Genomic DNA, 57,671 nt, shown 5'->3' on the forward strand with positions numbered 1-57,671 from the left:
TCTAGCTTCGTCGGCAGCGTCAGATGTGTATAAGAGACAGATCCAGCACCGTACCCAGTAACATATCCAGCACCATATCCAGTTCCATACCCAGGTTATCAGCAAATACCATATCAGTATTAAACAAAAAAGAGGTTATCCTCTTTTTTGTTTAATACTATATTTATTTATAAAATACTTCCAAAATAAAGGTAAAAATATGTTAATATTTTATTATTGTAATTCAAAAACATATATACCAATTTAAACTTTTATATTATTATTCGTGAATAGTTATATAGTATGTTCTAATGTCTATTTTGCTATTAAAAAGCATAGAGGTTAGACGCGAGTGGAATGAGTAGGAACAAGGGTTGCATAGAGCAAGTTAAAGGAATGCGGTATAATAAGGCAAGCTAATTAGGGAGATGAGAAGCTACTAATTATAATTGGAACGGTATTATATTGCTTTTTTTTACAAATAATATTATGTTATTTTAATCGGCATAATTCAAAATGTGATGTATGTAAAGGGTTATTATTAGAAAATGAAATATCTCTATTTCTATGAAAAGAAACAAGTTGTGTTTTAGTTAGATAGGAAGCAAGGAGAGATGCGCATGCTAGAACAAAGAGGTCATGCATTATATGACTCTTCATTGCGAGATTTAAAGTTAGCATTAGATGAGTCTTCAATTGTTGCAATTACAGACCGAAAAGGTCTTATTACATATGTAAATGATAAGTTTTGTGAAATCTCCAAATATAAAAGAGAAGAGTTAATAGGAAAAGATCATCGTATTTTAAATTCAGGATATCATCCGAAAACTTTTTTTCAAAACTTATGGAAGCGTATTTTGAATGGGAAAGTATGGAGAGGTGAAATCCAAAATCAAGCAAAAGATGGTACATATTATTGGGTTAAAACCACAATTGTTCCATTTTTAAACGAGAAAGGAGAGCCGTATCAATTTATCGCGATCCGAAATGACATTAGTAGTAGAAAAGAAGCAGAACAGAGATTACGATTGAGTGAAAGCCGTTATAGGGAACTTGCATATCATGATGCTTTAACGAGTTTACCGAACCGATTACAGCTAATAACGACTGTTAATGAACTGATTGCAGGGAAAAAGGAATTTGGCATAATATACTTTGACTTAGATCGTTTTAAATTAGTAAATGATACGTTAGGTCATATGATAGGAGATTTACTTTTAAGCGAAGTTGCTTCACGGTTGCATTATGTGTTAGGAGAGAAAGATGTTCTGGCTAGGCTAGGTGGCGACGAATTTGTGCTGTTAACAAATGAACATACACAAGATGAGATGCGGCAGTTAGCGACATCGGTATTGTCATGTTTTCAGGCACCATTTATGCTTGAAGGTCATGAAGTATACATTTCAGCTAGTCTAGGACTTTGTTCATATCCACAAGATGGACAAGACGTGGAAACACTATTGAAAAATTCGGATTTAGCTATGTATAGTGCGAAAGAACAGGGAAGAAATGCGGCGTGTTTCTTTACAGATGAGTTACGTGCAAAAATAAATCGTAGAATGAAAATCGAGTTTGCTTTGCAAAAGGCAATTCGTGATGAAGAATTAGATGTAGTATTACAACCTATCATTGATTTGAAAACGAAGAAATATACTGGCATTGAGGCTTTAGTGCGCTGTATGACAGAAGAAGGGCCTATTTCACCAAGCGAATTTATTCCAGTAGCTGAAGAATCTGGACTTATTATAAAATTAGGAGATTGGGTATTAGAAAAATCGTGTCGCCTGTTTAAAACATTACCGGATTACCAAGAAGGATTAAGGTTATCTGTGAATTTATCCATACAACAATTAATGCAGAAGCGTTTTATTTTGTCTGTACGTAGCATCTTAAGGAGAACTGGTTTTCCTCCGAATCGTTTAATTTTAGAAATAACGGAAAGTATTGCTGTTCGCCATTTTGATTATATTATCGCTACATTACAAGAATTAAGAAGTATGGGCGTATTAATTGCTTTAGACGATTTTGGAACTGGCTATTCCTCATTGTATTATTTAAAACAATTGCCACTTGATATCGTAAAAATTGATCGTAATTTTATTCGTGAATTTCATTATGATCATGCACAGCCAGAAAGAACGATTGTAAAATCTGTTATTGAAATTGCCCATAGTTTAAATTTAGCAGTAGTTGCTGAAGGGGTAGAAACGGTAGAACAAGAAAGTTTATTACAATCCATGGGCTGTGACTATGTACAAGGATTTTATTATGCAAAACCTTTATCCGTAGGAGAGTTAAAAGAAAAGTTAATTACGGATTTTTAATAGAAAAGAGAAGCTAAAAGCTTCTCTTTTTTTAATTCGTTTTTTGTGAGTTTTTCATTAATACGGGATAAAGAATAAGACCTAATATAAACAATCCAATTCCTAAGAAGAACGTTTTTAAATCAGCAGTTCCCGTTTTGATAACCCAAATAGAGTATACAAATGCTAATGTAGTAATAACCCCGTCTTTTATTCGAGATCCTGGCATTATATCATACGTTTCTCCTGTAATAACCAATTTAAATTGGTACAGAGTAGAAACAAGGTATGGAATTAAATAAGCTAATGTTGCTACAACGATAGCGAAATTATATGCTTCTGAAACAGTGCCAGAAATCGTTGAGAATAAGAAGATTTGTGTCATCACATTTGTAATAAATAATGATTTTGAAGGACTACCCTTTTTATTTGTTTTACTGAAAAACTTAGGGAAAAGTCCATTTTTGGCAGCCTGGTAAGGTACTTCTGAACTAACAACAATCCAGCCCACAGTAGATCCAAATAAAGATACAAGTGCTAGTAACGCCATTATATATGCGCCTTTATTGCCAATTGCTAAATTTAATGCGTCTACTAATGGTTTTTGAGACTCTTTTAAAGCTTCTTGCGAGAGAGCTCCCATTGTAAGTAAAGTAATTGACATGTAAATAATAAGAGCAATAATTAGGCCGAAAATTGTAGCTTTTTTTACATCACGCTGTGATTTTGCGCGGTTAGAAAGCATAACTGCTGATTCGATGCCGATAAACGCCCAAAGTGTTGCAATAGCAGCTGAATTGATTTGTCCACCTAACGAGATGGATTGTCCAGCTTCATTCATAAATGTTTGACCGTCTCCGAAATTAGAGGCGTTGAAAATGAATAATGTAATCACAATAAACATTGTAAATCCGATAATTTTTGCAATGGTAGCAAGAAGATTCATATTTCCAGCTCGATCAATATTTTGAGAAAGAATATATTGAATTCCCCATAACATAAGGCTACATACTAGAAAAGTTAACCCTTTTCCTAGTTCTAGTGAAAATCCATTTATTGAAAAGAGAATTTGCTTACTTTGTAAAACTGGAAAAAATGTTGATAAATATCCAGCAAAGGAAATAATAACAGATGCTGTTGCTGCCCAGTTCGCAGCCCAATATCCCCACGCCATACTATACCCTGCAACTTTACCTGCTTTTTTTGAAGGAAACATCGCTTGAGCGTAACTTTGTGGTCCTGCTTTTAATTCTGGTTTTCGAATTGCTAAATTTCCAAATACGAGTGCAATCATAAATACGCCAAGTCCTGTAATACTCCATGCGAGTGTAGAACCCATTGGACCTGATACTTGTGCTAAATTTGCTGGGAGCATAAATACGCCACCGCCAACCATATTCCCGATAACAAAAGCTGTTAAAACCCATAATCCCCATTTTTTCGTTTCCATTTTTGTTAACTCCTTTGTAGTAAGATTTGCTTAAACATCATTTTTTACTAGCTTTTTGGCAATAAAAAAAGAGCCATGTAGATAAAAAATACCTACATGGCTCTTCGCCAAAGCGTAGGCACAACGGGAATAACCCTTGTACCTACGCGTAAATTTTCCGCTAGGTTTCAAGGGTTACGTATGATGATGATGTTTTTGTGCAAATGTAACTACAATTGTTGTATAAGTAAGCATAGTTCTTTGCTCCCTTTCTCCTCTGATTTTGAAGTTAGTATACTACATGTTTTTTTGAATGAAAAGAAAAATATAAAAACTTTTATAAAAATACGTTTTAGAGATTAAATATTTACCTATATTTTTCTTGTACTGGAAAATAAGTGAGAGATTGGCAGAAGAGTGTAGCATGGTATAATACATATAGAATTAGAAGGTGACAAGGGGCTATTGTAGATGATGAGTAAGTATGAGCAAATTTATATAGAAATCAGTAAGTCTATTGATAATAAGCACTTAAAAGAGGGATGCAAAATCCCATCAGAAACAGAATTAATGAAGCAGTATGAGGCAAGCCGAGGTACTGTAAGAAAAGCAGTAGATTTATTACAAGAGCGTGGATATGTGCAAAAAATTCATGGAAAAGGTGTTTTTGTATTAAAGCGAAAAAATATTGAGTTTAACTTCGGTGGCATTGTAAGTTTTCAAGAAGAAAATGAGCGTCTAGGACGTCATTGTATTACAGAAGTCGTGGAAATGGAGAAAGAAGAAGCGACAAAAGAGGTTGCAAAATTATTAAACGTGAAAGAAAAAACAGAAATAGATCATATTAAACGTGTACGAAATATTGATGGAGAAAAAGTAATTTTAGATATAAATCATTTTGTATCTGAGTTTATTCCAGGATTAACGAGAGAAATTGCAATGGCATCAATTTATAAATACATTGAGAAAGAATTAGGGCTACATATTAGTTATTCGCAGAGGGTAATTGAAGTGCAGCCGTGTACAGATGATGACCGAAAGTATTTAGATTTAAATGGCACAGATTATGTTGTCGTTGTGAAAAACTTTACTCATTTATATGATGGGAGTCAGTTCGAATATACGGAATCACGTCACCGCTTAGATATTTTTCACTTTTCGGATGTGGCGCGAAGAAAGTAAAGAGGTGAAACGAAATAACGTTTCATCTTTTTTTTTATAAAAAAACATCAACTCGTATATACGAGTGTTGACTAACTTATATATACGAGTTAATATGTAAGTGTAAACGGTATCAAAAAAAGAAAAGAGGGACGGGAATATGGGGAAAGACTATCGTAAAACAGCAGAGGAAGTGTTGCAGTATATTGGTGGGAAAGACAATGTTGAACAAGCTGCGCACTGTGTAACGAGGCTCCGTATCGCTTTAAAAGATGAAAGTAAAATAGATAATGATAAATTACAGTCTGTTTCATTAGTAAAGGGAGCGTTTCATAATGCTGGGATATTTCAAATTGTAATTGGTCCAGGGGATGTAGATCGTGTTTACGCTGAATTGATAACGCTTGCAGGTATGAAGGAAGCGACAGTGGCTGACGTGAAAGATTCTGGAAATCAAAAGTTAAATCCAGCTCAAAAGTTTGTAAAAGTATTTTCAGATGTATTTATGCCGATATTACCAGCAATCGTAACAGCTGGTTTACTAATGGGGATTAACAATTTATTAGGGGCAAAGGACTTATTTTTTGATGGTAAAAATTTATTAGATGTTTATCCGAATTTAGGTGGGCTTTGGGATTTAATTAATATGATGGCCAATACAGCATTCGTATTCTTACCAGCACTTGTCGGTTGGTCAGCAACGAAGCGTTTTGGTGGTAGTCCAATACTAGGTATTGTTATGGGCTTAATGCTTGTGCATCCGGCCTTATTAAACGCCTGGGATTATGGAAAAGCAGCGACTGGTTTAGAGGGTCAAAAGATTGAGTACTTCAATATTTTAGGATTGTTCCAAATTGAAAAGGTAGGATATCAAGGTCAAATTTTACCGGTGTTAGTAGCAGCATTTGTATTGAGTAAAGTAGAGATTTTCTTAAAGAAACATGTACCAAATGCAATTCAATTATTAGTTGTACCAATTACAACAATCGTTGTAACAGGTGTATTAGCATTAGGAATTATCGGTCCAGTTACACGTCATATCGGAGATTTATTAACAGCTGGATTAATAGGCGTATATGAAACAGTACCAGTAGTTGGAGCAGTATTATTTGGAGCATTGTATGCACCACTTGTAATTACAGGTATGCATCATATGTTTATTGCTATTGATCTACAATTAATTGCACAACACGGCGGTACATTTATTTGGCCGATGATCGCTCTTTCTAACATTGCGCAAGGTAGTGCGGCACTTGCAATGTTCTGGATTTCTAAAAATCAAAATGATAAAAGTATGGCATCGACATCAGCAATTTCCGCGTACTTCGGTATTACAGAGCCAGCGATGTTTGGTGTGAATTTACGAAATAAGTTTCCGTTTTATGCAGCAATTATAGGATCTGCTGTGGCAGCGATATTCATTACATTAAATGGTGTATTAGCACCTGCTATCGGAATTGGCGGATTGCCAGCATTTATTTCGATCATTCCGAAATCGATTCCAATGTTTATTGTAGGAATGATTATCGCAGTTGTAATCCCATTTACGTTAACATGGTTATTTGCGAAAAGAGTTAAACAGAAGTAGGAGGAAGTTAAACATGAAGGATTGGCATAAAAGTGTAGTCTATCAAATTTATCCGAAGAGCTTTAATAGTTATTACAATAAAGAAACCGGTGATATAAAAGGGGTTACAGAGAAACTAGATTATTTAAAAAAACTCGGAGTGGATTATATTTGGTTAACACCGATATACCAATCGCCACAAAATGATAATGGGTACGATGTAAGTGATTATTATAGCATTGATCCATCTTACGGAACGATGGAAGAGTTTGAAGAGCTTCTAGAAAAAGCGAAAGAACGTGACATTGAAATTATGCTTGATATCGTTGTAAACCATAGTTCGACGGAGCATAAGTGGTTTAAGGAAGCAAAAGAAGATAAAAATAGTCCATATCGCAATTATTACATTTGGCGTGATGAAAAAAATAATTGGCAGTCTAAGTTTGGTGGATCCGCTTGGAAGTACGATGAAAAGACTAAGCAATATTTTTTACATTTATTTGATGAGACACAGGCAGATTTAAATTGGGAAAATGAAAAGCTTCGTGAAGAAGTGTACGATATGATGCGCTTTTGGCTTGATAAAGGGGTAACTGGATTCCGCCTTGATGTTATTAACTTAATTTCAAAAGACCAACGTTTCTTAAGCGATGACGGAAGTACCGCGACAAGTGATGGACGTAAATATTATACGGATGGTCCGCGTGTTCATGAATATTTACAAGAGATGAATAGAAATGTATTTGAAGGGAAAGAGGTAATTACAGTTGGAGAAATGTCATCGACGACAATTGATAATTGTATTAAATACTCAAACCCTGAGCGCAATGAACTGAGTATGACGTTTAGTTTCCATCATTTGAAAGTAGATTATCCGAATGGTGATAAGTGGACGAAAGCTGATTTTGATTTTATTAAATTAAAAGAAATTATGTCTAACTGGCAAATTGAAATGCAAAAGGGCGGGGGATGGAATGCATTATTCTGGTGTAACCATGACCAGCCTCGCATCGTGTCACGCTTCGGTGATGATGGGAAGTACCGAAATGAATCTGCGAAAATGTTAGCGACAGCTATGCACATGCTGCAAGGAACGCCTTACATTTATCAAGGAGAAGAAATAGGTATGACGAATCCTAAATTCGAATCCATCGAGCAGTATCGGGATGTGGAATCGTTAAATATATATGATATAAAGCAGGAAGAAGGCTTATTAAAAGAAGAGATTATAGGGATTTTAAAACAAAAATCTCGTGACAATTCTCGTACTCCGATGCAGTGGAATGAAGAGGTGAATAGTGGTTTTACAACAAGTACCCCTTGGATTTCAGTAGCTGAAACCTTTAAAGAAATAAACGTAGAGAAAGCATTACAAGATGAGGAGTCTGTATTTTATCATTATAAAAAGTTAATTGAACTTAGAAAAACTTACGATGTTATTACAGAAGGAGAATATGCTATTTTAGATGAAAATCACCCTAAGATTTGGGCATATACACGTACTGTAAATAATGAAGTATTACTTATTATTAATAACTTCTATGGAGAAGAAATAACGTATTCTGTACCAGCCCATGTTCAATTAGATGGAATGAAACAAGAAGCACTACTGTCGAATTATAAAGATTCCAGCAAGGATATTACAAAACTTAACTTAAGACCATATGAATCAATTATATATCGATATACGAAATAAAAGGTTGTATGCCCACGCGGCATACAACCTTTTTATTTTAAGACACCACTATACAAAATATTTACGTCTACTTCTGGTTTGAATTTTACTTTTGCATAATCTTTATTCCAATTTTTTTTCTTCCATAAGTCAGGATGATATGCGATAAGATGTCTTCCAATACCGAAAGCATCACAATTTGCTTTTTGTAGTTTGTTTGTTATTTTTTTCGCTTCTTTCGTAAGTTGTTTCGATAAGTCTTTATTTAGTTTTTTTCGTTCTCCCATTTTATAAATATTATCTCTTGGGGCTTCAAGTGCTATTACTTTTAGTTGGAGCTTAATGTGAGCATAAACATTTCCTTTTTTATCTGTTGTTATTTTTAAGTCTCGTTTTAACTTTCGATTGCTAATTTCCATTGTTAAATAATCAGATGTTTTCTCTGATTCATCGCTAGTAAGTTTTTGGGTTATACGAGCGCTTGTTCCCATTTTTCCGGTTAATAATACGAATAAAACAGATTGTTTCAAAGGTAAATGCCCAGTTAATTTATCATTGTTAAATAAAGCTAACCCGTTTGTAATTACTTCTTTTCCTTTTATTTTTATAGAAGGGAGGGTAAAGTCTTTACCGGGATCTAACATTTTTGTAGCAGCTGTTTCTAAAGTTTCTTTTGGAAATACACTCATATCTTCTAAGCTTTTCACTTTTTTCTTTAGAAAATCTCCAATTAGTAAATTTCCTACTTTCTTTTTTTCTAGTATCTCGGATGTTTCACCCTCTACTGCAATAAGTTTTACTAAAGCAGTTGGGTTTGTGGGGTCCCGAAAGCTGACATCTAAATAGGGTAGTATACCCTTTTTTAGAATTTTGGTTCCTAGTAATTGAACACCATATTTGAAGTAGCGAATATTACCAGTCACATTTTTTTTTAGGGCATCGCTTGTATCCCGTATGTTATACCCGTTTGCTGAATGTATTTCATTCTCGAATGAAGATTGCTCTCCGCTTGAACTTTTTACGAGTTCAAGCGTTTGCTGTAGTTTATTCTCTTCCGTAATATCATATCCAATACTATAAGCTAATCTCGCTTCTCTTAATGGTTCTTGATCCCAACAGCCAGAAAGGAATGAACTAGTACATAATATAAAAAATAATTTAACCCTTTTTTTGAACATACTGTTCTCCTTTCTTCTTTCTTATTACTGAATAAAGTAGAAATAAAAGAGGGAGGACTACGATGAAAATATAGGTGAACTTATCAGTGAAAGTTGAAATTACTTTTAATTCTTCAGGTGTATCTATAAATAAGGCTACACTAAACGCAATAATTCCAACGATTGGAACAGCTTGTTTATGATTAGCAAGATTGAATATATGTCCAATTCCGATAGAAGCAGCGCAATAATAACTAGCAATAGAAGCTACAACTGTTATCATCCAAATTGGTATGAATAGTAAATCAGTTCGGTCTATAATCCCGATATGTAAAGAGCGCAATAAGTAAGCAACTGGTTCTGGAATAAGCTCAACTTGCTTTGGACTAAATACGATAAAGCAAATCCAAACAGTAAAAGTATAAAAGAGAGTCACAAATCCATTAGCGATAGAAATTGCCTTTAGTTTTGCCACAGCAGTCCCATTTACTTTTGGGAAAGCGATAAGAATAATTTCAAAACCATACATAGCTGTAATTGTTTCTTTGGATGCTTGAATAATATTCCACCATCCAGCTTCTGTAATGGGAAAAATATAAGAAAAGTCAGCCCGTGAGAGTCCAAGTCCAATTAACAGTGCCATTGGGAAAATAAGAATAGAAGCCATGACATAAAACCGTACGATGACTTTAAATGTGTTATAGGCTACATAGCAACAAGCTATTGTAAATAGTATGAGAATGGCAGACCAAGGAGTTGCTTGTAATATCCAAACTTTAATGACATTACAAGCATTTAACATAACCGTCATACCGATAAGGGTAAAATAAAAAACATAAGCAAAACCTAATAGTTTTCCAAATTTATTACCAAATAGCATACAAACACTTTCATACATATCAGCATCAGGAAATCGTTTTAAGAAAAGCCACATAAGTAAAATGATAAGTTGAATGGCAAGCCCAGCGATGAGAACAGAAATCCAGCCACCACCTTTCGCTATCGGGTGAAGACGATTTGGTAGAGAAAGGATACCAACCCCGATTTGGCATTGAATAACGAAAAAAGTAAATTGAACAAGTGAAATTTTACTTTGCGTGTTTGTCACCGTTCTCATCCTCTCTCGTTACATGTTGTCGTTGCATTTTTTTCGGCTTTGGATCATGAGGTCGTTCCCAAAAGGACCAAATTGGGAATCTTACAAAAGAATCTTTCATATCTTTTATCCGCATTGGGGCAATGGGAGAAAGATATGGTGTATGAAATGAATGTAACTGACATAAATGAACGAAAGTTATAATTAGACCGAATGATATTCCGACATATCCGAATATAGCAGCAAGAATCATTAATGGAAAACGAAGGATGCGAACTGCTGAACTCATATCGTTTGATGGAACGAGAAAAGATGAGATTGCAGTTAAAGCTACAACGATGATCATCGTATAAGAAACAAGTCCGGCTTTTACAATCGCATCACCAATGACTAAACCACCTACAATACCGATTGTTTGTCCAACGCGGCTCGGCAGACGAATACCAGCTTCCCGTAATAACTCGAAAATTAACTCCATTAAGAGAGCCTCAAAAATGGGGGGAAGTGGTACTTTTTCTAATGAAGCTTTAATTGTATAAACGAGTTCGAGTGGCAACACATCAGGATGAAAAGCAACTGTTGCGATATATATAGCTGGTAAGAGAAAGGCAATTAAAAAACTCACTAAGCGAATCATTCGGACGAAAGAACCGACAATCCAGCGATTATTATAATCATCAGGTGATTGATAGAAAGCGAATAACGTAACAGGTACGATGAGCGCTGTTGGGTCTCCGTCAGATAAAATAGCAACTCGTCCTTCCATTAAATTAGCGGCGGTTCTATCTGGGCGTTCTGTATTTAATTGCTGCGGAAAGGGTGAGAAAGATGTATCTTCTATAAATTCCTGTATGTAGCCTGGTGGCATGAGTGCGTCTGTCTTAATCATTTCCAATCTTCTTTTTACTTCTGCAACGAGATCGTCATTAGCTATATTTTGAATATAAGCAATTGCTACTTTCGTGTGCATTTCTTCACCAAGTGTGAAATATTTAACGACGACATTTGGGCTTTTTATGAGTTTACGAATAGAAGCTAAATTGGTTGCTAAATCTTCTACAAAACCGGTATGTGGTCCACGTACAATGCCTTCATTATCCGGCTCTGTTATATCTCTTTTTAAAGATAGAGCTGTTTCGAAAATACAAAAACTATCGACATGTTCATGAAAATATAATGATTTTCCTTGTAATAAAAGCTGCACCCCATAATTTAAATTCGTTTCTTTTTTCATATTTAATGTGGAAAAAGCTTTATCTAAAGATAAATCCGACCGCGTTAATAATGGCTCAAGAGCTAATTGATGAATTAAATTTGGATCTGCTAAAGATTCGATATATATAATCGTTCCTTTTCCGTTTTGAAAAGGGATATCTAATTTTTTTATATCATCTGAATGACAGAGTTTATTTTCAATGTAATTAATATTTTCTGGAAGCGATGGAAACATATGCTTTTGATTTTCACTCTTTTGTTGTTCTTTTTGCTCTGTCATAATTTCCACCTCTTTTAGAATAAAGTCGCTTCTGTTAATTTTTGCTTTTTTTGAGAAATTTATGCTTAGATTATTTGAAAATAAGTAGCTTGAAAGTTATGTTACGTCATCTTTTAAACTAAAGAAAATGAGAAGTAGGGGATGGAAAGAAAGTATATATTAGATTAGCGGTGTTGATATAAATCTTTTGTACTATAGAGGATAAGCCTAGCGGTATAAATAATTACATCATTCGATGAATAGGAAATTTATGAAAGGCAATTTATACTATTAGTATTGTGTCTTGCCTTTTTAGGTGCAGTACACAGCCGGTGATTGGCTAGTGGAGGTTCTTCCATTTTGCCAGTGCCGGTTTTTTATTGGATAATAGAGAAAATAAAGTTCTATAAAGAAAGAAGGGGTTGTTTTGAAAGCTGTAAATTCTATCTTTATGAGAGAAAAGATTGCTAGTTCTTATCTTTATTTTATTTCTTTTCTTGGTTTGATTACTATAACTATATCTTTACTTGAAATTAAAATCCCTTCTCATCCAACAATACTAATATTGTTATTAATATTTATGGTGATTGCAGAGTATTTTCCTGTACGATTTTGGAGAGGGACTAGCTCGCTTACCTTTCCGATAATTTACGCTATGAGTTGGCAGTTTGGAATCAATATAACTATTATTTCTATTGTACTCGTTACGCTAATTATTCACCTGCACCGCCGTTCACCGATACAAAGAATGTTATTTAATAGTACTCAGCATGCACTTAGTTTAATCTTGGCCGAATGGTTTTCAAACAAATGTATGTCCTTATTAATTAACAAAATAGATATATCAGTTCTGTATGGAAATTTAATATCTTTGTTATTATTTTGCGTGTTTTTTTGTTTTTTCAACAATCGTTTTTACGATTTGTTAATGATACTCCTTCCGCAGCCATATTCAATCTATCAGTGGTATAAAAAAACTGTAACGGTATTTCTTTGCGAAACTTTTGGTTTCTCTTATGCGGCACTGATGCACGTATTAATTAGTACATATAGTGTGGAAGTAAACGAGATTACAGTACTGTTTTTCTTTTTTCCACTTGTAGCAACTTCCGTTATTAGTTCTTTTTCTGTACGGATAAGGATGGAGAAGGAACGATTATATGAGTTATTTCTTATTACGACCGAAATTAGTCGAGGATTAACCGGAGGAAACTTGAAACATATTAAACAAGCACTTAAAGGTTTTTTTGGCATACAAGCATATGTAATATGGACAAAAGATGATGGGAACTGGAATATTCTATTAAAAGATGGGAAAGTCCGCCTAGATGTATCTGATGATTCAGAAAAGTGTGAGGCGTTTGAGGAACTTTCTAAAAATCTTGTATTTAATGATTGGAAAATTGGTACGGCTCCTGGAGATGAAATATTTGATAGTGTTATACGCTCACTTGTATATTTTCCTCTTATAGTAAATGATGAATTAGTCGGAATGTTTGTTGCAGGGAAAAGTAGAAATGCGGGTTTCTTTCCGGAAGATGTACAGTCGTTAGCTACATTTTCTAACCAATTAGCTAACGTTGTTAAAACAAGGATATTGATTTCTGAACAGGAAAAAAGAATGATCTTAGAAGAAAGAAATAGAATCGCCCGTGAAATTCACGATGGTATTGCGCAAACATTAGCCGGGGTGATATTCCAACTAGAATCCGCGCAGAAAAAATACCGTGATAAACCAAAAGATATGCAGCAAATAGTAGAGAAAAGTATAAAAGATTTAAGAGGAAGCTTAGGAGAAGTTCGCTATTCTATTTATGCTTTAAAACCATATCCGACACAACAATTAGGGCTAAAGCAGGCGATAGCAAGTAAAATAAAATCTTTAAAACAAGAATATGAACTAGATATTACATATCATGAAAGAGGTCATGCACGTGCGCTTAGCTTTTCAAAAGAAAGGGTTATTTTTGATACATTACAAGAGAGTTTGCAAAACATTGTAAAACATGCACAAGCAGACAAGACTGATGTTTTACTTAGCTATCAAAGTGAGCACGTGCTTTTAAGGATTAAGGATAATGGGATTGGCTTTTCACTATTTGAGTCTATGGTTAAAACGAAGAATGAGCCACATTATGGTATATTACATATGAATGAACAAGCTGAACAATTAGGGGCTACTTTACAGATTGATAGTTCTGTAGGGAAAGGGACAAAAATTACACTATTAATTCCAGATTCACAAACAAGGGGTGCGTAAAATGATTAAAATATTAGTAGTGGATGATCATGCTTTTTTACGAGACGCAATTCGGAACATACTAGAGGATGAATCTGATATGAAAGTGGTTGGAGAAGCTAGCTCTGGGGACGGAGTATTGGGAAAAGTAGAAGAATGCAGACCAGATTGTATTTTGATGGATATTAATCTTCCGGGGAAAAATGGGATTGAAGCTACAGAGTTGGTGAAAAAAAATTATCCGAATTGCCGAGTACTTGTGTTTACAATGTATGAGCATGATGAATATTTAATGGATGCACTCCAGGCTGGTGCTGATGGTTATTTATTGAAAGATTCATCATCGGAGCAGGTAGTAGCAGCAATTCGGATGTTATATCGAGGGGATTCAGTTATTCATCCGCGTATGACTAAAAAATTAATTACATATCATCAGCAAAAAATGAAATTAGAATCAAATGAAAATGAACTGACGGAACGTGAAAAGGAAATTCTTTTTGAATTAGTAAAGGGACTTAGTAATAAAGAAATCGCTGAAGCTCTATATATTAGTGATAAAACAGTTAAAATTCACATCAATAAAATTTTTAAAAAACTAAATGTGAAAAGTCGATCGCAAGCGGTGATTTATGCTGTTCGAAATCAATTGGTTCCGTTGGATTAAATAGGAAATGTTTAAAAGAACTATCATGTTTATTTATTCTTTATTACAAAGAATAAAGAGCAAGATAGTTCTTTTGTACTATGTAGGTATAGAATCATTAGAAAAAAGATACTCCTTTTGTTCAATTTTCAGAAAAGTCAGAACGTGAAATAATAAATATAGAATTATATTTTAATCCTATTAATAATTCATTTTGTGAAAATTTTTTATTGAAAATAAATGATGGGGGGCTTTTATAGAGAGAGTAAAGTAAGTGATTAGCTATATAGGGATGGTAGTAGTGTTGAAAATTCTTAATGATGCAAAATAAAAGTTTAAGATTAATAGAATTTTCAATGCTAAATGGGAGCTTAAGAATCAATTTGGTTAGAAAAATAATTTTAATAGTGGGGAGATGCAATATGAAACGAGGGAAATTTGGAAAGGTTCTTATTGGAACACTAACAGTTGGAATGTTATTGTCCCAAGGAATTCCATATAACGTATTAGCTGAAGAGGTAAATACATCTAATTTAACTGGAATTGATGATGTAAATGCTATCTTGAAAGGTCTTACAAAGGAACAACGTAATGCTTTGAAAACGTTAGATACAAAACCGGGTTTTGTTATTTCACCAGGTATCAATACAGCAAGTCCTAATAATGTGAATGTGATTATAGAATTTAAGCAAGCACCTAGTAAGATTGAGGTGTTAAAACAAGCGGCTAAAGGGAAAAAGTTAGCTCTTTCAAATGCGGAACAAAAGGTAGAGGCATCCCATAAAGGATTTAAAGCAGAGCTTGAACAGCTTCAAAAGAATAAAGATAAAGGGAAGAATTTTAAATCTGCCAAAATAACAAGAGAATATAAGAGTGCTTTTAATGGTGTGGCGATTTCGTTGCCTGCGAATATGATTGAAGACTTAGTTCGCACTGGTATTGTTAAGCGCGTATGGGAAGATCATGAGGTTAAAATTGATTTACCGAAAGAAACAGCTAAGGCGGCTGTTGAACCAAAAATGGCAGATAGCGTACCACAAATTGGTGTGGACAAGCTGCATGCTGAAAAAATAACAGGTAAAGGAATTAAGGTGGGTGTACTGGACACAGGTATTGATTACAACCACCCGGATTTGAAAGATGCATATAAAGGATATCGTGCAAAACAAGGTGAAGATCCAAGTAAAATAGATCCGAACTCAATAAAAGGATGGGATTTTGTTAATAATGATGCTGATCCAATGGAGACAACGTATAAGGATTGGCAAAATTCTGGGGGATATCCTGAAATTTATGATGGAAGTGCATATTATACATCCCATGGAACTCATGTAGCTGGGACAATCGCTGCAGACAAAAAGAATAATGTTGATTACGCGGTTACGGGAGTCGCTCCAGATGTAGACTTATATTCATATCGCGTATTAGGTCCGTATGGAAGCGGACAAACAAGCGGTATTCTTGCTGCAATTGATAAAGCAGTAAAAGACGATATGGATGTTATCAATTTATCATTAGGTGCGTCTATTAATGATCCTTTATATCCTACTTCTGTCGCAGTGAACAATGCGATGTTGGCTGGTGTTGTTACAGTAGTAGCAGCTGGTAATAGTGGTCCGGAAGAAGGTACCATTGGATCACCTAGTGCAGCAGCACTTCCGATTACAGTTGGAGCCAGTGACGCTGCAATGACTATCCCGACGTTCTCCGTCGATGCAGGTGATTTACATGTGGATAAGATGATGCTACTTGGAAAAAGCTTTACTGATAAGATTGAAGATTTGAAAGGTCAATCCTTATCGGTTGTATATGCAGGACTTGGGAAAACAGATGATTTTACAGGGAAAGATGTAAAAGGAAAGTTAGCTCTTATTCAACGCGGTGAGCTTACATTTGATGAAAAAATTAAAAACGCTAAGGAAGCAGGCGCAAAGGCGGTAATTGTATACAACAATGTAGATGGGGAAATTACAAGTTATCTTGGAGAAAGTACTTCATCTATTCCATCGTTCCGCTTAACAAAAGTAGATGGTGAGAAATTGCAAGCAAAAGCTGTACAAGGAGATGTGTCGTTAGCATTTGGAGAACTTAGTAATATAAAAACAGAGGGAGATCACTTAGCTGATTTCAGCTCCCGCGGTCCTGCAACTAAGACGGATGATATTAAGCCGGATATTGTAGCGCCAGGTGTGTCTATTTTCTCAACTGTTCCTGAATATATTAATGATCCAAAAGATGGAGAAAATTATCCGGTAGCGTATGGGCGTATGTCAGGTACATCTATGGCAACTCCTCATACTGCAGGGGTAGCGGCACTCATTTTACAAGAACATCCAAACTATAATCCATTTGAAGTAAAAGAGGCACTTATGAATACCGCAGTTGACTTAAAAGAAGAGCGTTCTGTATTTGAGGTGGGCTCAGGACGAATTGATGCATATCGTGCAGTTCATGCAGATACATCTATCGAGGTTGTCGATAAAACATCAAACGTTGTAGATGATGAAGAAGTAGAAATTGAAGAAAAAACAGGCTCTATTGCATTTGGGTATAAAAATCAACTTGAAAATGGACCTATTAAAGATAGTCGAAGAGTCTTAATTAAGAACAGCAGTAAAACTGATGGGAAAGAGTTTAAATTGGAAGTAGAGTTTTCACCTACAAGTGTAGGTGTGCAAGATGCAGCGAAGAATGGTGTGAAGCTAAACGTAAAAGATTCTATCAAATTAGCTCCTGGTACATCAGAGGAAATTAGCCCTGAAATTATGATTCCAGAAAACGCTGAATTTGGTAGATATGAGGGATATATTCATATTTCAAATAAAAACAATGAAAAAGAAGTATATCAAGTACCATTTGCAGTTAAATTCACAGAAAAAGGGATTGCGTCTGTAGATTTACTGAGAGATGCAATGGCAACAGATGCATCTAAATTCCATCCATTTATGGAAAGACCAAGTTCGCCTTTGACATTTAAATTAAATAGTCCTCTTGAAACCATTGATGCAGTTGTGAAGGACCGAAAGACAGGGAAGGCATTAGGAGTCGTTGGTACACTTAATGCAAGTAGTCTAACACCGAATGTTGAATATATGATGTTTTCTGGTATGGGAGGGTATGTACTTCCATTCACAGGAGATCCAGCTCATCCAATTGGGGATAAACCTGTTATGTTGCCTGATGGAGATTACGAATTGAACTTTGTTGGATATGATAAAGAAGGTAAATCGTATACAAAAGGCGATAACATTATCATTGATAATGTTATACCTGAAATGAAATTTATGGATGTACAACCTGGTATACACGAAGTCAATGATTCTATGTTTAAAGAAGAAGACGGCCAGCGTGCATTATGGGTGCATGGTAATATTTATGATTCTACAGTAGATGCATTAAAAGCAAAAGGCTTGCAGTATGATCAAAAAGCGAATCAAATTGTATATTATCAAAACTCAGCCTTCCCATCAGGTTGGTTGAATACAATTCAAGCAAATGGTGATTTTAAATTTGGAGTACTTCCAGAGGAAATAAATGAGCCGTTAAATTTAAAATTATTTGGATATGACCTCGCAACTGCAGGGAATATGGCAACGGGATTTAAAGATTACGTCTTTGTAAAAGAAGGGACAGAATATGCTGTTCCAAGCTATGACAAAGATAAAATAAAATTGGGCGAAAAAATTACGTTAACTTTGAGCCTCAATAATGTAAGGCAACTTATGACAGGTACATTTGAAGTTCCTTATAACAAGCAGCTATTTAAATTTATAGATGTGAAACCAAATTCAGCACTTACGGAATATGCAAAACAACATGGATTAAACTTGAAAGTAGAAGATCCGGCTATAAATACAGAAGAAACTTGGGAAAACAAGGTGAAAGTTGGCGCGTCATTGGAAGGAAAAGAATTTAAAGGACTAGATGGAGATACACCATTTTTAGATGTTACATTTGAAATGACAAGCGATGAATATTTTAATGATGTAACTGCATTTGGAGCAGATAAATTCTCTTACACAAAAGCTGGTACATCAGAAGGTATTGAAATTCCTGTGTTTAAGGATAAATCCTTCTCTATTATTTCGAAGCATTCAATGATTACAGGATATATTGGACCAGAAGCATTTTTACATGAAGAGGGATATTTAGGTAAGAATGATTATACAAAATTAGGAGTAAAAGTGTACGCAGTTGGCAAGGATGGAAAGAAATATACAGGAACGGTTAGCGATAATGGACAATTTGAAATTCATAATGTTCCTGTAAGCGATAAGGAATACGATATTTTCGTAGAAATGCCAGGTCATTTAAATAGTAAACTGACAACCAAAATAGGGAAAATGCAAGACGGAGAATTAGTGGGACAAAACTTTAGAGCTGATATGGATGATAACCTTGCAGGTGATGTAAACGGCGATAAAATGGTAGATATTCAAGATGCTAGAATAGCAGCTTTATCGTATGGAAAAGGAAAAGTATCTGTAAAAGATGGAGATATAAATCAAGATGGTGTTGTAGATGAAACAGATATTCGTTTTATCGAGAAAAACTTCTTGAAAAAGGGTCCAGATGCTAAAGAAAATCAGAAACCGAAAGAAAATGTAGGGCCAGTGACGTTAGAGAAAATCTTACGCTCGATTGGTTTAGAGCCAAAAAATAAGGGGATACACTTCTAAGGGAAACTAAACGATAAAGCAATGAACACAGAAAAAATGGTTTTTGCTAACAACGAACCGGTAATGATTCACTGTAACATTACCGGTTATTTAAAAAATAGCTATTTGAGTACATGAAGAAAATAGTTTAAAGCTAGTTTGCTTTCGTTATGGGACAAGGTAGTTGCTTAATTAATATTGTTTGTGGGATGAAAATAAGGTTGTTGTTTGAACTTTAAAATAGGGGGGCTTGTGAAATGAGTATTAAGAAAAAACTTGGTATGGGTGTTGTAACTGCAGCGCTTGGTCTATCTTTAATTGGTGGGGGAACGTATGCGTATTTTAGTGATAAAGAAGTATCACAAAACGCGTTTGCAGCGGGTACTTTAGATTTGAGTGTTAATCCTGAAGTTGTTATTAATGTCGACAATATTAAACCGGGTGATGAAATGGAGCGCGGTTTTCAATTAGTTAACAAAGGAACCTTAGCGATAGGAGACGTGAAACTTCTTACAGATTATAGTGTTATTGATGCTAAAGGAGATAATGGAAATGCTGATTTTGGTGATTATATCCGTGTTGATTTCTTATGGAATTTGGATAAAAATGAGGTTCCAATTTGGTCTACTACATTATCTGAGTTAAAGGTAGCTACGCAAAATGGAAGTATTCCTGATCTTTTACAAAAAGGTGTTGTAAACCGAGAAGGAAATGGACTTGCTCCTGGTGATGATGATACTTTCTATGTAATGTTCACATTTGTAGATAATGATGAAGAACAAAATGTATTTCAAGGAGATTCATTGAAATTAAATTGGACCTTCAATTCAATGCAGACAAACGGTGAAGAGAAATAAAGGTAAATGTTATATATAAGAATGAATTGATGGAGAATTAAGAAATAGTATTTTTAATAGTGTAAAGGTTGATTTAGTGAATCAGCCTTTTTTGTTTTTAGATTTTTTTATGTGTAGAGATTGCATTTTTATAGTAGGCATAACGGTACTTTTCACATTCATAGCAGTACTTCTAACATTTATGTCGAATTAAGAAGATATATAGGAGGGATACATATGGAAATATCTGTAGAACGAGTTTTTACAAAAGAGATTTTAACAAGAGCTGCAAGTTTGTTTCATGTGACTGTAGAAGAAAAGCCACTTGGAGATTTTGAAAATTATATTTTTAAGGCGAAGGGTGATAGTGATGAAGATTACGTATTACGTTTAACGCATTCTTCCCATCGTTCTAAAAAAGAGGTAGAGGCTGAACTGGATTTTTTACGATATGTTGCGGAGAACGGTGCAAAGGTAGCGGGACCTTTGTACTCAACATCTCAAAATCTTGTAGAAGAAATTGTAGTAGAGGATGGAACTTTCTTTTTTGCTTCCTTATTTACATATGCAAAAGGTGAGCAAGTAAAAGGAGAAGGATCGCCATATTGGGGAAATGTTTACTTTGAAGCGTGGGGAAAAGCGATTGGACAATTGCACCGCCTTACAATGAATTACCCTAAAACTGACTACCGTGATACGTGGGAAGAGGATGAAAGTAGTATTGTTAATGAATTAGAAGATGAGAACGTGAAAGAAATTGCAGCTGTATTAATGGAGGAAATAAATGCTCTTCCAATTGAAAGAGAAACATTCGGCCTTATGCATGGTGATATTCATCCAGGCAATTTTCACTATGATGGAAAAGAGTTAACAATCTTTGATTTTGATGATGCGGCCTATAATTACTTCATTCATGATTTGGCAATGGTTCTTTATTACTCTGTTCTTTTTACACCGTGGACAGTGGAAGAAAAGACGACATTCGCTCGTAAACAGTTACAAGTGTTAAGAAAAGGGTACGAATATGAGCACAGGCTGGCGGATAGTTGGTATGAATCGTTACCTTTATTTTTACGTTTACGTGATATAGGTTTGTATGGCACGCTCCAAAAGAAATTTAAAGGGAAAGATATGCCAGATCATTTCAGAGAATTAGCTGAACAACTCTATGAAAGAATTATAAAAAGAGAAGCGATTGTGAATATATAATACATTCATGTTAAAACAAAGTATATAAAATAAATATATACTTTGTTTTTTTATACAAAAATATGTTTATTTTATTAAAATAATATTGTTATAGATTCGGTATGCACGTATAATTTTATGTATATTCTGAATATTCTTTATAAATGAGGAGGGGGAATGTTGGAAGCTATCGTAAGTTGGATCAATAATATTGTTTGGAGTCCAGCACTTGTTTATTTATGTTTAGGAGCAGGTTTATATTTTTCTATTCGAACGAGGTTTTTACAAGTAAGGCATGTAGGAGAAATGGTGAAGCTTACATTTCAAGGAGAAAAATCGGATGCTGGTGTTTCTTCGTTCCAGGCGTTAGCACTTTCATTATCAGGGCGCGTTGGAACAGGAAATATTGCGGGTGTTGCAACGGCTGTTGCATTTGGTGGTCCAGGAGCTGTCTTTTGGATGTGGGCGGTAGCTTTTCTAGGAGCAGGTTCTGCTTATGTAGAATCAACACTTGCACAAATATATAAGACGAAGCATCAAGGGCAATTCCGTGGTGGTCCGGCTTATTACATTGAAAAAGGGCTAGGAGTTAAATGGTATGCATTAGTATTCGTTGCGGCAACAATTCTTGCAACGGGGATGCTGTTACCGGGTGTTCAGGCAAATAGCATTGCTGTAAGTTTGGAAACAGCTTTCGGTATTAATACTTCTGTATCTGGAGCGGTATTAGTAGCGGCATTAGCGCTTATTATTTTTGGTGGAGTTAAGCGAATTGTTAACGTAGCACAAGTTGTAGTGCCGTTTATGGCGCTTGGTTATATTTTAGTAGCTTGTGTAATTGTAGCTATGAATATTGAAAAGTTACCAGAGGCTTTCATGTTAATTTTAAAAAGTGCATTTGCATTAGAAGCAGCTTTTGGTGGGATTATTGGTTTAGCAATCTCTTGGGGAGTAAAACGTGGTATTTATTCCAATGAAGCAGGGCAAGGAACTGGGGCACATGCGGCGGCAGCTGCTGAAGTATCACACCCAGCTAAACAAGGGTTAGTACAAGCATTTTCCGTTTACATTGATACATTATTCGTCTGTTCAGCAACAGCATTTATGATGATTATTACAGGCATGTATAACGTATTTGATGCAAACGGAAAAAACTTTATCGTCAATAAATTAAACGGTGCACAGCCGGGTCCTGGTTATACACAGGCAGCAGTAGAATCTGTTTTCCCTGGATTTGGAAACGGTTTCGTCGCAATCTCGCTATTATTCTTTGCATTTACAACAATTATGGCGTATTACTACATTGCAGAAACGAATATTGCATACTTAAATCGTGATAAAGACCGTCCTTGGATGTCCATCGTACTAAAGTTTGTATTCTTAGGAGTCGTATTCTATGGTTGTGTAAAAACAGCTGCAACAGCGTGGGCTTTAGGTGACATCGGTGTAGGAATTATGGCATGGGTTAACATTATCGCGATTTTACTACTACAAAAACCAGCATTGATCGCCTTAAAAGACTATGAAAAGCAGAAAAAAGAAGGGAAAGATCCAGTATTTGATCCGCAGGAATTAGGAATTAAAAATGCTGATTTCTGGGAGCATGAATATGGGAAAGATAAAAAAGAAGAAGTATCTTAATAGGATAGGAACGAAGGAGCAAAGGGAACGACCTTTGCTCTTTTTTTATGGATAAAATGAAGCTGAAAGTTATTTTTTTGCCTATTTTTGAATATAAAAAGAATGTACATGCTTTGTTAGAGGAAGGGGGGAGTATGGTGATTGAGTTTCGTAATGTAAATAAATATTATGGTGACTTTCAAGTTTTAAAAGATATTAATCTGCAAGTACAAAAGGGTGAAGTGATAGTAGTTGTTGGACCTTCAGGGTCAGGGAAAAGTACATTGCTTCGGTGTATAAATCAATTAGAGACAATTACAGATGGAGAATTAATTGTACAAAATACAGAGGTACACAATAAGAAAACGGATATGAATGAATTACGCCGAGATATCGGGATGGTCTTTCAACATTTTTATTTATATCCACATAAAACGGTTCTTCAAAATATTACACTAGCGCCTATTAAAGTAAATAAAGTTTCAAAAGAGGAAGCTGAGAAAACAGCGATGTTTTATTTAGAGAAAGTAGGAATCCCGGAAAAGGCTAATGTATACCCGCATCAATTATCCGGAGGTCAACAGCAAAGGGTAGCGATTGCTAGGGGACTTGCGATGCAGCCTGAAATTATGCTATTTGATGAGCCTACGTCTGCTCTTGATCCGGAGATGATTGGAGAAGTGCTTGACGTTATGAAAACGCTAGCTAAAGAAGGAATGACGATGGTCGTCGTCACGCATGAAATGGGATTTGCACGTGAGGTAGCAGATCGGATTTTATTTATGGATGATGGTCAAATTATCGAAGATACAACACCAGTACAATTTTTTGCGAATCCTGAACAAGAAAGAGCTCGTCTATTTTTAAGTCGGGTGTTAAATCATTAAAGGAGGAATTTCATGCTTAAAATGAAAAAGTTGTTTACTTTAATTGTATTTTCATGTTTATTCGTACTCGTTGTCGCTGGGTGCGGAAGTAAAAAAGATGATGTGAAAGAAACGAATACGAAGCAAGGCGGGGCCATTGAACAAATTAAGAAGCGTGGAAAATTAGTAGTTGGAGTGAAGAATGATACGAATTTATTTGGATTGAAAAATCCTTCAACAGGGCAAGTAGAAGGATTTGATGTTGATGTCGCAAAGGCACTTGCGAAAAAAATTCTTGGTGATGAAAAGAAACTAGAGCTGAAAGAGGTAACGTCTAAAACACGTATTCCAATGTTGAAGAATGGTGATATTGATGCAATTATTGCGACAATGACAATTACGGAAGAACGCAAAAAAGAAGTAGATTTTTCAGATGTATATTTTAAAGCGGGACAATCGTTACTTGTGAAAAAAGGAAGTAATATTAAGAGCATTGATGATATAAAACAAGGCGTTAAAGTGTTAGCGGTAAAAGGCTCAACATCTACAAATAACATTCGTCAAAAGTCACCAGAAGCGACTGTATTAGAATTTGAAAATTATAGTGAGGCATTTACAGCGTTAAAAGCAGGTAAAGGCGATGTTTTAACGACAGATAATGCGATTCTTTACGGAATGGCAAAACAAGATTCGAATTATGAAGTTGTAGGGAAAATTTTTACGGATGAACCGTACGGAATTGCAATACAAAAAGGTGCAGATGATTTAACGAAAGAGATTAATAACTTACTAAAAGATATGAAGACGAGTGGAGAGTACGACAAATTATATGAAAAATGGATCGGTCAAAAACAAGAGAAGTAAAGTGAAACTTTATTTCTCGTGATAAATAGTAAGAGTGAGAGGATGAGAGTACTCATCCTCTTCTTGTAAAGAAAGAGGGGAGAATATGTGCCTGATTTTTCTATATTAACGAATAACATTGATATGTATTTAGAAGGATTTAAATATACGGTTATGTCTAGTGTAATCGCATTAATAGGTAGTTTTATTTTAGGGGTAATTTTGGCGGTAATGCGTATTGCACCGATTCGTATTTTAAATTGGGTGGGGTCCGCTTTTGTAGAGTTTGTAAGAAATATTCCACTCGTATTAATTGCATTTATATTTTATTTCGCTTTACCTGTAATAGGAATTACTTTAAATGGTTTTGTAGCAGGAACACTTACGCTTACCGTATATACTGCAGCGTTTATTGCGGAAGTAATTCGCGCTGGCATTTTATCAGTGGCAAAAGGGCAAATGGAGGCTGCGCGTTCTTCAGGATTAACGTATGTGCAAGGAATGTATTATATCGTCTTACCACAAGCTATGAAAATTGTAATCCCCCCTTTAGGAAACCAATTTCTCAATTTAGTTAAAAACTCCTCAATACTTGGAATTATTGCTGGTGCTGATTTAATGTATCAAGGAGATTTAATTTCAACGAAGACATTTGTTACGTTCGATGTGTATATATTTGTCGGGATGTTTTATTTAATATTAACAATTCCGCTCAGTATGCTAGTGCGTTATTTAGAAAAACGCTTGGCAAAGGAGGCGGTATAAATGGATTTTAAAGGAGCAATAACAGGTGATCATATCCTCTTTTTGTTAAAAGGATTACTTATAACGTTAGAGGTAGCGCTCGTAGCAATTGTACTTAGCTTTATTATTGGTAGTGTAATAGGAATATTGCGCTATACGAAAATACCTGTCGTTTCACAAATATTAGGAGTTATCGTGGAAGTGATTCGAAATTTACCGCTACTTTTAATTATATTTTTTACGTATTTTGCACTTCCAGAAGCGGGATTGAAGTTAGAAATTATAACAGCTACAATTGTTGCTTTAACAATATTTGAAGCGGCAATGATATCTGAAATTGTTCGAAGCGGTCTATTATCTATCGAAAAAGGGCAGATTGAGGCTGCAAGGTCTTCAGGGTTAACGTATGTGCAAGCGCTTTGGCATATTATTTTGCCGCAAGCATTAAGAAGAATGGTCCCCCCGCTTGTTAGTCAGTTTATTTCATTGCTAAAAGATACGTCGCTCGCAGTTGTTATATCATTGCCAGAGCTTATGCATAATGCTCAAATTATTAGCGGGCAAAATGTAAATTATATGATTCCGACTTTTATAGTAGTGGCTTGTATGTATTTTATAGTGAATTATAGTTTATCAATTTTATCGAGAAGATTAGAGCTTCGTTAACTCTTACAATATATGTAAGGGTTTTTTCCTTGTTTCTCCTTATTTTCCTCTAAATAGTATCTAAATCTTGCAATAATTCGATTTTTTATATTATTTTATCAGAAAAGTGTTAATTTTATATAGAAATTGTAATCGCTTTCGTGTATATTTTTATTATCAGAAAATTTTAAAAAGAGATAGGGGTACTTGTAGGGGGAGGATTAAGATGCAGCAACCAACAAATGAGAAATTACATCGTACGATGAAGAGTAGACATTTATTTATGATCGCACTTGGTGGTGTAATCGGAACTGGTTTTTTTCTAGGTTCAGGTTACACTATTAATCAGGCTGGACCAGGGGGGGCCATCCTTTCATATTTAGTGGGCGGATTTATTATGTATTTAACAATGCTTTGTCTTGGAGAACTAACGGTAGCAATGCCAGTTTCAGGGTCTTTCCAAAAGTATGCGACGAAGTTTATTGGACCAGGAACAGGCTTTATGATCGGCTGGCTATATTGGCTTGGCTGGGCAGTAACAGTAGGACTGGAATTAACATCGATCGGTTTAATGATGAAAAGATGGTTTCCAACTGTTGATGTTTGGGTATGGTGTCTCGTATTCGGAGTTATTTTATATGCTTCAAACGCTATCTCAGCGAAAAGTTACGCTGAATTAGAGTTTTGGTTCTCTAGTATTAAAGTAGTTACAATTATTGCATTCGTTCTACTTGGTGGTAGTGCATTACTAGGATTTTTACCATACGACGGAAAAGAAGCGGCACCTCTTTTCTCTAACTTCGTAAGCGATGGCGGGTTATTCCCGAATGGACTAGCTGCCGTATTACTTACAATGATTACGGTTAACTTCTCATTCCAAGGAACAGAGTTAATCGGGATTGCAGCAGGAGAAAGTAAAGATCCAGAAAAAACAATTCCACGCGCAATTCGTAATACAGTATGGCGCATTATGTTATTCTTCATTTTAACAATGACGATTTTAGTAGGATTAATTTCTTGGAAAGAAGCAGGCGTAATTGAAAGTCCATTCGTAGTTGTATTTGATAAAATCGGTATTCCGTATGCAGCTGATATTATGAACTTCGTTATTATTACTGCTTTATTATCTGTAGCGAATTCAGGATTATATGCAGCAACGCGTATATTATGGTCACTTGCAAATGAAGGAATGGCACCAACTTCTTTCAAGAAAGTAAATAAACGTGGTATTCCAATTACAGCGCTAGTCGTAACGATTGCGGTAGCTGGATTATCTCTATTCACAAGTTTCCTTGCAGAAGATACAGTGTACATGTACTTATTATCGATAGCTGGTTTATCGGCTGTTTCAAGTTGGATCATTATTGCGCTATCGCAACTTCGTTTTAGAAGTCAGTATATAAAAGGCGGAGGGAAATTAGAGGACTTAAAGTATAGAACACCACTATACCCGATTGTTCCAATTTTAGCTTTAATTACAAATAGCATCGTTGTTATTAGTTTAGCGTTTATTCCTGAACAAAGAATGGCGTTATATTGTGGTATTCCATTTATCATTTTCTGCTACATATATTATTATATGAGTAAGAAACGGAAGAAACCGATGAAAGTGGAGATGGAAAAAACAAATGAAACTAACAATCAAACACGATGATATAGAAGCAGATTTATCGTACGGTCAATTAGCGATTGGAAAAGAAAATGGGTATTCACCGTTACAATTACTCGTTTCTTCTATCGCAGGATGTAGTGCAATTGTCTTCCGAACAATTTTAGAAAAGAAACGTATTACATACGATACGTTTACAATTGAAACCGAAATTGGTAGAAGTGAAGCTTTATCAAAACCAGTTGAAAGTGTTCATTTGCACTATAAAATCAAAGCACAAAACATTACAGAAGAGCAGTTGGACAAGGCGTTACAGCTTGCAGTGAAAAATTGTACGATTGTTCAATCTGTAAAAGATAGTATAAAGGTTACGGAAACAATTGAACTAATCAAGTGAAACATAAAAACGTGAGACTACGGCTCTCACGTTTTTATGTTTTTAATAAAGGGGAAAGTATGATGGAATGTTTAGGATGTAAATTAGCAAACGAAGAGGAAGAAATATATAAAGTATATGAAGATGAGTATGTAACATGCTTTTTAGATCATGAACCTTTCTATTCAGGACATACTTTAATTGTGCCAAAGCAGCATGTTGTAGAAGTGGACGAATTAGATGACGTTGTAGCGAAATCAATTATGGATGCTTCAAAGCTTATTACAAAAGCGATTAAGTCATTATATAAACCAGATGGAGTTACAATTTGTCAAAATGGTGGAATCTTTAATGAGTTAACGCATTACCATATGCATGTCGTACCAAGATATAAAGAGCGCTCGTTTGCCGAGTTTTATACGGTACAACCTGGAGAAAAACAGAATCATAACTTTGAAGAAACAAAGACATTGTTAAAAGAAGCGATAGAGAACATACTGCATCCCGAAAAGGCGTAAGAGTGATATTCTTAAGGGGACAGTCAGGAAAATTCTAATAAACAAAAGCCCGATTTCTCAGTTGAAATAGAGAAATTGGGCTTTTGTTTATTCTATTATTAAATTTTATCTATTAAAGAATGCTGCAGTGTCACAAAGTATATCGCTCATTCGTTATATAGAATGAGAGGAGGAATTATATGAAAGTTACAAACAACGATTATGAAAAGATGGAAGAGCTATACGAGTTGTACGAACAAAAAGTTTATTATGTAGCGTATTCTATTTTAAATAATATTCAGCAGGCTGAAGATGCAGTTCAAGAGACGTTTATTACTCTTTATAAGAACTTGGAAAAGCTCCATAGCTTGAACACTCAAGAGCTTAAACGCTACACTTTGAGGGTCGCGAAAAATAAGGCGATTGATAGTTACCGAAAAAATAAACGACATGAAACATTTTTAGAAGAATATGAAAGAGAATCAATAGAAGCAGTAGATGAAAATATTGAAGAGTGGGAAAAACGTAAAATGTCTGAGGTTCAAATTGATACATTGCTAAAAGAGTTAAATGAATCGAACAGACAGGTGTTTAAGTACAAAGTCTTCTATAACTTAACGTATCAAGAAATTTCAAGTGTCATGGGGATAACGGAGGCCAATGTCCGTAAGCAGTTTGAACGCGCTCGAAAACGAGTTCAAAATATGATAGGAGGTATACAACATGACGAATTCAAAGAACTCCAAAGAAATATATGAACTTGCTGAAAAAATTGCTTTAGATGATTTTGATAAACTCGAAGAACAGCATGAATTTTCACATACATATACGCGCAAAAAGAAATTGTTTATGGAGGAAATGCAGCTGAAAGACGGACAACCGCAGAAAAAGCGTAAAAAACATCGTATGTTAATCGCTGCTGCTTGCTTATTGATTGGCATGCCGACAACCGTTTTTGGGGCAGTGAAAGTTTATAATATGATTGTCCAAAAACAAAATTACGAAGTAAATGTTTCAGTAACAAATAAGGATTCGAAAAAGAGTGATAAGTGGTATAAGTTGAAGATTGGTAAATTGCCAGAAAATATGGAAGCAATTGATGACAGTGCTATGAAATATTCATTTAAAGATAACTACGCAATGGGGGGATTTTCATTCGCTCTTCGGAGGGTAGGGGAAAATACAGATTTTCAAACTCTGTATTCGAAAAGTTACGAAGAAAAAGAGATAAATGGTAGGAAAGCAGTAATTGTCCATAAAGAAACAGGAAACAACAATGTAATGTTTGACAGAAAGGTCTTTCTCTTTTTTGAGAAAGAAGGGATTATGTTAGAGAGTTATATTGGATCCGATATAAACGAAGAACAAATGATGGAAGTGTTAGGGAGCATTTCACTTGAGCCTACGTCAAAAGAAAAGGCATCACATATAGTAGAATATGATGAAAATCGTTTTAGCAAAGCAGATGAACCTAAAAAAACTAAGGTGATTCCTTTGAAAAAAGATAGCAAACGGCTATTTCATATAGGGAAAAAAGTTCCAGTCACGATAACGATGGATGACAGCCAAGTTGAATATGTGATAGAAAAAGTTGAAGTCTTTGATTCAATCAAAGATTTTAAACAAGAGAACTTTAATGAAATGGGCTTAGGGATACTAAGCAAGAATCAAGCTTTGGATCAAGCTTTGGATCAAGCTGGACAATTGATACCATATAGACGGGATAAATATAAAATTGGAAATGGTAAAGATTCAATTGATCAATTAGTAGAGTCAAAATTAGTTCATCCTAAATTTGTCTACCTGACAACAACAGTGAAAAATATAGGTAAACAGGCAACAGAAGAAATTTATATGACTCCATCCATACAAGTGCTTAAATCTAAAGGTAATGTATGGAATTATGCTGGGAAAGATGGAGTTGCAGAAAGAAATATTATGACGGGTGAAGTTGATTATTTAGAACCTCATGGAGACGGAAAAAGTTTTTACAATATTGGCAGTATCCGACCAGGACAAACGGTAAAAGTTAACTTAGGTTATTTTGTAGATGAGGATAAGCTAGATTCAATCTTCCTTGATGCTTTCCGTTACAGTGGGTTTAGTGGGACGGAGAATATGAATGCGAAAAATCGTTGGTGGTTCGATATTCGTCAATAATAAAACAATAGGAATAACTAGACTAAAAAGCTGCTTATATTTAGCAGCTTTTTAGTCTTCATACATATTTAAAATTTCTTTCGCACGTATACGTAAACCATCTATCAATTCTCTCGGTTCTAAAACTCGTGCATCTTTTCCCAGTCTATAAAATAAAGGCGTAATAAAATGGATTTCACCTTTATCAATTGTTGAGTGTATATATCCTGTCCCATCTTCGTTTACTTCAACGAACTCTTCAAGGTAAGGAACGCTTTTACATTGACGTACGCCTTCGGTTGTGAGTAAAACATGTAACTGAGTAGGAATGTTTATTACGTTAGAGTTAGAGGCAAACCATTCTTCTAAATTCATAAAAGTATCTTCGTTTTCTTCCGTGTATAGTATAGAAAGAATACGATCAACACGATACAGTAATACTTTCTGCCTGCTAAAGTCATAGGATGGCAAATACCATAAACCATCGTGAGCATATACACCGATAGGGTGAACGTGTTTTGTTTTTATCCCTGATTTAGATTCGTATTGAAAGTGTAAATTTTTATTTTCAATAGCCGCTGTTAACACTTCTCTTAAAAGTGGTGTATCAATTGTTCTCTTAGGATTCCAAAAGGCGATATAAGAGCGGATTTTATCAACTTTCGCTTTCGCATCGTTTTGAAGAGAGCTATACAGTTTATGAGTAACAGAATTGATTTCTGTATTGAAAGGCAAGTCTCGATAGTAGCTTAAAGATTGAAAAGCAAAAAAGATGGATACGGCTTCTTCTTCGGTAAATAAAATAGGCGGAATGACCCTATTCGTTAATACTTTATATCCTCCGTTACGACCTTGTTCAGCATAAATAGGTAACCCCATATCACTTAAATCTAAAATGTATCTATGAACAGTACGAACGGAAATATTAAATTCATCAGCTATTTCTTGCGCTGTAAATGTTTTTTTCGCAGAAGCAAATATAAGAATATCTAATAAGCGTTTAGCTTTTGACAAATATACCACCTGTTTCTTTTTAATATGACATTAATTGTCATGTTTTACTGTTAGTATATTGCTTACATCATAATTTTATCAAGATGAAACGTAAGGAGGAAAAAATATGTCACGTGAAATTGTTTTATTTATTGCGGCGAGCTTAGATGGATTTATTGCGAAAGAAGATGATGATTTACAGTGGTTAATGGAAACGGAAGGAGAGGGAGACAACGGTTATACAGAAATGTACGAAACGATTGATACAATAATTATGGGAAAAAGAACGTACGATTATGTAGTAGAGCATACGGAAACATTCCCGTATGTAGATAAAAAATGTTATGTTTTTTCTAACTCGGAAAAAGGCTCAAACGAACATGTGGAGTTTGTAAATGAAGATGTAGTAGAGTTTACGAAAAGTTTGAAAGAGCAGGAAGGATCTAAAATATGGATGGTTGGTGGAGGGAGTTTATTAAGAGAGTTCTTTAAGAATAATCTAATTGATGAATATGTTGTCACGATCACACCGCATATATTAGGTTCTGGAGTTCCGTTATTTCAAGACAAGAACCCGGAAATCAATTTAACTTTAACGGATACGAAACGTTTTGGGCAATTTGTAAATCTATATTATAAAGTGAAATCTTAAAGGATAAAGAAACACGACTACTCATAGTAGTGGTGTTTCTTTATAGATGGCAATGAAATTGTAAAACAAGATCCATGATCAACTTCACTTGTGACTGTAATATTCCCGCCGTGTAGTTCTACGATTTCCTTCACGATAGAAAGCCCTAAACCGGTTCCGCCTGTAGCTCGTGTTCTTGCTTTATCAACACGATAAAAGCGGTCGAAAATGTGAGGGAGGTCTTCAGGGGGAATACCTTCACCGTCGTCCTCAATGTTGATGGAAATATGCTTATATTCTTCTGTAACAGAAATGTTGATATGAGAATGCTCTTTTGAATGTCTATAAGCGTTATTTAAAATGTTTATTATAACTTGTTCAAATCGCTGTTCATCTAAGTTGACTAACAGTGTAGGAGGACAAGTGAAAGAAACTTTAATGTGTCTTTCTTTATACATTGCATTTACTTTTTCGGCTATGCGAGTAAGGAAGGTGTGTAATTGTACCTCGTTTACATGAATAGAAAAGTTATGTTGTTCCATTTGAGCGAGTGAAAATAAATCTTGAACTAAGTTCGTAATATAATCAGACTCATCTTTTATAATAGATAAATATCGTAAACGTTGTTCAGGAGGTGTGCTGTCTTTTAAGGCAATGTCAGCGTAACCTCTTACGTATGTTAAAGGTGTACGTAATTCGTGAGCAACACTTGCTAGAAATTCACTTCTTTCCGTTTTCATATAATGTAAATCATTTGCGAGCGTTTGAATAGATTGTGCGAGTTCACCAATTTCATCATTTCGAGTAGTCGTTAATGAAACGGATAAATCACCTTTACTCATTTTTTCAGTGGCATGTTTCATGTGTAACAATGGCTTTGTTAATAAACGGGATAATAGAAAAATGGTGATGACTGTTAGTAGAAATGTGATGATACCGGCAATAATGAATTGTTTTGTTAGCCTATTAACCATCTCTTCAATTGATTCAGTTCCAAGAAACATGTACACATAGCCCTCATGTTTTCCACCTACTACAATGGGGCTAACTGTACAAATATAATTAGATGTTTTCCAATGATTTTCTATAATAGCTCCGTTATGGTCGGTTCGAGTTTGCATTCCACTAATATGATTTTTTATAGTCGTGTTTATTTCGTTAGATTTAGCTAGTACTGCTTTATTTGCATTTGTAATAACAACAGTAGTTTCAGCTTCAGACTCCATTAATGCAACGTGAGAGATTGTTTGTTTATCATAATATTTTTCAAGTACATCTCGATGACTATTTCCTCGTTTTAATAGAGCAGTCATTTCTTCATTCACTCTATTGTTTACAAGACTATAATAGAGCAAAACAAAGAGGACGCTTTCGATTAAAAGTGTAACAATTAAAAAATAAAATCCGAATTGAATAGAAATTCGCTTCATCGTTTCGCTCCTAAATATTCGGTATCAACCCACCTGTAACCTACCCCGTACACAGTTTTTAAATGATGATCAATAGGGAAATTTGCTTTTCGCAATTTATCACGCAAATTACGAATATGTGAATCGACTGTGCGATCTTCGGTATTTGTGTTTAATCCCCAAATTCGTTCAATGAGCTGATCACGGCTTAATACATAATTTACATGGCGTAAAAATAATCCGAGTAAAGAGAATTCGATTGGTGTGAGAAGAAGTTCTTCATTATATACAGAAGCAAAGTGCTTCGTCTCATCCCATAGAATGCCGTGATATTGGATTTGTTTATGTTCATTTGTGCGCCTTAAAACAGCTTCAATTCTTGCGAAAAGTTCCTCTTCATGGAAAGGTTTCGTTACGTAATCATCCGCTCCGAGTTTTAATCCTTGGACGACATCTACTGTTTGATCACGAGCGGTAACCATAATAATAGGAACGTTACTAAATGAGCGGATTTTTTTGCACGTGTCCCATCCGTCCATCTTTGGCATCATAATATCGAGTAAAACAAATTTAAAGTTTCGGTTTTCTATATGTAAAATAGCTTCTTCTCCTGACGTCGCACATACGCAGTTATATCCGATTGGAGTAAGATAAAGCGTTAATAATTCAAGCATTCTCGGTTCATCGTCTACGAGTAGTATATCGACCATAGAGTACCTCCGCATTTTTAGTTATTACTTAAATTGTAAGTCAAAATCATGAAGAAATGGTGCAGATTATCATGCATCTGCATAATTTCTTCAGAATTGCTTGTTATTGTAAAGGTGAAATTCTAATTTAGGTAATGATATTGGCTCGAAAACGATTGATACGGAGGCGGTATAGTGAAAAAAGTGACCCGAGTTTTTGGGATAACAATAATTACAGCAGTTGGTCTTGCTGCATGCGGACAAACGAATACAGACCATAAAAACCATGAATCTACAAAAGAGAAGAAAACAGAGCAAAAAGAGATGAAAATGAATCAAGAGGTAACTGCGCCGAAAGAAATGAATAAAGGGGCATCTAATGATTTATTAACAACAAGTTTAAAAAATATAACGAGATTAAATACAAATGATCCATTGCAAATGGCAGTACTAACTTCGCAAACGATATGGCCAGCAACGCATCAAGAGAATCAGCCAGGCGCTATTATTTTAGTACCAGTAAATGAGTGGCAATTAGGTATTGCGAGTGCGGATCTTATTCACCATCCGAATAATGGGCCGATTTTATTTATAGAAAAAGAAAAGGTACCTGAAATGACGTTAAAAGAAATAAAACGATTAAATCCGCTCGGAACGAAAGATGGAACACAAATTATGGTGATGGGGGATGTAGGTGCATCTATCCTTGAGCAATTAAAAGAATATAAAGTAAAGCAAATAAAAGAAACGGATCCAGCTATATTTGCTAAAGCTGTTGATAAAGAATATGCCGATATAACAGGAAGCTATCCAAATAGCGTTATTGTCGGTTCGTCTGAAGAAGAAGGACGTTTGTATACAACACCAGCTGTAAACTGGATTTCTCATATGCCAGAGCCACTACTCTATACAGAAAAGAATAAAGTGCCAGAAGCGACAATTGAGGCGTTAAAGATGAGAAAAGATAAAGCGAATATATATGTGTTAGGACCAGAGAAAATCGTGTCAAAAGAAGTAGAACGAGAGTTAAGTAAATATGGGAAAGTAACGCGTATTAGTGGAGAGACACCAGTAGAAAATTCTATCGCATTTGCGAAGTTTAAAGATGAAAAAACAAAATTCGGCTGGGGATTCACAAAACCAGGTCACGGTTTGTCATTTGTTTCAAGCGAAACACCAGACTTAGCAATTGCAGGAGCACCTTTTTCACATATGGGTAAACACTCACCTGTTGTCTTGCTGGGGGAAGGTAAAGCTTCGCAACCAGTTTATGACTTCCTTGCTAGTATTCAGCCGAAGTTTAAAGATGACCCAACACTGGGACCGTATAACCATGGCTTCCTTTTAGGTAGTACGAGTAATATTTCATTTGAAACACAAGGAATATTAGATGAGAGATTAGAAATTGTTCAGGAAAGTGGTCAAGGTCACGGTGGACATTAATGAAACGAGAAAAGACGCTATGAAGATAGCGTCTTTTTTTAGGAAACTTTTACATAGCGCAATATCCTTTCCTCGTTATATAATAGCCTTCGTGCAGTCGGCTAGATTTTCTTATGGAGAAAATCAAATGATAAAGGAGTAGAGGAGTGGTATTTTGTTTCAAACGATAAAAAATGACTGGTTTTCTAATGTGAGAGGGGACGTGTTATCAGGAATTGTCGTTGCTTTAGCATTAATCCCTGAAGCGATAGCCTTCTCTGTTATTGCAGGCGTGGATCCGACAGTTGGACTATACGCCGCCTTTTGTATTGCAGTTACCATTTCATTTGTTGGCGGAAGAACTGGAATGATTTCAGCTGCAACAGGTGCAATGGCATTATTAATGGTAACGCTCGTTAAAGATTATGGTTTGCAATATTTATTTGCTACAACAATATTAACAGGTATTGTCCAAATTATTTTTGGCGTGTTCAAACTGAGCTCATTTATGAAGTTTGTTCCGAAATCTGTTATGAGTGGTTTTTTAAATTCACTTGGAATTTTAGTTTTTACAGCGCAATTGCCACATTTTAAAAATACAACTTGGCAAATGTATGCACTCGTTGTATTAGGACTTGCAATTATATATTTATTTCCACGTATTACAACGGCTGTGCCGTCTACGCTTATTTCAATTATTATTGTGACGAGTATTGCACTTATAAGCGGATTACAGTTGAAAACAGTAGGAGATATGGGAAGCCTGCCGAAAGAATTACCGTTCTTTAGTATTCCTGACGTGCCTTTTACACTTGAGACATTAGGGATTATTTTACCTTATGCAGTTATGCTTGCAATTATCGGTTTACTAGAATCATTATTAACAGCTTCAGTTTTAGATGATATGACGCATACGGAAAGTAATAAACATAAAGAGGCACGTGGACAAGGGATTGCGAACATTGTTGCTGGATTTTTCGGAGGAATGGCAGGATGTGCAATGATTGGCCAATCTGTTATTAACATTAAGTCAGGTGGACGAGGGCGTTTATCAACATTTATAGCGGGCGGATTTTTAATCGTATTACTATTTGTTTTAGGTGATTATGTTGTTCATATTCCGATGGCAGCTTTAGTTGCAGTTATGATTATGGTTTCAATTGGAACATTTGATTGGAACTCTGTAGCGACGATTCATAAAGTGCCAAAAGGAAATGCGTTCGTCATGATCGTAACGGTTGTCGTTGTTCTTATCACCCACAATCTAGGATTAGGCGTGATCATCGGGACAGTAATTAGTGCTGTTTTATTTGCATTCAACATGGCAAAGATTCACGTGAAACATTTATATATTGAAAATAAGAAAATATACGAAATTCATGGCCAACTATTCTTCGCATCTACGGCAGATTTTATAAATGCTTTTTCATTTGATGAAGATGTAAAAGAAATTGAAATGAACTTTACTCATGCACACGTATGGGATGATTCAGCAGTGGCCGCAATTGATAAAGTTATCATGAAGTATGAACAAAGTGGTGTGAAAGTAAGTATAACGGGATTAAATGAACGTAGCTCAAAACTTGTTGCAAATTTAGCAACTTATAATAAAAGAATTGCTAGTTAAAAGCCTCCTTTTTAGGGGGCTTTATTATATAATACGAGTAGGATAACGAAAAGGGGATTCAGCATATGTACAAACAAATTATATTAGCATGTGATGGTTCTGAACATGCACTTCGGGCAGCGGAGCATGCAATACATATTGCGAAATGTAGTGAAGAAGCAAATGTTGAAATTGTATATGTCGTAGATAATAGAACAGCAAAATCAGATATTATACACGGACAAACAGATTTTGAAACAATATCAGCTAGTCGGAAAGATAAATTAAAAGAGATTGAAGGATTATTAAAGGAAGAGAAGATTTCTTATAAATTTACGATTCTGCATGGTGATCCTGGTGATACGCTCGTTCAATATGTAAATACAGGGGATATAGATCTTGTTATTGCTGGGAGCAGAGGATTAAATACATTACAAGAAATGATGCTTGGTAGCGTAAGTCATAAAATAGCAAAACGAGTGAAATGTCCAGTAATGATTATAAAATAAAATGAAATAGCACGTAACTAAGACTTTGGGATACCCGAGGTCTTTTTTTATGTATAAATGACATCCTTTTGTGGAAATACTAGATATATAAGTTGAAAAGATGTTAACTTACAAATTTGTAAGTTTGTTGTTAGGAAAATCGATGTTATGAAAATTTTCCCATTGGTAAAATAAAAGTATCAAAGGGGAGATAGGGAGGATGGAAGGTATGAAATCATTTCAAAATTTATCATATAGTCAAGGGGTAAGCTTAATTTGTTTAGGGGGATTTGCTGCATCTGTTACGTTAGCTGTATTAATAAAGGTATTTCATCAAATTTTTTAATTTTATAGTAGGGAAGGAATTGATTGTTATAGCTAGTAAGAAAAGTGCTGTAAATAAAGAATAGCTCTTAGCGTATAGAATAAACGCTAAGAGCTATTTTTATGTTTGTTTACATATTTATATTTTGCTTAAGCTTGTTTTGACTTTGCAGATCCTGTATTTAAAGTAAGGGCAAGGAAGAACATTGCAAGTACGCAAGATACAAGTAATAAAATGAATCCGCCATCCCATCCGAATGCATCTACAATAAAGCCCATAGCTGCGCTAGCAAAAGTAGCTCCGCCTAGGTAACCAAAGAAACCAGTTAGGCCTGCTGCAGTTCCAGCAGCTTTCTTTGGTGCTAAGTCAAGTGCGTGAAGACCAATTAGCATAACAGGTCCGTAAATTAAAAATCCAATGGAAACAAGTGCGATACTATCAATGATTGGGTGACCAGCAGGATTTAGCCAGTAAACAAGAACGGCAATGAATACACCGACCATAAATAAAATACCAGCAGGTGCGCGGCGTCCTTTAAATAGTTTATCACTCATCCATCCGCAAAGAAGTGTACCTGGAATACCAGCCCATTCATATAGAGCGTAAGCTGTACGTGAGCTACTATGAGTAAAGCTTTTTTCCTCTACTAAATAAGTAGGAGCCCAGTCTACAACGCCGTAACGTACGAAATATACGAAAACGTTCGCTATAGCGATGTACCATAAAAATTTATTGTTTAGTACGTATTTAAATAAAATTTCTTTTACCGAAAGTTCGCGTTCGCGATCTTTCACTTTTTCACCTGATGGATATTCGCCAGTATGTTCCTCAATAGACGGTAATCCACAAGATTGGGGTGTATCTCTCATCGTAATCAATACATAAATACCAACTAAAATTGAAAGAATACCTGGGAAGTAAAATATACTTTTCCAGTCATTTGCAAAGAAGTATAAGCCTAATGTAACGAGAGAAGGCATAAGTGCGCCGCCGACGTTATGAGCGACGTTCCAAATAGACATTTTTGTACCACGTTCACTAATAGAGAACCAGTGAACCATCGTACGACCACAAGGAGGCCATCCCATCCCTTGTACCCATCCATTTAAAAACTGAAGTACAAACATAAGTATAATGCTCGTTGTAATGAAAGAAAATGAGCCGAAAATAATATTAATGATACCTGATAAAAATAGCCCAGCTGCTAAAAAGTAGCGAGGATTACAACGGTCGGATACGATACCCATAAGAAATTTACTTAATCCGTAAGCGATAGATACTGCTGAAAGGATAACCCCAAGTTCCCCTTTACTAAAGCCTTGTTCAATTAAGTATGGCATTGCTAGTGAAAAGTTTTTTCGAACAAAGTAGTAACCTGCATAACCGATGAAGATACCTAAAAATACTTGTAAACGTAATTTACGGTATTCGCTATCAATGCGATCAGCTGGTAAGCGTTCTGCATGGGGCGCAGGTTTAAATAATTGTGTGAAAAACATAAAATGAAAATCCTCCCCTAATTAATTGGAAGCGTTTAAGACAGAGAGAATATAAAAAGGCCATGAAATATAAAAAAGTTCCCTTTTTTATGATTCATAGCCGTATACTCCGATTCTCCGTGACTGTCAATATTAACTTCGACGAAAATTATACAACTTTGTGACAAAAATGTAAACGTTTTTATGAATAAAAGGTATTGACGGATTTTGTTCGCGGGATTAATATTTAAATACGTTAAATATTTTATTGTTTAAATAAGAGGTGGATAACATGCCAAATGATATGACTCATATTGATAAGATTCAAGCTCTTACATTCGCTATAGGAAAGAAAATGCAAACAGAGCTATTGGAACAAATGCAAGCATCAGGACTTACACCACCGCAATTTTATATTTTAAAGATTTTAGATCATTACGGAGCTTCAAGAGCGACACAATTGGCGGAGAAAATGTACGTAAAACCGAGCGCGATTACAGTAATGATCGACCGTTTAATTGATCATGAGTTAGTAGAGCGTTATCACGATGATAATGATCGCCGTGTTGTTGTCATTGAGCTAACGAAAAAGGGGAAAAATACAGTAAAAGAGGCGATGGCAGCTCGTAATGAGCATATCGCAAAATACTTTTCACAATTAGAATTACAAGAACGAGAAGATTTGTTGCGCCTCTTTGAAAAGTTAGAAACCATTATTTGCGGGACACAAGAGAAAAAAGAGAATAAATAAGAGGAATTGAGGAGATTACATGGAGCAACAAGGCAATACAAATAGAAAGTTGTTGTTAATTGGTTTAGTAATTGCGATGCTATTTGCTGCGTTAGACGGAACAATCGTTGGTACAGCGATGCCGCGTATCGTTGGTGAACTTGGCGGACTAAGCTTAATGACATGGTTAACAACAGCTTATATGTTAACATCAACGACAGTCGTACCAATTGCAGGTAAATTAGCGGATTTACTTGGGCGTCGTAACGTATATATAACAGGGCTAGTTATTTTTATGATTGGTTCAGCGTTATGTGGTATGGCAAATGGTATGACAGAATTAATTATTTTCCGTGGTATTCAAGGTCTTGGTGGCGGTATTATGATGCCGATGGCTATGATTATTATTGGAGACATGTTCACGGGAAAAGAACGTGCGAAATGGCAAGGTATTTTTGGTGCGTTATACGGTCTTGCTTCTGTAATTGGACCACAAGTTGGTGGTTGGATTGTAGACGCAGTGAACTGGAGATGGGTATTCTACATTAATTTACCAGTTGGTATTTTAGCAACAGTCTTTATCGCAATGGGATTAAAATCACATAAACAAACGGGACCAATTAAAATTGATATCGCTGGAATCTTTACGATGATTCTCGGTGTTGTAAGTTTATTACTTGCGTTAACGTTTGGCGGAAAAGATTACGCATGGGATTCTTGGCAAATTATCGGTTTATTTGCACTAGCTGTAATTGGTATCATTAGTTTCGTTATCGTTGAAACGAAAGCTGAAGAACCAATTTTACCGATGCATTTCTTTAAAAACCGTACGTTTACAATACTTAATGCGATTGGATTCTTTATGAGTATCGGAATGTTCGGTGCGATTATGTTCGTACCATTCTTCATGCAAGGTATTGTAGGAGTAAGTGCTGCTGAGTCGGGAACGATTATGACACCGATGATGATTACAATGATTGTTATGAGTATTATTGGTGGGCAACTTGTATTAAAAGTCGGTGTAAAACCACAAATTATCGCAGGAATGCTTATTATGGCTGGTGGTTTCTGGTTATTAACAACGATGGATATGCACACAACTAAACTGACTGCAACTTCTTATATGATGGTTATCGGTTTAGGCATGGGTCTTGTAATGCCGACATTAACATTAGCGTTACAAGAAAGCTTCCCGAAAAAAGACCTTGGTGTCGTAACATCATCAAGTCAGTTTTTCCGTCAAATCGGTGGGACATTCGGTATTACAATTTTAGGATCAATTATGAATAACACGTCAGGTACAACATTAACAAATAAGTTAGTACCTGTATTAGATACATTCCCGAAAGAAGCGGGACAAATGGTAACAAAATTTAAAGATATGATTCATACAGACCCACAAGGTTTATATTCGATGCTATTTAGTCCAGAGGCATTAAAACAAATGCCAGAAGCATTTGCTAACAGTATCGTACCAATTTTGAAAAATTCTTTAGTAGACTCACTTCATACTGTATTCTTAACAGGATTAGTATTTATCGTAGTAGGCGCTATTTTTACGATTTTCTTACAGAAAATTAAACTGTCGGATCGTAAAAAAGATGCTGAAAAGCCTGCTGTAGAAGAACAAGAAAAAACTGTATCATATACGTAATGAAAAAGCATCGCCATTAGGCGATGCTTTTTTGAGTATAACCTTAAAAGCTTTTTTGTGAGAAATGATTGACGTATTTTTATAAATGCGTTATATTATTTTCTGTAAACGGTTACATGAAATGAGGAGAAAAGAGAATGAGTACGATTAAAGACGTTGCGAAATTAGCGGGAGTATCTGTTGCGACCGTTTCCAGAGTGTTAAATAAAAATGGATATGTTCATGAGGATACGTTAAAGAAAGTAGAACGAGCAATTGAAATGCTAGATTATAAACCTAGTACAGTAGCGCGTTCTTTATATAATAAAAAATCTCGTTTAATTGGGTTAGTAGTTCCAAATATCGTGAATCCATTCTTTCCAGAAGTTGCACGTGCCGTAGAAGATGTAGCACATAAACAAGGTTACACAGTTGTCCTTTGTAACTCTGATGAAAGTTTAGAAAAAGAGAAACAATACATTGATGTACTTAGACAAAATAATGTAGATGGATTTATTGTAGCAACGAATCCACAAAATAGTATAAATTACATGAATTTATCAGTTCCAGTCGTTGCGATTGACCGTATGTTTAATGAGCGTATTCCTACTGTATATGCTGATAACTATGCAGGAAGTCAGGATGCGACAAGGTTGTTAATAGATAAAGGATGCAAACATATTGCACATATTCGTGGACCACGTGATGTAAGTACAGCAAATGAGCGTTTTGAAGGTTTTGTAGATATCATTACGCAAAATAATCTTTCATATATGATTGCAGAGAGTACATTTGACCCAGCAAATAGTGCGCGTGTAGCAATGGAATTATTAGAAGAATACCCGCATATTGATGGTATTGTTGCTGGGAATGATTTAATTGCAATTGGTATTGTAAAGGCTGCACTTCAAAAAGGAATGGCTATTCCTGACGATTTACAAATTATCGGATTCGATGGAATTTCTTTAACAGAAATGATGTACCCATCTATTACAACTGTTGCACAGCCAATATATGAGATGGGGAAAATTGCAACAGAGTTGTTGTTAGAGCAAATGGAAGGAAATGCATTGGAAGAGAAACACTATCGTTTACCGATTAAAATTATAGAAAGAAATACAACGAAGTAAGGAGATGAAACAGATGCCAAATATTGCAGTAGTAGGTAGTATTTCAATGGACTTAGTGGCTGTTTCAAAGAAACGGCCGAAAGCAGGAGAAACAGTAATTGGTGAAGCATTTCATACGATCCCAGGAGGGAAAGGGGCGAACCAAGCAGTTGCTGCAGCTAGATTAGGTGCCAATGTAGCAATGGTTGGAGCAGTAGGAAATGATGATTACGGAACAGTAGTTAGAAAAAATTTAGAGAACGAACGTGTTTTTATCGACTATGTGGTACCGGTTACAGATGGAACGACAGGAATTGCTCATATCGTTTTAGCAGAAGAGGATAACAGTATTGTTGTCGTACAAGGAGCAAATGCTCTTGTGAATGAATCGGTTGTAGATCGTTCAAAAGATCTTCTCGTAAAAGCTGATATGGTTGTTCTACAATTAGAGATTCCGCTTGAAACAGTAAAGTATGTTCTATCTATTTGCGAAGAACATAAAATTCCAGTTATGTTGAATCCAGCGCCAGCACAAGTGTTATCAGAAGACATATTAGAAAAGGCAACGTATATTACGCCAAATGAACATGAGTGCCGCATTGTATTAGATGATTTTACATCACCAATTGAAGATTTACTGGCGAAATATCCAAATAAACTATTGATGACAGAAGGTTCTAACGGTGTTCGTTTCCATAATGGTACGGAGATTCTACATATTCCTAGCATTGCTGTTGATGTAGTGGATACGACTGGAGCTGGTGATACATTTAATGGTGCGTTAGCAGTTGCACTTTCTGAAGGAGAAACGCTTCAAAAAGCAATTCGTTTTGCGAATATTGCTGGAGGCCTTTCTGTAACAAAACTTGGGGCACAAGGCGGTATGCCGACGAGAGATAGAGTACGTGAAGTGCAGGTGATTGTCGGATGAAAAAGCACGGTGTATTAAACAGTGAGATTGCGGCAGTCCTGGCTTCACTCGGACATACAGATACGCTTGTAATTGCTGATTGTGGATTACCGATTCCTGATGGAGTAAAGCGAATTGATTTAGCTGTTGAACTTGGAAAGCCGAGTTTTTTAGATGTATTACAAGTTGTAGCTGATGATATGGCAATTGAAAAAGTGACGTTAGCAGAAGAAGTCATTATCAATAATGCGGAAGTAAATAAAGAGATTGAGCTGCAATTAAAAGAACCAGCATTTGAATATGTATCACATGAACAATTTAAAGAAAATACAAAAAAAGCGAAGGCAATTATCCGTACAGGAGAGGCTACGCCTTATGCCAATGTAATTTTACATGCAGGCGTGATTTTTTAATAAAGGGAAGTGATGAGAATGCGTATTGAAATGAAAAACATTTCAAAGGCGTTCAGTGGAAATCCTGTTTTGAAGAATGCACAGTTTATGATTGAAGCAGGAGAAGTCCATGCATTGATGGGGGAAAATGGAGCGGGTAAATCGACGCTCATGAAGATTTTAACAGGTGTATATACAAAAGATGGTGGAACAGTCACGATTGATGGGCAAGAACGCACTTTTAAAAATGCGAAAGAAGCGGAAGAGTACGGCATTGCATTTATACATCAAGAACTGAACATATTGCCAAATTTAACAGTAGCTGAAAATATGTTTCTCGGTAAAGAGTTAATGTATGGGAAAACAGGTATTTTACGTACTCGTCAAATGAACGCGATTGCGCAGCAGCAATTGGCGGAGCTAGGATTACATGTAAAAGGTGCTATGTTAGCAGGAGAACTATCAGTTGGACAACAGCAAATTATTGAAATTGCGAAAGCATTGATGACAAGCGCAAGCGTTATTATTATGGATGAACCAACTGCGGCACTGACGGATCGTGAAATTGAAACGCTCTTTACAGTTATAAATAAGTTACGTAAAGAAGGGGTTTCATTCGTTTACATTTCACACCGCATGGAAGAAATATTCTCAATATGTGATGCTATTACAATTTTGCGTGATGGAGAATATGTAGGGAAAAGATTAATTCCGGAAACGTCATTTGATGAAGTAGTGAGTATGATGGTGGGGCGCAGCATTGGTGAACGTTACCCAGAGCGAAATAGTCAAATTGGTGAAGTAATTTTTGAAATGCGTAACGGAACGAAAAAGGGGAAATTTGAAAATGTTTCGTTTCAAGTTAGAAAAGGTGAAATTCTTGGTGTAGCTGGCTTGATGGGAGCTGGTCGCACAGATATTATGAAAGCGATATTTGGATATGAACCTTTAGACTCTGGACAAATTTTTATAAACGGACAAGAAGTAAAGATTGATAGTCCGATAGATGCAATTAGACAAAGAATTGCTTTCATTACAGAGGATAGAAAGTCTGAAGGATTAGTGTTAGATTTCTCAATTCGAGAAAATTTAGCGTTACCGAATTTAGAAAGTCTTTCAAAGGGAAGTGTCCTTAGTAACGAACTAGAACAACAGTTTACAGAGGACATGATGAAACTTCTTAATGTGAAAGCATCTAGTGGAGAGCAAGCGGTGAAATCTCTTTCTGGTGGAAATCAGCAAAAGATTGTAATTGCGAAATGGTTAGGTATTCATCCGCAGTTACTCATTTTAGATGAGCCAACAAGAGGTGTGGATGTTGGAGCGAAAAAAGAAATTTACTCTATTATGAATAAGCTGACTGAACAAGGAGATGCCGTTATTATGGTATCATCTGAGCTTCCCGAAGTTTTAGGGATGAGCGATCGAGTTCTTGTTATTCATGAAGGAAAAGTCGGCGGTATTTTAGGGAAAGATGAGGCATCACAAGAGTCTATAATGGCACTAGCTACAGGGGGAGAGTAAGGATGGCTAAGAAGGGGAATGTATTACAACAACTCGGTTCTTTAATCGGTTTAGTATTAATTATTGTCGTAATTACAGCTTTAAATCCAGCATTTATTGAAATTCCAAATTTATTTAATATACTGCGTCAAGTATCGATTAATGCGCTTATTGCATTCGGAATGACCTTTGTAATTTTAACAGGGGGTATTGACTTATCGGTAGGTTCTATTTTAGCATTATCAAGTGCACTTGTTGCTGGAATGATGGCAAGTGGCATGGACCCGTTCCTTGCAATGGCAGTTGGACTACTTGCTGGTCTTGTAATGGGAATTGTAAACGGTATCATCATTGCGAAAGGAAAAGTAGCTCCATTTATTGCGACTTTAGCAACAATGACTATTTTTCGTGGGTTGACGCTTGTTTATATGGACGGACGTCCGATCACTGGTCTTGGTGATCATTTAATGTTCCAAATGTTTGGCCGCGGTTATTTTCTTGGTATTCCGGTACCAGCTGTTACAATGATGATCGCTTTCGCAGTGCTGTACTTCATTTTGAAGAAAACGACATTTGGTCGCCGTACATTTGCAATTGGTGGAAATGAAGAAGCAGCAGCACTATCAGGTATTAATGTTACGAGAATTAAAGTAATGATTTACGGTCTTTCCGGAATCTTGGCAGCGCTTGCAGGTATTGTCTTAACATCACGATTAGATTCTGCACAGCCGACTGCGGGTACTTCTTACGAATTAGATGCAATTGCAGCAGTTGTATTAGGAGGGACAAGTCTTTCTGGAGGAAGAGGATGGATTGTTGGTACATTCATCGGTGTACTTATTATCGGTGTACTAAATAACGGTTTAAATTTATTAGGTGTATCTTCTTTCTTCCAACAAGTTGTAAAAGGACTTGTAATCTTACTAGCTGTATTAATTGATCGTCGAAAAGAAGCGTAATGGAGGGACAGTTCATGAAGAAATGGTTACTTATACTCGTTGCATGTATTATGGTCATTACTGCTGGTTGTTCAATGGAACCACCAGAATGGGCAAAGGATTCTAGCGATAAAGGTCGAAATAAAACTATTAAAGTTGGATTCTCTGTTTCAACTTTAAACAATCCATTTTTCGTGACTTTGAAAAAAGGTGCAGAAAAGAAAGCGAAAGATAGTGGCATTGAATTGATTGCTGTTGATGCACAAAACGATGCAGCAAAGCAAACGAACGATGTTGAAGATTTAATTCAAAAAGGTGTGGACGCAGTTGTTATTAATCCAACCGATTCAGATGCTGTTGCTTCAGCAGTAAGTGCGGCAAATGCAGCGAATGTTCCTGTTATTACAGTAGACCGCGTTGCGAATTCAGGTAAAGTTGTTTCGCACATTGCTTCTAACAATATCGAAGGTGGTCAAATGGCTAGTGATTACATTCGTGAATTAGTTGGCGGGGGAGCGAACGTTGCTGAGTTAGAAGGAATCCCTGGATCCTCTGCTGCTCGTGAGCGTGGGAAAGGATTCCATAACGTAGCTGATAAGTCTTTAAAAGTAGTAGCAAAACAAGCAGCTGATTTCGATCGTGCAAAAGGTTTATCTGTTATGGAAAATATTTTGCAAGCGAATAGCGATATTAAAGCGGTATTTGCTCATAACGATGAAATGGCATTAGGGGCACTTGAGGCATTAAAATCTGCTGGGAAAACGGATGTAGTAGTTGTTGGATTTGATGCAACAGATGATGCTGTGAAAGCGGTTAACGATGGGCGTATGGCTGCAACAGTCGCTCAAAAACCGGAATTAATCGGAGAGAAGGCGATGCAAACAGCAAAAGAAATAACACAAGGTAAAAAAGTGGACAAATCTATTCCGATTGAATTAGAGCTTATTAAAAAAAATAAATAAATATAAAATGAAAATTAGGAAGGAAGAATAACAAATGAAATTCTTTATTGATACAGCAAACATTAACGAAATTAAAGAGGCAAATGCATTAGGCGTAGTAGCTGGAGTAACGACAAACCCATCACTTGTAGCAAAAGAAGGCGTAGATTTCCATGAGCGTATTCGTGAAATTTGCAGCTTTATAGAAGGACCTGTAAGTGCAGAAGTAATTAGCTTAGAAGCTGATAAAATGATTGAAGAAGGAAAAGAATTAGCGAAGATTGCTCCAAACGTTGTTGTAAAAGTACCGATGACAACGGAAGGTTTAAAAGCAGTAAAAGCATTTTCAGATTTAGGAATTCGTACAAACGTTACATTAGTATTCTCAGCAGTTCAAGCATTACTTGCAGCTCGCGCTGGTGCGACATACGTTTCACCATTCTTAGGTCGCCTAGATGATATCGGTCATAACGGTATGGACTTAATTCGCCAAATCGCAGAAATCTTTGCAATTCACGGCATTGAAACAGAAATCATTGCAGCATCTGTACGTCACAGCGTTCACGTAACTGACGCAGCACTAAATGGTGCACATATTGCAACAATCCCAGCAAACGTAATTGCTTCATTAGTGAAGCACCCATTAACAGATCAAGGGATTGAGAAATTCCTAGCTGATTGGGAAAAAACACAAGAGAAATAATATGAAATCGAGAATCCTAGTTTAATTGACTAGGGTTCTTTTTTTATTTGAAGGAATTTTCATGCAATTTTGCATATTGTCTTTTAAATTTTTAATATAAGCTATTTAATATATACAAATCACTCTTTATTTTTTATATTTCGATATAAAGTAACACTTTAATCAGTGATGGGGGTTGTTCATCCCCCACCGGATTATTAGCCCTCGCCAATTGGGCTTTTACGGGCAGTTATCTCCCAATTAACTTCCTCGGGTTCGCTGAATTTTGAGGTGGGAGTCTTACTGCCTAGCAAATAGTGGGATAAAAAGATAGAGGGGCTGACCAGAAAACTGGAGGGCATGATTCTATAACAGAAAGCTTAACGTTTATAGAATTATGCCTTTTTATATAGGGAGGGCAGAAAGCCGGGATTTCGATTTAAACGCACTTATTTATCTGAATTTTAAGTTTTATAAAAGGAGAGACAGAGGATGAAAAGAAAAGCTCCATTTAAAGTACTATCAACGTTAGCAATTGCGGCAATTATCGGATGTACATCTGTAATGAGTGCTCCGTTAGCATACGCAGAAACGCCAGCGAAAGAAAAAGATAATGTGTCTACAACACCAATTGATTACAATTTAATTCAAGAAGATCGTTTAGCGGAAGCGCTGAAAGAAAGAGGAACAATTAATCCAGCATCTTCTAAAGAAGAAACGAAAAAAGCTGTCGAGCAGTATATTGAAAAGAAGCAAGGAGATCAAGCGAATAAAGAAATTCTTCCAGAGGATACGGCAAAAGAAGCATCTGATTTCGTGAAAAAGGTAAAAGAGAAAAAGATGGAAGAAAAGGAGAACGTAAAGAAGGCTGAAAAAAATGTTAGCCCTGAGCAAAAGCCGGAACCAAATAAAAAGCAATTGAATGGACAAGTTCCAACTTCCAAGGCAAAGCAAGCTCCATATAAGGGATCTGTTCGATCTGATAAAGTATTAGTGCTACTCGTTGAATTTAGTGATTATAAACATAATAATATTGATCAAACACCAGGTTATATGTATTCGAAAGACTTTAGTAGAGAACATTATCAAAAGATGTTGTTTGGTAATGAGCCTTATACATTATTTGATGGTTCGAAAGTAAAAACATTTAAACAATATTATGAAGAGCAGTCTGGCGGTAGCTATACGACAGACGGATATGTAACGGAGTGGCTAACTGTTCCAGGAAAAGCATCTGATTATGGAGCTGATGGTAGTAGTGGTCACGATAATAAAGGTCCAAAAGGTGCACGTGATTTAGTGAAGGAAGCTTTACATGCAGCTGCTGAGAAAGGGTTAGACTTATCTCAGTTTGATCAATTCGATAGATATGATACAAATGGCGATGGGAATCAAAATGAACCTGATGGTGTAATTGATCATTTAATGGTAATTCATTCTGGTGTTGGTCAAGAAGCTGGTGGCGGTAAATTAGGTGATGATGCAATTTGGTCACATCGTTCAAAATTAGCTACAGATCCAGTAGCGATTGAAGGGACAAAATCAAAGGTAGATTACTTTGGTGGAAAAGTAGCAGCGCATGATTACACAATTGAACCAGAAGATGGCGCTGTAGGTGTGTTTGCACATGAATTTGGACATGACCTTGGTTTACCGGATGAATATGATACGAAATATACTGGAGCTGGATCACCTGTTGAAGCTTGGTCATTAATGAGTGGAGGCAGTTGGACAGGAAAAATTGCAGGAACAGAGCCGACTAGTTTTTCACCACAAAATAAAGACTTCTTACAAAAGAATATGGGTGGCAACTGGGCAAAAATTTTAGAAGTAGATTACGATAAAATTAAGCGTGGTGTAGGAATTCCTACATATATTGATCAAAGTGTTACGAAATCAAATCGTCCAGGTGTTGTACGTGTTAATTTGCCAGGTAAGAGTGTTGAAACGATTAAACCTGAGTTTGGAAAGCATGCATATTATAGTACAAGAGGAGATGATATGCACACAACACTAGAGACACCATTCTTTGATTTAACAAAAGGAACACATGCAAAATTCGATTATAAAGCAAATTATGAGTTAGAAGCAGAGTGCGATTTTGTTGAAGTACATGCAGTAACAGAAGATGGAACAAAAACATTAATTGATAGACTTGGAGAAAAAGTAGTACAAGGAGATAAAGATACAACAGATGGGAAATGGATTGATAAATCATACGATTTAAGTCAATTTAAAGGGAAGAAAGTGAAACTACAATTCGACTACATTACAGATCCAGCTGTAACATATAAAGGTTTCGCGATGGATAATGTAAGTGTAACTGTTGACGGACAAGGTGTATTCTCTGATGATGCAGAAGGACAGTCAAAAATGCAGTTAAATGGATTCGTTGTTTCTGATGGGACAGAGAAGAAAGCTCATTATTATTATTTAGAGTGGAGAAACTACGCTGGATCAGATAATGGATTAAAAGCAGGAAGAGGTCCGGTATACAATACAGGTCTTGTCGTTTGGTATGCAGATGATAGTTTCAAAGATAACTGGGTTGGGGTGCATCCAGGTGAAGGCTTCCTTGGGGTTGTAGACTCTCATCCAGAAGCGTTTGTTGGTAATTTGAACGGGAAATCAGCGTACGGTAATACAGGCATGCAAATTGCAGACGCTGCATTTTCATTTGATCAAACACCAGCATGGAGTGTAAATTCATTAACACGTGGACAGTTTAATTATGCTGGATTACAAGGTGTTACAACATTTGATGATTCAAAAGTATACAGTAACAAGCAAATTGCTGATGCAGGACGAAAAGTGCCAAATCTTGGTCTTAAATTCCAAGTTGTTGGACAAGCAGAGGATAAGTCTGCAGGTGCGGTTTGGATTAAGCGTTAATAAATTAAAAAGCACATTCTTCATATGAAGAATGTGCTTTTTAATTTGTACAGTAAGTTATTATTTTAGTTTATGTAATACAAGTGTCTGTTCATATGTAGTGTATCAAATTATATGGAGAAAGGAAATATTTCCGAGGAAATTGTCGAAGTATCGTCGGTATTTATTCAGTTTCTTTTTTTAGGGAGAAAGTAGTATTGCTTTTATACATAAGTTTATTTACAGTATTACTTGGTTATAAGCAAAAGTAATGTATATTAGGCGAAAAAAGAGCCCTATTCGATAGAGCTTTTTTTTGTGAGTAGAAAGGAGAAGTTATAAATGAAAGAAACAATTGTATGCCCACAGTGTGAAGGAAATATTACTGCACAACATATTATCGACATCCCACATCTTTTTTCATTAAGGTGTCCACATTGTAAGGTGAAGCTGAAAGAAATAAGGATAACGCCATGTTTAATATTAGCGGCAATTTGTATAATCCCACTGTTTATTATGATTGGTGAGAGCACTAAAGAATTGCTAGGAAAATATTTTTCTATTATAGACAATGTACCAACCGTACTTATTTTCTTCTTATTTTGTTATCCGTTGTATTATTTCTATGAAAAATATAATGCCAGCTTATTTATTAAGTATGGTTTATTGAAAGTGAAAAATTGAACAGGAGCTTATCATTATGTTGTGGAAAATTTATTTAGTAATTGTAGCGATATTAGCTATTACTTCATTAATAAGAGGGATGTTTCAAACACCAATTCAAAAGTTTGATTTTGTAGTATCCATTATTACGTGGATAGGGCTATTTGGTTTTGTCTTCGATGTAGAAATATTAACCTCAATCGTTTGGAAATGCATCTTCGTGTTTAGCATTATTTGGACTTTGAGTGCCGTTTTTGTTTTATGTTTATATGAAGAGAAGGATGAACCGCTACCTTTTATATTCAAATTAATTGGTGTGATTCCAACTTTGCCGTTATATTATGGGTTATATCAATATGCATTTTAAAAAAAGACAATGATGGAATTAACCCATCATTGTCTTTTTTACTTTGCTTCTTACGTAAATCATACCGGCAAACGTTAATAAGAATGCAGTTCCGATAACGAAGCTGACACTAGGTGATGCCCCGATTGCTCCAACTGTAAAGGAACCAGCAACAACTCCTAATGAGAAGAATGCATAAAATAATCCGAAGGCTTTCCCGCGATTATCATCTGTCGTATTTTCAACAAGTAATGCATTTATCGATGGGAAAAGGATAGCGAATCCAATGCCATAAATCATCATAACGATAAAGAGCATGCCTTTTGTTGCGAATAATCCAAGTAAAGATAACGCTAATGCCATTACTGCAATACCAATCAGCATTAGTTTTGAACGATTAAATCGATCGTAAATACGATTTGTTGGAAGTAAGAAGAAGAGAATAGCGGTAATTCCGAATACACTTAGCATCATACCTGTTGTAGATGCTTTAAGTGCTAACGCCTCAACTTTTACTGGTAACATATATGTGACAATTCCTTGTGAAAACATTAGAGTGAAAGCACCAATATATGCCTGTAATAACGGTTCGGATTTCAATAGTTCAAACATGTCTTCTTTGTACATCATTTGTGTTCTTGATGTATCTTTTCTTGACACGTTATTTGGTAAGAAGAATAGAGATACGATTGTACCAAGAACCATTAAAATAGAAATAGTAATGAAAACCCATTCTATTCCAGCTGTCGCTTTCATAATGCCACTGAAAGCAGGACCTACGATAGCCGCTGTTCCAACAGCAGCACCAGATAGAGCCATTGCTTTTCCTTGTCTTTTTGCATTTGTTTGTTTTGATAAAAATGTAAAGGCAGCAGGAATTAAAAAGCCATCACTAAATCCATGCATAAAGCGAACAACTAATAGTTGTTCACCACTTTGAACAACGGTGTATAACAAGACTATGAAACTCGTAATTCCCATGCTTATATAAAGGATTTTTTTTGCACCAAATTTATCGACAGCGGCTCCAGCAATAATATTACCGATCATATTAGCGAATGAGTACATACCGACAACTAGCCCGATAATAAGAGGGGTTCCTCCAAGACTTTGAGCGAAAGTACTCATAATAGGTAATTGTGAAAATGTATCTAAAAATGCCACGATAACGATAAAGTAAATAAAATATTTCAAGCGATATTCACCTCTCCTATGCTATTATGGCACAATGCTAATTTCACCTGCAATGAAATTGAATTAACAGATGTGGAAAAAAGTACAAAGTGACAAAATATTGAACGTTATTTGTAAAAAATTAGTGGGAATGTGATTGTTTTTTTGAAATATATGGATAGAAGTATTATAATAGAATTGTAAACTTCACCAGGTTAAGTATATACATAGAGAGGGATGTATAAAATGAAAGCACTACTTTGGCATAATCAACGTGATGTACGAGTAGAAGAAGTACCAGAACCAACAGTAAAACCAGGAACAGTGAAAATCAAAGTTAAATGGTGTGGTATTTGTGGGACAGACTTGCATGAATATTTAGCAGGGCCTATTTTTATTCCAACAGAAGAACATCCATTAACACATGTGAAAGCACCTGTTATTTTAGGTCATGAGTTTAGTGGTGAGGTAATAGAGATTGGTGAAGGAGTTACATCTCATAAAGTGGGAGACCGCGTTGTTGTAGAACCAATTTATTCTTGTGGTAAATGTGAAGCTTGTAAACATGGACATTACAATGTTTGTGAACAGCTTGTTTTCCACGGTCTTGGTGGAGACGGTGGTGGTTTCTCTGAATATACAGTAGTACCAGAAGATATGGTTCATCATATTCCAGATGAAATGACGTATGAACAAGGTGCACTTGTAGAACCAGCAGCAGTAGCAGTTCATGCAGTACGTCAAAGTAAATTAAAAGAAGGGGAAGCTGTAGCAGTATTTGGTTGTGGTCCAATTGGACTTCTTGTTATCCAAGCAGCTAAAGCAGCAGGAGCAACTCCTGTTATCGCAGTTGAACTTTCTAAAGAACGTCAAGAGTTAGCAAAATTAGCAGGTGCGGATTACGTATTAAATCCAGCAACTCAAGATGTATTAGCAGAAATTCGTAACTTAACAAACGGTTTAGGTGTAAATGTTAGCTTCGAAGTAACAGGTGTTGAAGTTGTACTACGTCAAGCAATTGAAAGTACAAGTTTCGAAGGACAAACGGTAATTGTTAGCGTATGGGAAAAAGATGCAACAATTACTCCGAACAACCTTGTATTAAAAGAAAAAGAAGTTATCGGTATTCTTGGATACCGTCACATCTTCCCATCTGTTATTAAATTAATTAGCTCTGGTCAAATTCAAGCAGAGAAATTAATTACGAAAAAAATTACAGTGGATCAAGTTGTTGAAGAAGGATTTGAAGCACTTGTAAAAGATAAAACACAAGTGAAAATTCTTGTTTCACCCAAATAATAAAGAATTGAAAAAAGTAGTCCTTTTCTAGAAATAGAAGAGGGCTACTTTTTTTCTATACGGAAAGGTGATAGACTTTCCTTTGACTAAATGTACTTTTGGTTGGGAGGGAAAGTTGAATGCTTTCATTTTTTTTAACATTGAAACGTATGCTAAGAGCCTGTTTGCGAGCGTGGAAGGATAAAGAATTTCAAGTTTTATTCGTATTAACAATTTTGACTTTAATATCGGGTACAATCTTTTATAGCACAGTGGAGGGATTACGTATCCTTGATGCTTTATATTTTAGTGTTGTGACACTGACAACTGTAGGCGATAAAGATTTTAGTCCTCAAACTGATTTTGGGAAGATATTTACGATACTATACATATTTATCGGGATTGGATTAGTGTTTGGATTTATTCATAAGTTGGCGGTTAATGTGCAACTACCAAGTATATTATCGAATAGAAGAAAAGAGTAAAGCATGTAATTGCTTTACTCTTTTTTTACATTAGTTTAGACAAGTATTTGCAGTAGCTTAACAATACTTTATTACAATGTAAGTGCATTCATTCATTATATTCACTATGTATAAAGTTATAATGATATGAACATTTGCATATTTTAATTTAGTGATAGAAATTTTATGAAAGGTGGGATATTCTAGTCATAGGTTAACCAGACGACATCATAGGATCCTAGCAAAATGTTTACAATAATTCAATTATAAAATGGAGGATTTCAGATGAAAAAGAAAGTTCTTGCTTTAGCAGCAGCTATTACGTTAGTAGCACCGTTACAAAGTGTTGCGTTTGCTCATGAAAACGATGGAGGACAGAGAGTAGGCGTTATTCCGCGCTGGTCTGCTGAAGATAAACATAAAGAAGGCGTAAACTCTCATTTATGGATTGTAAACCGTGCAATGGATATTATGTCTCGTAATACAACACTTGTAAAACAAGAGCGAGTTGCACTATTAAATGAATGGCGTACGGAGTTAGAGAATGGTATTTATGCTGCTGACTATGAAAATCCTTATTATGATAATAGCACATTTGCTTCACACTTCTATGACCCTGATAACGGGAAAACGTATATTCCATATGCAAAGCAGGCGAAGGAAACTGGAGCTAAATATTTTAAATTAGCTGGTGAGTCATACAAAAATAAAGATATGAAACAAGCATTCTTCTATTTAGGATTATCTCTTCATTATTTAGGAGATGTAAACCAACCGATGCATGCGGCAAACTTTACAAATCTTTCGTATCCACAAGGGTTCCATTCTAAATATGAAAACTTTGTAGATACGATAAAAGATAATTACAAAGTAACGGATGGAAATGGATATTGGAACTGGAAAGGTACAAATCCAGAAGATTGGATTCATGGAGCGGCAGTAGTTGCGAAACAAGATTACGCTGGCATTGTAAATGATAATACGAAAGATTGGTTCGTGAGAGCTGCTGTATCGCAAGATTATGCAGATAAATGGCGCGCTGAAGTTACACCAATGACAGGTAAGCGTTTAATGGATGCACAACGTGTTACTGCTGGATACATCCAGCTTTGGTTTGATACGTACGGAAATCGTTAAGTATTTAAAAAAGGTCAAATCTCAGAATAGAGTATTTGGCCTTTTTATCACTACACACATGGAGGTATGAAACGTGAAAAGTAAATTGCTAAAAGGTGTACTTAGCTTTGGAATTGGTTTAGGAGCTTTATATAGTGGATCTTCAGCTCAAGCAGAAACGCCTACAAATCAAAATAATACATTAAAAGTAATGACGCATAACGTGTACATGCTATCAACAAACTTATATCCGAATTGGGGACAAAGTGAGCGTGCTGATTTAATTGGAGCGGCAGATTATATAAAGAATCAGGACGTTGTTATATTAAATGAAGTGTTTGATAATAGCGCCTCAGATCGTTTGTTAGGAAATTTGAAGAGAGAATATCCAAATCAAACGGCGGTATTAGGTCGTAGTAGTGGAAACGAATGGGATAAAACATTAGGGAACTATTCATCTTCGACTCCTGAAGATGGGGGCGTTGCGATTGTGAGTAAATGGCCAATCGTTGAAAAAATTCAATATGTATTCGAAAAAGGATGCGGACCAGATAATTTATCAAATAAAGGATTTGTATACACGAAAATTAAGAAAAATGATAGTTTTGTTCATGTAATTGGGACTCATTTACAAGCTGAAGATAGTATGTGTGGAAAAACTTCACCTGCATCTGTACGTACAAAACAGCTACAAGAAATTCAAGATTTTATTAAAAATAAAAATATACCAAATAACGAGTATGTGTTAATTGGTGGAGATATGAACGTAAATAAAATAAACGCTGAGAATAATAGTGATTCAGAGTATGCATCTATGTTTAAAACATTACATGCTTCTATTCCATCTTATACTGGACATACAGCGACTTGGGATGCGACGACAAACAGTATTGCGAAATACAATTTCCCCGATAGCCCTGCCGAGTATTTAGATTATATTATTGCAAGTAAAGATCATGCAAACCCATCGCATATAGAAAATAAAGTGTTACAGCCGAAATCTCCACAATGGACTGTTACATCATGGTTTAAAAAATATACGTATAATGATTACTCTGATCATTATCCAGTAGAGGCTACTATTTTTATGAAGTAGTCAAAAAAGTTTCTTCGTAAAGAAGAAACTTTTTTTATTTG

49 protein-coding genes and 1 pseudogene are annotated in these 57,671 nt (G+C 35.6%); 41 read left to right on the forward strand and 9 right to left on the reverse strand.

Translation table 11 applies throughout. The features are described 5' to 3' along the window. Positions 1 to 42 precede the first annotated feature (42 nt). A pseudogene (locus JDS92_RS08935) lies at positions 43 to 123 on the forward strand (cobalt transporter); the annotation flags it as partial. A gap of 476 nt (positions 124 to 599) precedes the next feature. Continuing rightward, on the forward strand, positions 600 to 2,303 hold the full coding sequence (locus JDS92_RS08940) for a putative bifunctional diguanylate cyclase/phosphodiesterase (RefSeq protein ID WP_000893352.1): 1,704 nt from the start codon (positions 600 to 602) through the stop codon (positions 2,301 to 2,303). A 31-nt stretch (positions 2,304 to 2,334) separates the two neighbouring features. Here JDS92_RS08940 and JDS92_RS08945 read toward each other — a convergent pair whose 3' ends face one another. Then, positions 2,335 to 3,732 (reverse strand): amino acid permease, encoded by a 1,398-nt coding sequence (locus JDS92_RS08945; RefSeq protein WP_000448439.1) that lies wholly within the window; start codon positions 3,730 to 3,732, stop codon positions 2,335 to 2,337. Positions 3,733 to 4,182: 450 nt separating this feature from the next. On the opposite strand from JDS92_RS08945, the gene treR reads away from it, so the two are divergent. The 3 genes from treR (at position 4,183) to treC (ending at position 8,135) form a co-directional block, all read left to right on the forward strand. Continuing rightward, positions 4,183 to 4,893: a trehalose operon repressor gene (treR, locus tag JDS92_RS08950; protein ID WP_000987222.1), complete on the forward strand. Its 711-nt coding sequence runs from the start codon at positions 4,183 to 4,185 to the stop codon at positions 4,891 to 4,893. A 139-nt stretch (positions 4,894 to 5,032) separates the two neighbouring features. Next, positions 5,033 to 6,460, forward strand: a complete 1,428-nt coding sequence (gene treP, locus JDS92_RS08955) for a PTS system trehalose-specific EIIBC component (RefSeq protein WP_199631832.1) — start codon at positions 5,033 to 5,035, stop codon at positions 6,458 to 6,460. A 13-nt stretch (positions 6,461 to 6,473) separates the two neighbouring features. Beyond that, a complete protein-coding gene (gene treC / locus JDS92_RS08960) occupies positions 6,474 to 8,135 on the forward strand; it encodes an alpha,alpha-phosphotrehalase (protein WP_199631833.1) in 1,662 nt (553 codons plus the stop codon). 32 nt (positions 8,136 to 8,167) lie between these two features. Here the strand turns inward: treC and gerKC are convergent, their stop codons facing one another. The 3 genes from gerKC to gerKA are packed head-to-tail and all read right to left on the reverse strand — an operon-like array spanning position 8,168 to position 11,862. After that, entirely contained in the window at positions 8,168 to 9,292 is a 1,125-nt protein-coding gene (gene gerKC / locus JDS92_RS08965) for a spore germination protein GerKC (RefSeq protein ID WP_000474021.1), read from the reverse strand. Beyond that, on the reverse strand, positions 9,273 to 10,379 hold the full coding sequence (locus tag JDS92_RS08970) for a GerAB/ArcD/ProY family transporter (protein ID WP_098210280.1): 1,107 nt from the start codon (positions 10,377 to 10,379) through the stop codon (positions 9,273 to 9,275). The genes gerKC and JDS92_RS08970 overlap by 20 nt, the downstream gene beginning before the upstream one ends. Continuing rightward, positions 10,360 to 11,862: a spore germination protein GerKA gene (gene gerKA / locus JDS92_RS08975; protein WP_087969018.1), complete on the reverse strand. Its 1,503-nt coding sequence runs from the start codon at positions 11,860 to 11,862 to the stop codon at positions 10,360 to 10,362. The genes JDS92_RS08970 and gerKA overlap by 20 nt, the downstream gene beginning before the upstream one ends. Before the next feature lie 406 nt (positions 11,863 to 12,268). Here gerKA and JDS92_RS08980 point away from each other — a divergent pair, with 406 nt between their 5' ends. From JDS92_RS08980 to JDS92_RS09050, 15 genes are all read left to right on the forward strand, one after another. Further along, entirely contained in the window at positions 12,269 to 14,101 is a 1,833-nt protein-coding gene (locus JDS92_RS08980; protein ID WP_199631834.1) for a GAF domain-containing sensor histidine kinase, read from the forward strand. 1 nt (position 14,102) lies between these two features. Further along, the gene (locus tag JDS92_RS08985) at positions 14,103 to 14,744 is read left to right on the forward strand and encodes a response regulator (protein ID WP_000590661.1); all 642 of its coding nucleotides are present in this window, start codon (positions 14,103 to 14,105) and stop codon (positions 14,742 to 14,744) included. Between the two features lie 401 nt (positions 14,745 to 15,145). Beyond that, positions 15,146 to 19,402 carry a S8 family serine peptidase gene (locus JDS92_RS08990; protein ID WP_199631835.1) on the forward strand — a complete coding sequence of 1,419 codons (4,257 nt, stop codon included), beginning with the start codon at positions 15,146 to 15,148 and terminating at the stop codon, positions 19,400 to 19,402. A gap of 236 nt (positions 19,403 to 19,638) precedes the next feature. Then, positions 19,639 to 20,238: a TasA family protein gene (locus JDS92_RS08995; RefSeq protein WP_199631836.1), complete on the forward strand. Its 600-nt coding sequence runs from the start codon at positions 19,639 to 19,641 to the stop codon at positions 20,236 to 20,238. A 216-nt stretch (positions 20,239 to 20,454) separates the two neighbouring features. Then, a complete protein-coding gene (locus JDS92_RS09000) occupies positions 20,455 to 21,426 on the forward strand; it encodes a phosphotransferase enzyme family protein (protein ID WP_199631837.1) in 972 nt (323 codons plus the stop codon). Between the two features lie 159 nt (positions 21,427 to 21,585). Then, positions 21,586 to 23,046 (forward strand): alanine/glycine:cation symporter family protein, encoded by a 1,461-nt coding sequence (locus JDS92_RS09005; protein ID WP_199631838.1) that lies wholly within the window; start codon positions 21,586 to 21,588, stop codon positions 23,044 to 23,046. 56 nt (positions 23,047 to 23,102) lie between these two features. Then, entirely contained in the window at positions 23,103 to 23,912 is an 810-nt protein-coding gene (locus JDS92_RS09010) for an amino acid ABC transporter ATP-binding protein (protein ID WP_307838329.1), read from the forward strand. A gap of 12 nt (positions 23,913 to 23,924) precedes the next feature. Continuing rightward, complete coding sequence (glnH, locus tag JDS92_RS09015) at positions 23,925 to 24,755, forward strand: glutamine ABC transporter substrate-binding protein GlnH (protein ID WP_087949307.1); 831 nt, start codon at positions 23,925 to 23,927, stop codon at positions 24,753 to 24,755. An 87-nt stretch (positions 24,756 to 24,842) separates the two neighbouring features. Further along, positions 24,843 to 25,499 carry an amino acid ABC transporter permease gene (locus JDS92_RS09020; protein WP_016107533.1) on the forward strand — a complete coding sequence of 219 codons (657 nt, stop codon included), beginning with the start codon at positions 24,843 to 24,845 and terminating at the stop codon, positions 25,497 to 25,499. Beyond that, positions 25,500 to 26,144 (forward strand): amino acid ABC transporter permease, encoded by a 645-nt coding sequence (locus JDS92_RS09025; RefSeq protein ID WP_000345979.1) that lies wholly within the window; start codon positions 25,500 to 25,502, stop codon positions 26,142 to 26,144. It abuts the gene before it with no gap. Positions 26,145 to 26,349: 205 nt separating this feature from the next. Beyond that, on the forward strand, positions 26,350 to 27,777 hold the full coding sequence (locus JDS92_RS09030) for an amino acid permease (protein WP_001187119.1): 1,428 nt from the start codon (positions 26,350 to 26,352) through the stop codon (positions 27,775 to 27,777). After that, complete coding sequence (locus tag JDS92_RS09035; protein WP_000778841.1) at positions 27,752 to 28,129, forward strand: OsmC family protein; 378 nt, start codon at positions 27,752 to 27,754, stop codon at positions 28,127 to 28,129. The genes JDS92_RS09030 and JDS92_RS09035 overlap by 26 nt, the downstream gene beginning before the upstream one ends. An 11-nt stretch (positions 28,130 to 28,140) precedes the next feature. Further along, on the forward strand, positions 28,141 to 28,626 hold the full coding sequence (locus tag JDS92_RS09040) for an HIT family protein (protein WP_106080711.1): 486 nt from the start codon (positions 28,141 to 28,143) through the stop codon (positions 28,624 to 28,626). Between the two features lie 179 nt (positions 28,627 to 28,805). Further along, complete coding sequence (locus tag JDS92_RS09045; protein ID WP_097959037.1) at positions 28,806 to 29,363, forward strand: RNA polymerase sigma factor; 558 nt, start codon at positions 28,806 to 28,808, stop codon at positions 29,361 to 29,363. Beyond that, positions 29,329 to 30,765 carry a DUF4367 domain-containing protein gene (locus JDS92_RS09050; protein ID WP_199631840.1) on the forward strand — a complete coding sequence of 479 codons (1,437 nt, stop codon included), beginning with the start codon at positions 29,329 to 29,331 and terminating at the stop codon, positions 30,763 to 30,765. Before JDS92_RS09045 ends, JDS92_RS09050 begins: the two co-directional genes overlap by 35 nt. A gap of 51 nt (positions 30,766 to 30,816) precedes the next feature. Here the strand turns inward: JDS92_RS09050 and JDS92_RS09055 are convergent, their stop codons facing one another. Continuing rightward, positions 30,817 to 31,758 (reverse strand): helix-turn-helix transcriptional regulator, encoded by a 942-nt coding sequence (locus JDS92_RS09055; RefSeq protein ID WP_097959039.1) that lies wholly within the window; start codon positions 31,756 to 31,758, stop codon positions 30,817 to 30,819. Positions 31,759 to 31,864: 106 nt separating this feature from the next. Between JDS92_RS09055 and JDS92_RS09060 the strand changes: the two genes are divergently transcribed. Beyond that, positions 31,865 to 32,389: a dihydrofolate reductase family protein gene (locus JDS92_RS09060; protein WP_098911603.1), complete on the forward strand. Its 525-nt coding sequence runs from the start codon at positions 31,865 to 31,867 to the stop codon at positions 32,387 to 32,389. 17 nt (positions 32,390 to 32,406) lie between these two features. Here JDS92_RS09060 and JDS92_RS09065 read toward each other — a convergent pair whose 3' ends face one another. Together JDS92_RS09065 and JDS92_RS09070 are read right to left on the reverse strand one after the other, a co-directional pair. Continuing rightward, complete coding sequence (locus tag JDS92_RS09065; RefSeq protein ID WP_199631841.1) at positions 32,407 to 33,798, reverse strand: sensor histidine kinase; 1,392 nt, start codon at positions 33,796 to 33,798, stop codon at positions 32,407 to 32,409. Then, positions 33,795 to 34,487 (reverse strand): response regulator transcription factor, encoded by a 693-nt coding sequence (locus tag JDS92_RS09070; protein WP_098911604.1) that lies wholly within the window; start codon positions 34,485 to 34,487, stop codon positions 33,795 to 33,797. Before JDS92_RS09070 ends, JDS92_RS09065 begins: the two co-directional genes overlap by 4 nt. Before the next feature lie 174 nt (positions 34,488 to 34,661). Between JDS92_RS09070 and JDS92_RS09075 the strand changes: the two genes are divergently transcribed. The 4 genes from JDS92_RS09075 to JDS92_RS09090 all read left to right on the forward strand — a co-directional run bounded on the left by JDS92_RS09075 (position 34,662) and on the right by JDS92_RS09090 (position 38,328). After that, positions 34,662 to 35,909 (forward strand): cell wall-binding repeat-containing protein, encoded by a 1,248-nt coding sequence (locus JDS92_RS09075; protein ID WP_199631842.1) that lies wholly within the window; start codon positions 34,662 to 34,664, stop codon positions 35,907 to 35,909. Between the two features lie 154 nt (positions 35,910 to 36,063). After that, on the forward strand, positions 36,064 to 37,515 hold the full coding sequence (locus tag JDS92_RS09080) for a SulP family inorganic anion transporter (protein WP_199631843.1): 1,452 nt from the start codon (positions 36,064 to 36,066) through the stop codon (positions 37,513 to 37,515). Between the two features lie 65 nt (positions 37,516 to 37,580). Then, complete coding sequence (locus JDS92_RS09085; protein WP_000277986.1) at positions 37,581 to 38,003, forward strand: universal stress protein; 423 nt, start codon at positions 37,581 to 37,583, stop codon at positions 38,001 to 38,003. 208 nt (positions 38,004 to 38,211) lie between these two features. Then, entirely contained in the window at positions 38,212 to 38,328 is a 117-nt protein-coding gene (locus JDS92_RS09090) for a DUF4027 family protein (protein ID WP_000834733.1), read from the forward strand. Positions 38,329 to 38,456: 128 nt separating this feature from the next. Here JDS92_RS09090 and glpT read toward each other — a convergent pair whose 3' ends face one another. Beyond that, positions 38,457 to 39,806, reverse strand: a complete 1,350-nt coding sequence (glpT, locus tag JDS92_RS09095) for a glycerol-3-phosphate transporter (RefSeq protein WP_000466380.1) — start codon at positions 39,804 to 39,806, stop codon at positions 38,457 to 38,459. Between the two features lie 271 nt (positions 39,807 to 40,077). On the opposite strand from glpT, the gene JDS92_RS09100 reads away from it, so the two are divergent. The 12 genes from JDS92_RS09100 to JDS92_RS09155 all read left to right on the forward strand — a co-directional run bounded on the left by JDS92_RS09100 (position 40,078) and on the right by JDS92_RS09155 (position 52,524). Then, positions 40,078 to 40,536, forward strand: a complete 459-nt coding sequence (locus tag JDS92_RS09100) for a MarR family winged helix-turn-helix transcriptional regulator (RefSeq protein WP_001132370.1) — start codon at positions 40,078 to 40,080, stop codon at positions 40,534 to 40,536. 19 nt (positions 40,537 to 40,555) lie between these two features. After that, positions 40,556 to 42,169: an MDR family MFS transporter gene (locus JDS92_RS09105; protein WP_098711020.1), complete on the forward strand. Its 1,614-nt coding sequence runs from the start codon at positions 40,556 to 40,558 to the stop codon at positions 42,167 to 42,169. Between the two features lie 137 nt (positions 42,170 to 42,306). Further along, positions 42,307 to 43,278: a ribose operon transcriptional repressor RbsR gene (rbsR, locus tag JDS92_RS09110; RefSeq protein WP_098911607.1), complete on the forward strand. Its 972-nt coding sequence runs from the start codon at positions 42,307 to 42,309 to the stop codon at positions 43,276 to 43,278. Positions 43,279 to 43,291: 13 nt separating this feature from the next. Beyond that, the gene (gene rbsK, locus JDS92_RS09115) at positions 43,292 to 44,188 is read left to right on the forward strand and encodes a ribokinase (protein WP_001132871.1); all 897 of its coding nucleotides are present in this window, start codon (positions 43,292 to 43,294) and stop codon (positions 44,186 to 44,188) included. After that, positions 44,185 to 44,580 (forward strand): D-ribose pyranase, encoded by a 396-nt coding sequence (rbsD, locus tag JDS92_RS09120; protein ID WP_000716145.1) that lies wholly within the window; start codon positions 44,185 to 44,187, stop codon positions 44,578 to 44,580. The genes rbsK and rbsD overlap by 4 nt, the downstream gene beginning before the upstream one ends. 18 nt (positions 44,581 to 44,598) lie before the next feature. Next, positions 44,599 to 46,083, forward strand: a complete 1,485-nt coding sequence (gene rbsA, locus JDS92_RS09125; protein ID WP_016107544.1) for a ribose ABC transporter ATP-binding protein RbsA — start codon at positions 44,599 to 44,601, stop codon at positions 46,081 to 46,083. 2 nt (positions 46,084 to 46,085) lie between these two features. Continuing rightward, entirely contained in the window at positions 46,086 to 47,021 is a 936-nt protein-coding gene (locus JDS92_RS09130; RefSeq protein WP_001074641.1) for an ABC transporter permease subunit, read from the forward strand. A gap of 14 nt (positions 47,022 to 47,035) precedes the next feature. After that, entirely contained in the window at positions 47,036 to 47,962 is a 927-nt protein-coding gene (rbsB, locus tag JDS92_RS09135) for a ribose ABC transporter substrate-binding protein RbsB (RefSeq protein WP_199631844.1), read from the forward strand. Between the two features lie 34 nt (positions 47,963 to 47,996). Continuing rightward, positions 47,997 to 48,644 (forward strand): fructose-6-phosphate aldolase, encoded by a 648-nt coding sequence (fsa, locus tag JDS92_RS09140; RefSeq protein WP_000667666.1) that lies wholly within the window; start codon positions 47,997 to 47,999, stop codon positions 48,642 to 48,644. Between the two features lie 471 nt (positions 48,645 to 49,115). Then, entirely contained in the window at positions 49,116 to 51,515 is a 2,400-nt protein-coding gene (inhA2, locus tag JDS92_RS09145; protein ID WP_016107545.1) for a M6 family metalloprotease immune inhibitor InhA2, read from the forward strand. Between the two features lie 321 nt (positions 51,516 to 51,836). Continuing rightward, the gene (locus JDS92_RS09150) at positions 51,837 to 52,178 is read left to right on the forward strand and encodes a hypothetical protein (RefSeq protein WP_000665294.1); all 342 of its coding nucleotides are present in this window, start codon (positions 51,837 to 51,839) and stop codon (positions 52,176 to 52,178) included. A 16-nt stretch (positions 52,179 to 52,194) separates the two neighbouring features. Beyond that, positions 52,195 to 52,524: a hypothetical protein gene (locus JDS92_RS09155; RefSeq protein WP_199631845.1), complete on the forward strand. Its 330-nt coding sequence runs from the start codon at positions 52,195 to 52,197 to the stop codon at positions 52,522 to 52,524. A gap of 18 nt (positions 52,525 to 52,542) precedes the next feature. Here the strand turns inward: JDS92_RS09155 and JDS92_RS09160 are convergent, their stop codons facing one another. Continuing rightward, positions 52,543 to 53,697: an MFS transporter gene (locus tag JDS92_RS09160; RefSeq protein ID WP_097959045.1), complete on the reverse strand. Its 1,155-nt coding sequence runs from the start codon at positions 53,695 to 53,697 to the stop codon at positions 52,543 to 52,545. 225 nt (positions 53,698 to 53,922) lie between these two features. On the opposite strand from JDS92_RS09160, the gene bdhA reads away from it, so the two are divergent. From bdhA to sph, 4 genes are all read left to right on the forward strand, one after another. Then, the gene (gene bdhA / locus JDS92_RS09165) at positions 53,923 to 54,975 is read left to right on the forward strand and encodes a (R,R)-butanediol dehydrogenase (protein ID WP_000645825.1); all 1,053 of its coding nucleotides are present in this window, start codon (positions 53,923 to 53,925) and stop codon (positions 54,973 to 54,975) included. A gap of 119 nt (positions 54,976 to 55,094) precedes the next feature. Next, positions 55,095 to 55,439 carry a potassium channel family protein gene (locus JDS92_RS09170; RefSeq protein ID WP_000947914.1) on the forward strand — a complete coding sequence of 115 codons (345 nt, stop codon included), beginning with the start codon at positions 55,095 to 55,097 and terminating at the stop codon, positions 55,437 to 55,439. A gap of 264 nt (positions 55,440 to 55,703) precedes the next feature. Further along, positions 55,704 to 56,555 carry a phospholipase CerA gene (gene cerA / locus JDS92_RS09175; RefSeq protein WP_000731003.1) on the forward strand — a complete coding sequence of 284 codons (852 nt, stop codon included), beginning with the start codon at positions 55,704 to 55,706 and terminating at the stop codon, positions 56,553 to 56,555. Positions 56,556 to 56,628: 73 nt separating this feature from the next. After that, complete coding sequence (gene sph, locus JDS92_RS09180; RefSeq protein WP_199631846.1) at positions 56,629 to 57,630, forward strand: sphingomyelinase C; 1,002 nt, start codon at positions 56,629 to 56,631, stop codon at positions 57,628 to 57,630. Positions 57,631 to 57,671 lie beyond the last annotated feature (41 nt).

The sequence above is a fragment of the Bacillus cereus group sp. N12 genome (assembly GCF_016483575.1).
Lineage (GTDB): Bacteria > Bacillota > Bacilli > Bacillales > Bacillaceae_G > Bacillus_A > Bacillus_A toyonensis.

Coding starts and splice junctions, on each gene's coding strand:
- JDS92_RS08940 (WP_000893352.1), top strand. CDS start 600: ATGCTAGAACAAAGAGGTCATGCATTATATGACTCTTCATTGCGAGAT.
- JDS92_RS08945 (WP_000448439.1), bottom strand. CDS start 3,732: ATGGAAACGAAAAAATGGGGATTATGGGTTTTAACAGCTTTTGTTATC.
- treR (WP_000987222.1), top strand. CDS start 4,183: ATGATGAGTAAGTATGAGCAAATTTATATAGAAATCAGTAAGTCTATT.
- treP (WP_199631832.1), top strand. CDS start 5,033: ATGGGGAAAGACTATCGTAAAACAGCAGAGGAAGTGTTGCAGTATATT.
- treC (WP_199631833.1), top strand. CDS start 6,474: ATGAAGGATTGGCATAAAAGTGTAGTCTATCAAATTTATCCGAAGAGC.
- gerKC (WP_000474021.1), bottom strand. CDS start 9,292: ATGTTCAAAAAAAGGGTTAAATTATTTTTTATATTATGTACTAGTTCA.
- gerKA (WP_087969018.1), bottom strand. CDS start 11,862: ATGACAGAGCAAAAAGAACAACAAAAGAGTGAAAATCAAAAGCATATG.
- JDS92_RS08985 (WP_000590661.1), top strand. CDS start 14,103: ATGATTAAAATATTAGTAGTGGATGATCATGCTTTTTTACGAGACGCA.
- JDS92_RS08990 (WP_199631835.1), top strand. CDS start 15,146: ATGAAACGAGGGAAATTTGGAAAGGTTCTTATTGGAACACTAACAGTT.
- JDS92_RS08995 (WP_199631836.1), top strand. CDS start 19,639: ATGAGTATTAAGAAAAAACTTGGTATGGGTGTTGTAACTGCAGCGCTT.
- JDS92_RS09000 (WP_199631837.1), top strand. CDS start 20,455: ATGGAAATATCTGTAGAACGAGTTTTTACAAAAGAGATTTTAACAAGA.
- JDS92_RS09010 (WP_307838329.1), top strand. CDS start 23,103: ATGAAGCTGAAAGTTATTTTTTTGCCTATTTTTGAATATAAAAAGAAT.
- glnH (WP_087949307.1), top strand. CDS start 23,925: ATGCTTAAAATGAAAAAGTTGTTTACTTTAATTGTATTTTCATGTTTA.
- JDS92_RS09025 (WP_000345979.1), top strand. CDS start 25,500: ATGGATTTTAAAGGAGCAATAACAGGTGATCATATCCTCTTTTTGTTA.
- JDS92_RS09030 (WP_001187119.1), top strand. CDS start 26,350: ATGCAGCAACCAACAAATGAGAAATTACATCGTACGATGAAGAGTAGA.
- JDS92_RS09035 (WP_000778841.1), top strand. CDS start 27,752: ATGAAACTAACAATCAAACACGATGATATAGAAGCAGATTTATCGTAC.
- JDS92_RS09045 (WP_097959037.1), top strand. CDS start 28,806: ATGAAAGTTACAAACAACGATTATGAAAAGATGGAAGAGCTATACGAG.
- JDS92_RS09050 (WP_199631840.1), top strand. CDS start 29,329: ATGACGAATTCAAAGAACTCCAAAGAAATATATGAACTTGCTGAAAAA.
- JDS92_RS09060 (WP_098911603.1), top strand. CDS start 31,865: ATGTCACGTGAAATTGTTTTATTTATTGCGGCGAGCTTAGATGGATTT.
- JDS92_RS09065 (WP_199631841.1), bottom strand. CDS start 33,798: ATGAAGCGAATTTCTATTCAATTCGGATTTTATTTTTTAATTGTTACA.
- JDS92_RS09070 (WP_098911604.1), bottom strand. CDS start 34,487: ATGGTCGATATACTACTCGTAGACGATGAACCGAGAATGCTTGAATTA.
- JDS92_RS09085 (WP_000277986.1), top strand. CDS start 37,581: ATGTACAAACAAATTATATTAGCATGTGATGGTTCTGAACATGCACTT.
- JDS92_RS09090 (WP_000834733.1), top strand. CDS start 38,212: ATGAAATCATTTCAAAATTTATCATATAGTCAAGGGGTAAGCTTAATT.
- glpT (WP_000466380.1), bottom strand. CDS start 39,806: ATGTTTTTCACACAATTATTTAAACCTGCGCCCCATGCAGAACGCTTA.
- JDS92_RS09100 (WP_001132370.1), top strand. CDS start 40,078: ATGCCAAATGATATGACTCATATTGATAAGATTCAAGCTCTTACATTC.
- JDS92_RS09105 (WP_098711020.1), top strand. CDS start 40,556: ATGGAGCAACAAGGCAATACAAATAGAAAGTTGTTGTTAATTGGTTTA.
- rbsR (WP_098911607.1), top strand. CDS start 42,307: ATGAGTACGATTAAAGACGTTGCGAAATTAGCGGGAGTATCTGTTGCG.
- rbsK (WP_001132871.1), top strand. CDS start 43,292: ATGCCAAATATTGCAGTAGTAGGTAGTATTTCAATGGACTTAGTGGCT.
- rbsD (WP_000716145.1), top strand. CDS start 44,185: ATGAAAAAGCACGGTGTATTAAACAGTGAGATTGCGGCAGTCCTGGCT.
- rbsA (WP_016107544.1), top strand. CDS start 44,599: ATGCGTATTGAAATGAAAAACATTTCAAAGGCGTTCAGTGGAAATCCT.
- JDS92_RS09130 (WP_001074641.1), top strand. CDS start 46,086: ATGGCTAAGAAGGGGAATGTATTACAACAACTCGGTTCTTTAATCGGT.
- rbsB (WP_199631844.1), top strand. CDS start 47,036: ATGAAGAAATGGTTACTTATACTCGTTGCATGTATTATGGTCATTACT.
- fsa (WP_000667666.1), top strand. CDS start 47,997: ATGAAATTCTTTATTGATACAGCAAACATTAACGAAATTAAAGAGGCA.
- inhA2 (WP_016107545.1), top strand. CDS start 49,116: ATGAAAAGAAAAGCTCCATTTAAAGTACTATCAACGTTAGCAATTGCG.
- JDS92_RS09150 (WP_000665294.1), top strand. CDS start 51,837: ATGAAAGAAACAATTGTATGCCCACAGTGTGAAGGAAATATTACTGCA.
- JDS92_RS09155 (WP_199631845.1), top strand. CDS start 52,195: ATGTTGTGGAAAATTTATTTAGTAATTGTAGCGATATTAGCTATTACT.
- bdhA (WP_000645825.1), top strand. CDS start 53,923: ATGAAAGCACTACTTTGGCATAATCAACGTGATGTACGAGTAGAAGAA.
- JDS92_RS09170 (WP_000947914.1), top strand. CDS start 55,095: ATGCTTTCATTTTTTTTAACATTGAAACGTATGCTAAGAGCCTGTTTG.
- cerA (WP_000731003.1), top strand. CDS start 55,704: ATGAAAAAGAAAGTTCTTGCTTTAGCAGCAGCTATTACGTTAGTAGCA.